The sequence below is a fragment of the Stenotrophomonas sp. YJH_SMC_122 genome, from assembly GCF_059369535.1.
In genome coordinates this window covers 1-57,671 of record NZ_JCAFST010000017.1, presented here as the reverse complement: position 1 = coordinate 57,671, position 57,671 = coordinate 1, and the positions used below count along the sequence as shown (strand labels likewise).

The 57,671-nt window shown below is 66.3% G+C and carries 46 protein-coding genes and 11 tRNA genes (1 of these 57 running past the window's edge); 18 read left to right on the top strand and 39 right to left on the bottom strand.

Annotated features, from left to right (window positions below; all coding sequences use genetic code 11):
* The 18 genes from AC5P66_RS18535 to AC5P66_RS18450 form a co-directional block, all read right to left on the bottom strand.
* Positions 1 to 547, bottom strand: the 5' portion of a protein-coding gene (locus AC5P66_RS18535; protein ID WP_099495913.1) for a peptidyl-prolyl cis-trans isomerase. It extends 1,409 nt beyond the left edge of the window; 547 of the gene's 1,956 nt are visible here — the first part of the coding sequence; its start codon is at positions 545 to 547; its stop codon lies beyond the left edge, outside the window.
* Between the two features lie 181 nt (positions 548 to 728).
* Positions 729 to 805 (bottom strand) — tRNA-Asp (locus tag AC5P66_RS18530).
* A gap of 106 nt (positions 806 to 911) precedes the next feature.
* Positions 912 to 988: transfer RNA gene (locus tag AC5P66_RS18525), tRNA-Asp, on the bottom strand.
* Between the two features lie 87 nt (positions 989 to 1,075).
* A tRNA-Asp gene (locus AC5P66_RS18520) sits at positions 1,076 to 1,152 on the bottom strand.
* A gap of 83 nt (positions 1,153 to 1,235) precedes the next feature.
* Positions 1,236 to 1,312: transfer RNA gene (locus AC5P66_RS18515), tRNA-Asp, on the bottom strand.
* A gap of 26 nt (positions 1,313 to 1,338) precedes the next feature.
* Positions 1,339 to 1,413 (bottom strand) — tRNA-Val (locus AC5P66_RS18510).
* A gap of 11 nt (positions 1,414 to 1,424) precedes the next feature.
* Positions 1,425 to 1,697, bottom strand: coding sequence for an HU family DNA-binding protein (locus tag AC5P66_RS18505; protein ID WP_005408270.1), 273 nt, complete (start codon positions 1,695 to 1,697; stop codon positions 1,425 to 1,427).
* A 219-nt stretch (positions 1,698 to 1,916) separates the two neighbouring features.
* A complete protein-coding gene (gene lon / locus AC5P66_RS18500) occupies positions 1,917 to 4,364 on the bottom strand; it encodes an endopeptidase La (protein WP_099495914.1) in 2,448 nt (815 codons plus the stop codon).
* A gap of 143 nt (positions 4,365 to 4,507) precedes the next feature.
* The gene (clpX, locus tag AC5P66_RS18495; protein ID WP_004154600.1) at positions 4,508 to 5,797 is read right to left on the bottom strand and encodes an ATP-dependent Clp protease ATP-binding subunit ClpX; all 1,290 of its coding nucleotides are present in this window, start codon (positions 5,795 to 5,797) and stop codon (positions 4,508 to 4,510) included.
* Between the two features lie 126 nt (positions 5,798 to 5,923).
* Positions 5,924 to 6,550, bottom strand: a complete 627-nt coding sequence (gene clpP, locus AC5P66_RS18490) for an ATP-dependent Clp endopeptidase proteolytic subunit ClpP (protein WP_004146318.1) — start codon at positions 6,548 to 6,550, stop codon at positions 5,924 to 5,926.
* Between the two features lie 76 nt (positions 6,551 to 6,626).
* Complete coding sequence (gene tig, locus AC5P66_RS18485) at positions 6,627 to 7,922, bottom strand: trigger factor (RefSeq protein WP_049411242.1); 1,296 nt, start codon at positions 7,920 to 7,922, stop codon at positions 6,627 to 6,629.
* Positions 7,923 to 8,111: 189 nt separating this feature from the next.
* Positions 8,112 to 8,196, bottom strand: a tRNA-Leu gene (locus AC5P66_RS18480).
* Between the two features lie 137 nt (positions 8,197 to 8,333).
* Complete coding sequence (locus AC5P66_RS18475; RefSeq protein ID WP_049441318.1) at positions 8,334 to 8,702, bottom strand: hypothetical protein; 369 nt, start codon at positions 8,700 to 8,702, stop codon at positions 8,334 to 8,336.
* Positions 8,703 to 9,123: 421 nt separating this feature from the next.
* A tRNA-Lys gene (locus tag AC5P66_RS18470) sits at positions 9,124 to 9,199 on the bottom strand.
* A gap of 198 nt (positions 9,200 to 9,397) precedes the next feature.
* Positions 9,398 to 9,473: transfer RNA gene (locus tag AC5P66_RS18465), tRNA-Lys, on the bottom strand.
* 79 nt (positions 9,474 to 9,552) lie between these two features.
* Positions 9,553 to 9,629: transfer RNA gene (locus tag AC5P66_RS18460), tRNA-His, on the bottom strand.
* Between the two features lie 172 nt (positions 9,630 to 9,801).
* A tRNA-Arg gene (locus AC5P66_RS18455) sits at positions 9,802 to 9,878 on the bottom strand.
* 39 nt (positions 9,879 to 9,917) lie between these two features.
* Positions 9,918 to 9,994: transfer RNA gene (locus tag AC5P66_RS18450), tRNA-Pro, on the bottom strand.
* 180 nt (positions 9,995 to 10,174) lie between these two features.
* On the opposite strand from AC5P66_RS18450, the gene AC5P66_RS18445 reads away from it, so the two are divergent.
* The gene (locus AC5P66_RS18445) at positions 10,175 to 10,933 is read left to right on the top strand and encodes a Bax inhibitor-1/YccA family protein (RefSeq protein WP_005415466.1); all 759 of its coding nucleotides are present in this window, start codon (positions 10,175 to 10,177) and stop codon (positions 10,931 to 10,933) included.
* 77 nt (positions 10,934 to 11,010) lie between these two features.
* Here the strand turns inward: AC5P66_RS18445 and AC5P66_RS18440 are convergent, their stop codons facing one another.
* The 5 genes from AC5P66_RS18440 to grxC form a co-directional block, all read right to left on the bottom strand.
* Positions 11,011 to 11,919 (bottom strand): LysR family transcriptional regulator, encoded by a 909-nt coding sequence (locus AC5P66_RS18440; protein WP_495216540.1) that lies wholly within the window; start codon positions 11,917 to 11,919, stop codon positions 11,011 to 11,013.
* 53 nt (positions 11,920 to 11,972) lie between these two features.
* Positions 11,973 to 12,716, bottom strand: coding sequence for a cysteine hydrolase family protein (locus AC5P66_RS18435; RefSeq protein WP_312546900.1), 744 nt, complete (start codon positions 12,714 to 12,716; stop codon positions 11,973 to 11,975).
* Positions 12,717 to 12,921: 205 nt separating this feature from the next.
* Positions 12,922 to 13,926, bottom strand: a complete 1,005-nt coding sequence (locus AC5P66_RS18430) for an isocitrate dehydrogenase (protein ID WP_012479261.1) — start codon at positions 13,924 to 13,926, stop codon at positions 12,922 to 12,924.
* Between the two features lie 323 nt (positions 13,927 to 14,249).
* Complete coding sequence (locus AC5P66_RS18425) at positions 14,250 to 14,642, bottom strand: carboxymuconolactone decarboxylase family protein (RefSeq protein ID WP_004154542.1); 393 nt, start codon at positions 14,640 to 14,642, stop codon at positions 14,250 to 14,252.
* Positions 14,639 to 14,929, bottom strand: coding sequence for a glutaredoxin 3 (gene grxC / locus AC5P66_RS18420; RefSeq protein WP_004154541.1), 291 nt, complete (start codon positions 14,927 to 14,929; stop codon positions 14,639 to 14,641). The genes AC5P66_RS18425 and grxC overlap by 4 nt, the downstream gene beginning before the upstream one ends.
* Before the next feature lie 142 nt (positions 14,930 to 15,071).
* On the opposite strand from grxC, the gene AC5P66_RS18415 reads away from it, so the two are divergent.
* The 9 genes from AC5P66_RS18415 to lpxH all read left to right on the top strand — a co-directional run bounded on the left by AC5P66_RS18415 (position 15,072) and on the right by lpxH (position 28,835).
* Positions 15,072 to 16,718 carry a M48 family metalloprotease gene (locus AC5P66_RS18415; protein WP_495216539.1) on the top strand — a complete coding sequence of 549 codons (1,647 nt, stop codon included), beginning with the start codon at positions 15,072 to 15,074 and terminating at the stop codon, positions 16,716 to 16,718.
* A 116-nt stretch (positions 16,719 to 16,834) separates the two neighbouring features.
* Positions 16,835 to 17,524, top strand: a complete 690-nt coding sequence (phoB, locus tag AC5P66_RS18410; protein WP_005408258.1) for a phosphate regulon transcriptional regulator PhoB — start codon at positions 16,835 to 16,837, stop codon at positions 17,522 to 17,524.
* Positions 17,525 to 17,630: 106 nt separating this feature from the next.
* Complete coding sequence (gene phoR, locus AC5P66_RS18405) at positions 17,631 to 18,962, top strand: phosphate regulon sensor histidine kinase PhoR (protein ID WP_049417421.1); 1,332 nt, start codon at positions 17,631 to 17,633, stop codon at positions 18,960 to 18,962.
* Positions 18,963 to 18,966: 4 nt separating this feature from the next.
* Positions 18,967 to 21,054 carry a polyphosphate kinase 1 gene (gene ppk1 / locus AC5P66_RS18400; RefSeq protein ID WP_049438745.1) on the top strand — a complete coding sequence of 696 codons (2,088 nt, stop codon included), beginning with the start codon at positions 18,967 to 18,969 and terminating at the stop codon, positions 21,052 to 21,054.
* Positions 21,055 to 21,389: 335 nt separating this feature from the next.
* Positions 21,390 to 22,916: an exopolyphosphatase gene (gene ppx, locus AC5P66_RS18395; protein WP_049417419.1), complete on the top strand. Its 1,527-nt coding sequence runs from the start codon at positions 21,390 to 21,392 to the stop codon at positions 22,914 to 22,916.
* 317 nt (positions 22,917 to 23,233) lie between these two features.
* Entirely contained in the window at positions 23,234 to 26,158 is a 2,925-nt protein-coding gene (locus tag AC5P66_RS18390; RefSeq protein WP_049417418.1) for a TonB-dependent receptor domain-containing protein, read from the top strand.
* A 172-nt stretch (positions 26,159 to 26,330) separates the two neighbouring features.
* Positions 26,331 to 27,476, top strand: a complete 1,146-nt coding sequence (locus AC5P66_RS18385) for a glycosyltransferase family 4 protein (RefSeq protein WP_495216538.1) — start codon at positions 26,331 to 26,333, stop codon at positions 27,474 to 27,476.
* Positions 27,457 to 27,996, top strand: a complete 540-nt coding sequence (locus tag AC5P66_RS18380; protein ID WP_049417416.1) for a phosphatase PAP2 family protein — start codon at positions 27,457 to 27,459, stop codon at positions 27,994 to 27,996. The genes AC5P66_RS18385 and AC5P66_RS18380 overlap by 20 nt, the downstream gene beginning before the upstream one ends.
* Positions 27,997 to 28,088: 92 nt before the next feature.
* On the top strand, positions 28,089 to 28,835 hold the full coding sequence (lpxH, locus tag AC5P66_RS18375; protein ID WP_099495919.1) for a UDP-2,3-diacylglucosamine diphosphatase: 747 nt from the start codon (positions 28,089 to 28,091) through the stop codon (positions 28,833 to 28,835).
* A gap of 54 nt (positions 28,836 to 28,889) precedes the next feature.
* Here the strand turns inward: lpxH and AC5P66_RS18370 are convergent, their stop codons facing one another.
* On the bottom strand, positions 28,890 to 30,143 hold the full coding sequence (locus AC5P66_RS18370) for a M12 family metallo-peptidase (RefSeq protein ID WP_111097343.1): 1,254 nt from the start codon (positions 30,141 to 30,143) through the stop codon (positions 28,890 to 28,892).
* Positions 30,144 to 30,368: 225 nt separating this feature from the next.
* Here AC5P66_RS18370 and AC5P66_RS18365 point away from each other — a divergent pair, with 225 nt between their 5' ends.
* Positions 30,369 to 31,826 (top strand): T6SS phospholipase effector Tle1-like catalytic domain-containing protein, encoded by a 1,458-nt coding sequence (locus AC5P66_RS18365; protein ID WP_111097344.1) that lies wholly within the window; start codon positions 30,369 to 30,371, stop codon positions 31,824 to 31,826.
* Positions 31,827 to 31,893: 67 nt separating this feature from the next.
* Here the strand turns inward: AC5P66_RS18365 and AC5P66_RS18360 are convergent, their stop codons facing one another.
* The 7 genes from AC5P66_RS18360 to AC5P66_RS18330 form a co-directional block, all read right to left on the bottom strand.
* Positions 31,894 to 32,718 (bottom strand): ferritin-like domain-containing protein, encoded by an 825-nt coding sequence (locus tag AC5P66_RS18360; RefSeq protein WP_049414282.1) that lies wholly within the window; start codon positions 32,716 to 32,718, stop codon positions 31,894 to 31,896.
* Between the two features lie 9 nt (positions 32,719 to 32,727).
* Positions 32,728 to 34,194, bottom strand: a complete 1,467-nt coding sequence (gene purF, locus AC5P66_RS18355; protein ID WP_049414284.1) for an amidophosphoribosyltransferase — start codon at positions 34,192 to 34,194, stop codon at positions 32,728 to 32,730.
* A gap of 30 nt (positions 34,195 to 34,224) precedes the next feature.
* A complete protein-coding gene (locus AC5P66_RS18350) occupies positions 34,225 to 35,004 on the bottom strand; it encodes a CvpA family protein (RefSeq protein ID WP_049440279.1) in 780 nt (259 codons plus the stop codon).
* A gap of 46 nt (positions 35,005 to 35,050) precedes the next feature.
* Entirely contained in the window at positions 35,051 to 36,094 is a 1,044-nt protein-coding gene (locus AC5P66_RS18345) for an SPOR domain-containing protein (RefSeq protein ID WP_049414288.1), read from the bottom strand.
* 80 nt (positions 36,095 to 36,174) lie between these two features.
* Positions 36,175 to 37,446, bottom strand: coding sequence for a bifunctional tetrahydrofolate synthase/dihydrofolate synthase (gene folC, locus AC5P66_RS18340; RefSeq protein WP_111097345.1), 1,272 nt, complete (start codon positions 37,444 to 37,446; stop codon positions 36,175 to 36,177).
* Positions 37,447 to 37,487: 41 nt separating this feature from the next.
* A complete protein-coding gene (locus AC5P66_RS18335) occupies positions 37,488 to 38,132 on the bottom strand; it encodes a histidine phosphatase family protein (RefSeq protein ID WP_005415444.1) in 645 nt (214 codons plus the stop codon).
* A 200-nt stretch (positions 38,133 to 38,332) separates the two neighbouring features.
* Positions 38,333 to 40,495, bottom strand: a complete 2,163-nt coding sequence (locus AC5P66_RS18330; protein WP_111097346.1) for a S46 family peptidase — start codon at positions 40,493 to 40,495, stop codon at positions 38,333 to 38,335.
* 399 nt (positions 40,496 to 40,894) lie between these two features.
* On the opposite strand from AC5P66_RS18330, the gene tdh reads away from it, so the two are divergent.
* On the top strand, positions 40,895 to 41,917 hold the full coding sequence (gene tdh, locus AC5P66_RS18325) for an L-threonine 3-dehydrogenase (protein WP_005415442.1): 1,023 nt from the start codon (positions 40,895 to 40,897) through the stop codon (positions 41,915 to 41,917).
* A 185-nt stretch (positions 41,918 to 42,102) separates the two neighbouring features.
* On the opposite strand, the gene AC5P66_RS18320 is transcribed toward tdh, so the two are convergent.
* Positions 42,103 to 42,798 (bottom strand): TorF family putative porin, encoded by a 696-nt coding sequence (locus AC5P66_RS18320; protein WP_049416821.1) that lies wholly within the window; start codon positions 42,796 to 42,798, stop codon positions 42,103 to 42,105.
* Between the two features lie 204 nt (positions 42,799 to 43,002).
* Between AC5P66_RS18320 and kbl the strand changes: the two genes are divergently transcribed.
* On the top strand, positions 43,003 to 44,211 hold the full coding sequence (kbl, locus tag AC5P66_RS18315; protein WP_099495922.1) for a glycine C-acetyltransferase: 1,209 nt from the start codon (positions 43,003 to 43,005) through the stop codon (positions 44,209 to 44,211).
* A gap of 126 nt (positions 44,212 to 44,337) precedes the next feature.
* On the opposite strand, the gene AC5P66_RS18310 is transcribed toward kbl, so the two are convergent.
* The 4 genes from AC5P66_RS18310 to AC5P66_RS18295 form a co-directional block, all read right to left on the bottom strand.
* A complete protein-coding gene (locus AC5P66_RS18310; RefSeq protein ID WP_049438378.1) occupies positions 44,338 to 44,673 on the bottom strand; it encodes a hypothetical protein in 336 nt (111 codons plus the stop codon).
* Positions 44,674 to 44,757: 84 nt separating this feature from the next.
* The gene (locus tag AC5P66_RS18305) at positions 44,758 to 45,564 is read right to left on the bottom strand and encodes a pseudouridine synthase (protein ID WP_049438379.1); all 807 of its coding nucleotides are present in this window, start codon (positions 45,562 to 45,564) and stop codon (positions 44,758 to 44,760) included.
* A gap of 20 nt (positions 45,565 to 45,584) precedes the next feature.
* Positions 45,585 to 46,091, bottom strand: a complete 507-nt coding sequence (locus tag AC5P66_RS18300) for a hypothetical protein (RefSeq protein ID WP_005408235.1) — start codon at positions 46,089 to 46,091, stop codon at positions 45,585 to 45,587.
* A 219-nt stretch (positions 46,092 to 46,310) separates the two neighbouring features.
* A complete protein-coding gene (locus AC5P66_RS18295) occupies positions 46,311 to 47,402 on the bottom strand; it encodes an OmpA family protein (RefSeq protein ID WP_049416163.1) in 1,092 nt (363 codons plus the stop codon).
* 357 nt (positions 47,403 to 47,759) lie between these two features.
* Here AC5P66_RS18295 and AC5P66_RS18290 point away from each other — a divergent pair, with 357 nt between their 5' ends.
* The 5 genes from AC5P66_RS18290 (at position 47,760) to AC5P66_RS18270 (ending at position 53,223) form a co-directional block, all read left to right on the top strand.
* Complete coding sequence (locus AC5P66_RS18290) at positions 47,760 to 48,779, top strand: zinc-binding alcohol dehydrogenase family protein (RefSeq protein ID WP_099496170.1); 1,020 nt, start codon at positions 47,760 to 47,762, stop codon at positions 48,777 to 48,779.
* 192 nt (positions 48,780 to 48,971) lie between these two features.
* Positions 48,972 to 49,601, top strand: coding sequence for a membrane protein YczE (gene yczE, locus AC5P66_RS18285; RefSeq protein WP_099496169.1), 630 nt, complete (start codon positions 48,972 to 48,974; stop codon positions 49,599 to 49,601).
* A 139-nt stretch (positions 49,602 to 49,740) separates the two neighbouring features.
* A complete protein-coding gene (locus tag AC5P66_RS18280) occupies positions 49,741 to 51,771 on the top strand; it encodes an NADPH-dependent 2,4-dienoyl-CoA reductase (RefSeq protein ID WP_099496168.1) in 2,031 nt (676 codons plus the stop codon).
* 297 nt (positions 51,772 to 52,068) lie between these two features.
* Positions 52,069 to 52,527, top strand: coding sequence for a cell wall hydrolase (locus tag AC5P66_RS18275; protein ID WP_004154513.1), 459 nt, complete (start codon positions 52,069 to 52,071; stop codon positions 52,525 to 52,527).
* A gap of 84 nt (positions 52,528 to 52,611) precedes the next feature.
* Positions 52,612 to 53,223 carry a glutathione S-transferase N-terminal domain-containing protein gene (locus AC5P66_RS18270; RefSeq protein ID WP_049416149.1) on the top strand — a complete coding sequence of 204 codons (612 nt, stop codon included), beginning with the start codon at positions 52,612 to 52,614 and terminating at the stop codon, positions 53,221 to 53,223.
* A 123-nt stretch (positions 53,224 to 53,346) separates the two neighbouring features.
* Here AC5P66_RS18270 and AC5P66_RS18265 read toward each other — a convergent pair whose 3' ends face one another.
* The 3 genes from AC5P66_RS18265 to prpE all read right to left on the bottom strand — a co-directional run bounded on the left by AC5P66_RS18265 (position 53,347) and on the right by prpE (position 57,049).
* Entirely contained in the window at positions 53,347 to 54,402 is a 1,056-nt protein-coding gene (locus AC5P66_RS18265; RefSeq protein WP_099496167.1) for a suppressor of fused domain protein, read from the bottom strand.
* 46 nt (positions 54,403 to 54,448) lie between these two features.
* On the bottom strand, positions 54,449 to 54,952 hold the full coding sequence (locus AC5P66_RS18260; protein WP_099496166.1) for a hypothetical protein: 504 nt from the start codon (positions 54,950 to 54,952) through the stop codon (positions 54,449 to 54,451).
* Positions 54,953 to 55,168: 216 nt separating this feature from the next.
* Entirely contained in the window at positions 55,169 to 57,049 is a 1,881-nt protein-coding gene (gene prpE / locus AC5P66_RS18255; protein WP_049416143.1) for a propionate--CoA ligase, read from the bottom strand.
* Between the last annotated feature and the right edge of the window lie 622 nt (positions 57,050 to 57,671).

The window sequence follows — 57,671 nt, the reverse complement described above, 5'->3', positions numbered from 1 at the left end:
ACTGCTGCAGGCTCTCACGCACCAGTTCCTGGAACTGGGTCGGGGTACGCGGCGGATTGCCACCGGCCAATGCCAGGCGGTAGTTGTTCTCGTTGAACTTGCCGTTCGAATCGAGGAACGCCGGCATGGTCGCGATGTACTCGCGCACCGCGCCGTCGCCGATCACCACGCCCGCCTGTTCACCAACCAGGCGCACGACCTGTTCGTCGATCAGCTGATCGAGCACGGCCATCTTGTTCTCGGTGCTCTCGAACGCGCGCGGGTCGAAATTGTCGCCCTGCTGCTGGCGCTCACGCATGCGCTCCTGCTCGAAACGCGTGCGGAAATCCTGCGAGCTGATCTCATGGTGCTGCCACAGCATGCGCACCGGCCACCACGACGGCGCCGAACGCCACCAGGTGGGCGGCGCGGAAACCTTGGCCACGTTCTGTGCGCCAACGCCACCGAGGTAGCTGTTGTCGATCACGAACAGGAACGGAATCATCAGCAGCCCCAGGATCACGGTGACGATCCAGCCTGAGGTCTTGTCGCGGAGTTTCTGCAGCATGGTGAGGAATCACAAGGCCTGATTGGCGAGCCCGGCAGTGTAACCCGCTTCGCCGCAGGGACCAAAAGCAGCACCGACGCGGCCTGCGCCCACTTGCGCAGGCACGCACCATCAGTGCATCGGCCAACTCCATCCTGGCGCAAAGAAAAAGCCCCCGGCTTGCGCCGAGGGCTTTTAGAGTTGGCGGAGCGGACGGGACTCGAACCCGCGACCTCCGGCGTGACAGGCCAGCATTCTAACCAGCTGAACTACCGCTCCGCGCTTGAACTTTGCAGGCGCCCAGTATATCCGAAGACTCTCTGGAAACCCAGCCCGATGAACACTTTTTTCAAAGTTTTTTCACAGGGACTTAAGAATTCTGCAATGGCGGAGCGGACGGGACTCGAACCCGCGACCTCCGGCGTGACAGGCCAGCATTCTAACCAGCTGAACTACCGCTCCGTTCTTGCAAAAACCTTCTCGCCTTCCTCCCGAACCTCTCGGTGAGAAGACAAGGCCCCCGGCCTTGAACCGGGGGCCTGGATGTAATGGCGGAGCGGACGGGACTCGAACCCGCGACCTCCGGCGTGACAGGCCAGCATTCTAACCAGCTGAACTACCGCTCCGCGTTGTTACCTTTTTTGCTTTCAGCCGGCCTGGACCAGGGAGAAAACAAAGCCTCCAGCTTTTGGCCGGAGGCCTCGTTGAATGGCGGAGCGGACGGGACTCGAACCCGCGACCTCCGGCGTGACAGGCCAGCATTCTAACCAGCTGAACTACCGCTCCACACTCAAACTTTTACCGCGGTGCTGTGGTGGGTGCTGAGGGTTTCGAACCCCCGACCCTCTCCGTGTAAAGGAGACGCTCTACCGCTGAGCTAAGCACCCCAGCGAGCCGCTTAGTTTACAGCATCCTTCAGGGCCTTGCCAGCCTTGAACGACGGATTCTTCGAAGCAGCGATCTTGATGGTGTCGCCGGTCTTCGGGTTGCGGCCGGTGCGGGCAGCACGGTCGCGGACCTGGAAGGTACCGAAGCCAACCAGGGTGACCGCATCGCCGTCCTTCAGCGCCTTGGTGATGGCAGCAACGACGGCATCGACAGCGCGGCTGGACTCTGCCTTGGTCAGGTCGGCAGCTTCAGCAACGGCATCGATCAATTCGGTCTTGTTCATTCTCTACAACTCCTTTGGCGGTGGGTTCCGCTTATTCGACAGGGAAGCAACCGCACGCCATCTGCATGCGGCCGCCATGTGGAAACGGTTCGCCGAATCCAGCGATCACCAGACTGCGATCACTCATTCGCGAGTGCTGCTTTTATACCAGTGGCCCTACCCCCACGCAAGCTGGAAAGCCAGCAACGACGCGGGTTTCGGGCCATTGGACAGCGCGCGTCAATGCTTGACGCGCGCGTTTCCACTCGGTTTGGCCTTGCTGCGCACCGTGACGCGCTGCGCACTCTTGCGCGCCTTCTTCGGTGCCAACGGACGCTCCAGCGCCAGATCCAGGACTTCTTCGATGTACTTCACCGGCACGATCTTCAGATCGCGGGTGACGTTGGCCGGGATGTCGGCCAGGTCCTTGCGGTTCTCTTCCGGGATGATGACCGTGCGGATGCCGCCACGCAGTGCGGCCAGCAGCTTCTCCTTCAGTCCACCGATGGCCGTGACGCGGCCACGCAGGGTGATCTCGCCGGTCATCGCCACGTCGGCGCGCACCGGCACCCTGGTCAGCATCGACACCAGCGAGGTGACCATCGCTGCGCCGGCACTCGGGCCATCCTTCGGCGTGGCGCCATCGGGCACGTGCAGGTGCACATCGTGCTTCTGCAGGAAGTCGCTGTCGATGCCAAAGCCCACGGCGCGCGAACGCACCACCGACAGCGCGGCCGAGGCCGATTCCTTCATCACGTTGCCGAGCTGGCCGGTCAGGATCAGCTGGCCCTTGCCCGGCACGAGCGTCGATTCGATCTGCAGCAGGTCGCCACCAACTTCGGTCCAGGCCAGGCCGGTGACCAGGCCGATTTCATTCTCTTCCTCGGCACGGCCGAAGTCGAAGCGACGCACGCCCAGGTACTTGTCCAGGTTCTTGCTGGACACGCTCACCAGCGCCTTTTTCTTCGCGCCCTTCTTTGCCTTCACCGGCTGCGGGCCGGCCAGCGCGATCTCCTTCACCACCTTGCGGCAGATCTTGGCGATCTCGCGTTCCAGGTTGCGCACGCCCGATTCGCGCGTGTAGTAGCGCACGATGTCCTGGATGGCGTCACTGCCGATTTCCAGCTCTTCCGGCTGCAGGCCGTTGGCCTTGACCTGCTTCGGCACCAGGTAGCGGGTCGCGATGTTGAGCTTCTCGTCCTCGGTGTAGCCGGGGATGCGGATCACTTCCATGCGGTCCAGCAGCGGGCCGGGAATGTTGAGCGAGTTCGAGGTGGCCACGAACATCACTTCGGACAGGTCCAGGTCCACTTCCAGATAGTGGTCGTTGAATGCGTTGTTCTGCTCCGGATCGAGCACTTCCAGCAGCGCCGAAGACGGATCGCCACGGAAGTCCATCGACATCTTGTCGATCTCGTCGAGCACGAACAGCGGGTTCTTGCTGCCGACCTTGTTGAGGTTCTGCACGATGCGGCCCGGCATCGAACCGACGTAGGTACGGCGGTGGCCACGGATCTCGGCCTCGTCGCGCACGCCGCCCAGCGACATGCGCACGAACTTGCGGTTGGTGGCCTTGGCAATCGACTGGCCCAGCGAGGTCTTGCCCACGCCCGGCGGCCCGACCAGGCACAGGATCGGGCCCTTCATCTGCTTCACGCGCGACTGCACCGCCAGGTATTCAAGGATGCGCTCCTTGACCTTCTCCAGGCCGTAGTGGTCGGCATCAAGCGTATCCTGCGCGACCTTCAGGTCCTTGCGCACCTTGCTGCGCTTCTTCCACGGCACGCCCAGCAGCCACTCCAGGTAGTTGCGCACGACGGCGGCTTCGGCCGACATCGGCGACATCTGCTTGAGCTTGTTCAGTTCGTTGCGCGCCTTGGCTTCAACCGCCTTCGGCATGCCGGCCTCGGCAATCTTGCGGGCCAGTTCTTCCAGCTCGCCCGGCGCGTCGTCCAGGTCACCCAGTTCCTTCTGGATGGCCTTCATCTGTTCGTTGAGGTAGTACTCGCGCTGGCTCTTCTCCATCTGCGACTTCACGCGGCCGCGGATGCGCTTCTCCATCTGCTGCACGTCGATCTCGCCGTCGACCAGGCCGACCAGCATCTCCAGGCGGTCACCGACGGCCAGCGTTTCCAGCAGGCGCTGCTTGTCGGCCAGGCGCACGCTGATGTGCGCAGCGATGGTGTCGGCCAGGCGCGCCGGCTCATCGATGCCCGACAGCGTCTGCAGCAGCTCCGGCGGCAGCTTGCGGTTGGTCTTCACGTACTGCTCGAACAGCGACATCAGCGAGCGGGCGATCGCCTCGACCTCGCGCGCCTCGCGCTCGTCGGTGGCCTCGATCTCCAAGGCCTGGCCATGCAGCGAGCCGTCGCGCTCGTCGACGTGGGTGACCTGCACGCGCGACAGGCCTTCAACCAGCACCTTGATGGTGCCATCGGGCAGCTTCAGCAGCTGCAGCACCTGCGCCAGCGTACCAACCTGGTAGAGGTCGGCCGCATGCGGGTCGTCGGTCTCAGCCGACTTCTGCGCCAGCAGCAGGATGCGCTTGTCCGCCTCCATTGCCTGTTCGAGCGCGTGCATGGACTTGTCACGGCCGACGAACAGCGGGATGACCATGTGCGGGAACACCACTACGTCGCGCAGCGGCAGGACCGGCAGGTCGAGGGTTTCACTTGGGGAACGGGCCATGGGGGCTCCAGGGAAGGGGGAAAACCGCCTCCGGGAGGGCATCTTCCGGAGACAAAAAAAGCCGATGGCCCCGTTATGGGGCCATCGGCTTTCAGATGCAAGGCATTCCTTTAAAATCCTTTCCAATCAACAACCTGGAAGGATCACTCGGCGCCTGCGGCCTTCTGTTCAGGGGCCGCCGGGGTCTGGTAGATCAGGTACGGCTCGGACTTGTGCTCGATCACCGACTCGTCCACGACCACCTTGCTGACGTTCTCCTGCGACGGCAGGTCATACATGGTGTCCAGCAGGACCGATTCGACGATGGTGCGCAGGCCACGGGCGCCGGTCTTGCGCTTGAGCGCCTTCCTGGCGATGGCCGACAACGCGTCCGGACGGAACTCCAGCTCGACGTTCTCCATCTCGAACAGCTTCTTGAACTGCTTGGTGATGGCGTTCTTCGGCTCGGTCAGGATCTTGATCAGGGCCGGCTCGTCCAGCTCCTCCAGGGTCGCGACCACCGGCAGGCGGCCGACGAACTCGGGAATCAGGCCGAACTTGATCAGGTCTTCCGGCTCGACTTCGGCCAGCACCTTGCCCACTTCCTGCTTGCGCTCGCTGCTCTTCACCTTGGCGCCGAAGCCAATGCTGCCGACGTCGGTGGAACGCGCCTGGATCACCTTGTCCAGCCCAGCGAACGCGCCGCCGCAGATGAACAGGATGTTCTTGGTGTCCACCTGCAGGAATTCCTGCTGCGGGTGCTTGCGGCCGCCCTGCGGCGGAACGCTCGCCACGGTACCTTCGATCAGCTTCAGCAGGGCCTGCTGCACGCCTTCGCCGGACACATCGCGGGTGATCGACGGGTTCTCGCTCTTGCGCGAGATCTTGTCGATTTCATCGATGTAGACGATGCCCTGCTGCGCCTTCTCGACGTCGTAGTCGCACTTCTGCAGCAGCTTCTGGATGATGTTCTCCACGTCCTCGCCCACGTAACCGGCTTCGGTCAGCGTGGTGGCGTCGGCCATGGTGAACGGCACGTTGAGCAGGCGGGCCAGGGTCTCGGCCAGCAGCGTCTTGCCCGAACCGGTCGGGCCGACCAGCAGGATGTTCGACTTCGCCAGTTCGACGTCGTCGTTCTTCTGCCGGCTCTCGATGCGCTTGTAGTGGTTGTACACGGCCACGGCCAGCGTGCGCTTGGCACGGTTCTGGCCGATCACGTACTGATCGAGGACCTCGAGGATCTCGCGCGGCTTGGGCAGCGAACTGCGCGCCGACTGCGCCTTTTCCTCAAGTTCCTCACGGATGATGTCGTTGCACAGCTCCACGCACTCATCGCAGATGAACACGCTCGGACCCGCAATCAGCTTGCGCACTTCATGCTGGCTCTTGCCGCAGAAAGAGCAGTAGAGGATCTTGCCGGTGTCCGTGGAACGACCTTGGCGGTCTTCGCTCATGCTTCGCTTACCCAGTTACCCCACCCGCTGAACGGGGGTTCGATTCGAGAATAGCACAGGGCCGAGGGGACACCAGTCCCACCCGACCCTGCAGGAACGAGGCCTCCCTGGCCCCGTGAAGGCCGGTCAGCCGGCCTGGATCGACTCATCCGGACGACGCTCCAGGACCTGGTCGACCAGACCGTAGGCCTGCGCCTCGAAGGCGCTCTTGAAGTTGTCGCGCTCGGTATCACGGGCGATCGTCTCCAGCGACTGGCCGGTGTGCTTGGCCAGCACCTCGTTCAGGCGCGAACGCAGGGTCAGGATCTCGCGCGCGTGGATGTCGATGTCGGTGGCCTGGCCCTGGTAGCCACCCAGCGGCTGATGGATCATCACGCGCGAGTTCGGCAGCGCATAGCGCTTGCCAGCTTCGCCCGCGGCCAGCAGCAGGGCGCCCATCGAGGCGGCCTGGCCGATGCAGGTGGTGCTCACATTCGGCTTGATGTACTGCATGGTGTCGTAGATCGCCATGCCGGCGGTGACCACGCCACCCGGCGAGTTGATGTAGATGTTGATGTCCTTTTCCGGGTTTTCCGATTCCAGGAACAGCAACTGCGCCACCACCACGTTGGCCATGTGATCGTCGATCGGGCCCACGAGGAAGATCAGGCGCTCCTTCAACAGGCGCGAATAGATGTCGTAGGCACGCTCGCCGCGGCTGGTCTGCTCGACCACCATCGGAACCAGGTTCAGGGCTTTGGTTCGGTTGTCCATTACGTGAGGTACCTATCTTGGGGGGCAACAACCCCGCGCCGGCAAAGGCGCGGGGCATCCGGTGATCCGCCCGGGCTTACTGGCGGATCGCGTCCTGGAACGACAGCTTCTCTTCGGTGTGCTGGGCACGCTCGGCGATCCAGTCGATCACCTGCTCTTCCATCACACGGTTCTGCAGGCCAGACATCAACTGGGGGTCGTTGCGGTACATCTCAATGACCTGCTCCGGCTCTTCGTAGGTCGAAGCGATCAGACGCATCGTTTCATTCAGGCGCTTGGCTTCCAGGCGCAGGTCGTTGATGCGGGCCACTTCACCGACCAGCAGGCCGACCAGCACGCGCTTGGCGGCAGCATCCTTGAAGCCTTCGTGGGCATCGGCCGGGATCTCGCCGACGTTCTGGCCGTTGCGGCGCAGCTGCTCGACCTGCTGGGCCAGCATGGCGCGGGCTTCGTTCTCGACCAGGCGCGGCGGCATTTCCACCGACGAGTAGGCCGCGATCAGCTGCTCGCCCACTTCGCGGCGCAGGCGGTTCATCAGGGCGCCCTTCAGCTCGCGCTCCAGGTTGGCGCGGATGTCGCTGCGGAACTGCTCCACGTCGCCGCCCTTCACGCCGAAGCTCTTGATGAAGGCTTCGTCGACCGCCGGCACGACCGGCTCGGAGACCTCGGTGACCTTGACGGTGACCTGCACGGTCTTGCCGGCCAGTACCGGCACGCGCCAGTCAGCCGGGAACTCGACGTCCAGGGTCTTCTCTTCGCCCTTGGCCAGGCCGACCAGGCCCTTTTCAATGGTTTCGAACATCATGCCCTGGCCGAGCACGATCGAACCCTTCTCGGTGCCCTCGGCCGGCAGGCGCTCTTCGCCGGCCTGCGACCAGGTTTCCACCGCGACCAGGTCACCGTCCTGCGCGCCACGGCTGACCGGGGCCCAGGTACGACGCTGGTTCTGCAGGTTCTCGATCATCTGGTCGATGTCGGCGTCGGTGATCTCGGCGGTATGGCGCACGACGGTCAGCTTGCTGACGTCGATGTCGCCGAAGTCCGGCACCACTTCCACGGTGGCCACGAAGGAGAACTCACCCTCGTCGCCCTTGTCGATGCGCGGGCTGCCGACGACGCGCAGGTCGTGCTCGCGCACGGCCGCGTCGAAGGTCTCGCGCAGCAGGCCGTCCAGTGCCTCGCCACGGACCTGCGCGCCGAAGCGCTGCTCGATCACCTTGGCCGGCACCTTGCCCGGGCGGAAACCCTTGATGCGGGTGGTACGGGCGATTTCGCCGAGGCGGCCGGCAATGTGGCTCTGCAGACGCTCTTCCGGCAGCGAGAAGCTCAGGCGGCGTTCCAGGTTGCCGGTGGATTCGATCGAAGCTTGCATGTTGACTCCTGCCACCGGTGGCCCAGGCCCCCGGCTCGATGATTGGGATGAAACGGTTGTAAGGACGCGACGTCTGGGACGCGCCTGCTTGCCGCAGCCCTTTAGTTTCGCCCAATTCGGCTTGCACTGCCAGCGCGTGCCGGTCAAGGGGGCGCAGATGGCCCGATCAGGGCGGGGACAGGCCGGCACTGGTGCGAAAGGGGGGACTCGAACCCCCACGCCTTGCGGCACTGGAACCTAAATCCAGGGCGTCTACCAATTCCGCCACTTTCGCGTGGCCGGCGCAGGGGTTCATTGTCGCAGGCGATGACGGGAAGCGGAAGGCCTGCACAAAACTGAACATGGCAATTGTGCGCAGCCCGCGCGTTGACCCACCCCGGCGAGCGCAAGCTCATCCGGGGTGGCGGGGGTTCACTGCTGCGGCATGGCCTTGGCCGACGCCGTACCGGCGCCCTGCCCGGCTGCAGGATCCACCTTGCGGATCTCCACGCCCCCGTCGCCGGTGCGCCGGAGGGCCGCCGGCTCCGGCGTGGCCTTGCGCACATCGACCGAACCATCCGCATTGCGCTGCACGTCCACCGCATCGGGCAGGGTCTCCCGCTCAGCCGGCTGAGCCGGCTGCATCTGCATGGCCCCACCGACCGGGCGCGCAGGAGCGCTCTCCGTGCCAGCATCGCGTTCGACGGTCTGCGCCGGATCGTCGGCGGGCGCGCAGGCCGCCAGTGCCAGCAATGCGAAGGAAACCCACAGCGTGCGGTGCAATCGATTGATATCGACCATCAACATCGTCCTTCATGCATGCGCCATCGGCGCGGAAGATCCATTGGGTGCGATGCAGGACGCGATGCGGTGAGAAGCAGTGCACAGCATTGATAACACTGATGACGCGTATGACCCTGATTTCAGCATTGCTTCAGTCGATCCACGCCATGCGTGGATGAAATGCCCCTCACCCAGCGAACAGGCAAGAAAAAAGCCACTTGGCGAACCAAGTGGGAAGCTGCCGCGCATTCGCGCCGCAGCCCCACGCTTTGCGCGGCAAAGCGCGGGCCCCACTTCATCAGCCGCCACATCCCCGCGGCTTCGCCGCGCCCCCTTGACTCAAGGGGGCTCCGCTCCAGCCAGCACCGCTGGCATCTGCAGATGCCCCTCAGCGAACAGGCAAGAAAAAAGCCACTTGGCGAACCAAGTGGCTTTCGTCTGGTGGGCTGTCAAGGATTCGAACCTTGGACCTATTGATTAAGAGTCAACTGCTCTACCAACTGAGCTAACAGCCCGAAATCGGGGCGCGAATTATGACCCGATCCGCTCGGTGGGTGCAAGCACTTTTTTCAACGTGGTTGAAACCAGCACTGCGGGGCCCGCTCCTGCTGCAGATCCACGCCGGGCGGATTCTGCAACGCGTGATCCATCGGAACGATGGCAGTCACACCTATAAGAAAAAAGCCACCTGGCGTACCAGGTGGCTTCTGTCTTGGTGGGCCGTCAAGGATTCGAACCTTGGACCTATTGATTAAGAGTCAACTGCTCTACCAACTGAGCTAACGGCCCGTGAAACTCAGACGCACATTGTAGCGTGCTTTCTGTTTATTGCAATACCGTTTCGACTGCGCCGATGCGGTTGAATCAGTGGGGTGGCTGAGGGGATTCGAACCCCCGACCACCGGAATCACAATCCGGTACTCTAACCAACTGAGCTACAGCCACCACTGAAACTTTCGCTCCATCGCCGATACCACTGACGCCGGAACCTTGAACATTGCCTGGGGACTGTCACCGAAGTTGCGGTCCGCCGAAGCGAGTCCGATATTCTGGTGGAGTCCTTGCGCTTTTGCAAGCACTTCTTCACATCCGTCGATGCGATCCCGGTGCCCGCCAATGGCGCGCCCGACAGGAATCGAACCTGTAACCGCCGGCTTAGAAGGCCGGTGCTCTATCCAGTTGAGCTACGGGCGCCCGAACCGGAACGGTGTCCAATCCGACGTGGCGTGGGATTGGTCGGGGTAGAGGGATTCGAACCCCCGACATCCTGCTCCCAAAGCAGGCGCGCTACCAGACTGCGCTATACCCCGGTCTTGCAATCCCCTCGGGTTGGGCCCGGGGAGTTGGTCATTGTCGCCAAGCGCGTTGGGAACTGTCAACGAAGGATGCACAGATCCCGGGCCTGCCGCAACGCCGAAAGCAGTCATCGGCTATGCTCACGCCCATCGGCCGGATGGCCGTCCCGACCTTCATTCGCACGGAGAACACGCATGCGCAGCGGCAACCCGGCTCTTTCCGAGTCGACCTTCCTCGACCTCGCCAGTGGCTCGGTAGTGACCAGCCCCGACCAGGCCATGACCCTCAACGGCACCGCCAACAAGACCGGCATCCTGCTGCTGCTGACCGTGCTGACCGCGGCGTTCGCCTGGAGCCAGGCGGTCGACGAGTACGGCCAGATTTCCGGCAGCGCGAGCCTGTACGCCATCGGTGGCGCGATTGGCGGCCTGGTGCTGGCATTGATCACCATCTTCAAGAAGGAATGGTCGCCGGTCACCGCGCCGATGTACGCGCTGGTCGAAGGCCTGTTCCTGGGCGCCGTGTCGGCCCTGTTCAACATGAAGTACCCGGGCATCGTGTTCCAGGCGGTGCTGCTGACCTTCGGCACCCTGGCCGCCCTGCTGTTCGCATACCGCAGCGGCCTGATCAAGGCCACCGAGAACTTCAAGATGGGCGTGGTCGCCGCCACCGGCGGCATCGCCCTGCTCTACCTCGCCTCGTTCGTGCTGGGCTTCTTCAACATCAACGTGCCGGTGATCCACGACTCCAGCTGGCTGGGCATTGCCTTCAGCCTGTTCGTGGTGGTCGTGGCCGCGCTGAACCTGGTGCTGGACTTCGATTTCATCGAGACCGGCGTGGCCCAGCGCGCGCCGAAGTACATGGAGTGGTATGGCGCATTCGGCCTGATGGTGACCCTGGTCTGGCTGTATGTGGAGTTCCTGCGCCTGCTGTCGAAGATCCAGCAGCGCTGAACCGGGCAAAGCCATAAACGACAAAGGGCGCCTTCGGGCGCCCTTTTCTCTTTGTAACGCGTGGCTGCATTTCCCGGCTAGCCAGGCACGCCGGCCTGTGCAGCGTAGTGTGCCGCAAGGTGCTCGACCAGCGCTCGCACCTTGGGCGCGAGCGCACGTGCATGCGGGTACAGCGCGAAGTAGCACCGCTGGCCGGCATGCCAGGCCGGCAGCACGCGGATCAGGCGACCGGCGCGCAGGTCCTCCTGCACGGTCAGCGCGGTGAACAGGCTGATGCCCATTCCGGCCAGCGTGGCAGCGTACAGCGCGGGCGTGGCATCCACGCGCAGGCGCTGCCCGGCTTCAACGCTCACGCTGGCGCCGCGCGGTCCCTGCAACCGCCAGGGCGGCATTGACGGCGTGGGACTGAAACCCAGCAGCGTGTGCTGCTCCAGATCCAGTGCGTGCCGTGGCAGGCCATGGCGCGCCAGGTAGGCCGGTGCGGCGACCAGGATGCGCGGGCAGCTGGCCAGCTCGCGCGCGACCAGTTGGCTGTCCGGCAATGAAGCTGCAATGCGCAGCGCCAGGTCGAAACCACCACCCACCACATCGACCTGCTGGTCATCCGCCGACAGATCCAGCGTGACCTGCGGGTAACGCTGCAGGAACGAGGGCAGCCAGTGGGGCAGCTCCTGGCTGGCCACCACCTGCGGCACACTGATCCGCACGCTGCCGCTGGGCTGCGCCTGCCCGGCGCGAGCACGATCATCCGCCTCCTGCAGGCGGTCCAGCAGCGTTGCCGCCTCGCGGTGGTAATCGCGCCCGGCCTCGGTCAATGACAGCCGACGGCTGTTGCGATCGAGCAGGCGCACCTGCAGGTGCTCTTCCAGCTGCCGAAGTTGCCGCGACATCGCCGAGTGGGTGGTCCCCAGGCGCTCGGCGGCCGCAGTGAAACTGCCCGCGTCAACGATGGCGCGCAGCGCACGCAGGGCGGCGAAGTGATCCATCGGCGGGCAGCTCCACGTGGCGGAGCCCGCGGCATGCGGGCCCCGCCAGCTTATCAAGCACCGTCGCCGGCCTTGCGTACCGGCAGCGCCAGGATCGCGTCGGTGCTCATGACATCGCCGAAAGCGTCTTCGATCTGCGCCAGCGAGGCCTCATGCAGCGCGCGATGGCCGATGCGCTGGCCACCGGCCAGGTCCAGGTCGCGGCTGGCGCTGGCATCGGACGAGACGATCACCCGGTAGCCACGTGGTGCGGCCGCTGCGTCGCGCGCGGCACCGGCCACACAGGCATGGGTCTGCAGGCCGGTGACGATAAGGGTGTCGATGCCGGCGTTCTTCAGCGTCTGGTCGAGCACGGCGGCGGACGCGCCGGCGAACACACTGACGTTGTCCTTCTGCACCACGGTCTCGCCCTGGCGCGGCTGCAGGTCGCGATGGAAGGCGGCATTGACGCTGCCCTGCGCGAACAGGGGTGCGCCGGCCGGCAGCACGTGCTGGACATGGATCACGCGGATGCCGTGGGCATCGGCGAATTCGACTACCCGCCTGGCCTGGCGTAGTGCGGCCACGCCATCGGGAATGACCATGCGGCCACCCGCAAAGCCCGGTACGGCCTTGGCATCGAAGTACTCGTTCTGGAAGTCGATCACCAGCAGGGCAGTCTTCGCCGCGTCCAGCGAGGTCGCGACCGGCGCACCCGCCATATGACGGATGGTGGGATGGGCCGGCTCGGCAGCAGCAACCGGGATGGTGGCGGTCATGCCGAACAGGCTGGCCAGGCCGAAGGCGGCGAGATTCATGGGGCGACTCCTGTGCAATGGAAAGTGGGCTCAGGATGCGGAGCGGATGGCGCACGAACCAGCCGTGCAACAGCACATGATCTGTGCGATATCAGCACAGACCGCTTCTGTGGAGTCGAGCCATGCTCGACTCCACAGAAGCGGAAAACGCAACGGGGCGCCCGAAGGCGCCCCGCTGTGGATCCAACCGAGGTCGGCCGGCCGCTTACAGGCGGCTGGCAATGGCCTTGGCAAAGCTCATGGTGGTGCCGGTGCCACCCAGGTCGCCGGTCAGCGAATCCTTGGCTTCCATGGTCGCCACGATGGCCTTGCGCAGGCGCTCGGCGTTTTCCGGCTGACCGATGTGGTCCAGCATCTGCGCGGCCGCCAGCAGCAGCGCGCACGGATTGGCCTTGCCCTGGCCGGCGATGTCCGGCGCGGTGCCGTGCACGGCTTCGAAGATCGCCGCGTCCTTGCCGATGTTGGCGCCCGGGGCCAGACCCAGGCCGCCGACCAGGCCGGCGCACAGGTCGGAGATGATGTCGCCGAACAGGTTGGTGGTGACGATCACATCGAACTGTTCCGGACGCATCACCAGCTGCATGCAGCAGTTGTCGACGATCATTTCCTGGAACTCGATGTCCGGGTACTGCGCGGCCACTTCACGGGCGACATTCAGGAACAGGCCCGAGGTCGACTTGATGATGTTGGCCTTGTGCACGGCGGTGACCTTCTTGCGGCCGGTGCTCTTGGCCAGCTCGAAGGCGTAGCGCACGATGCGCTCGGAGCCCTTGCGGGTGATGCGGGTGCCGGAGAAGGCGGTCTCGCCATCGGCCGACACTTCCTGACCTTCGGCCAGGTAGGCACCTTCGGTGTTCTCACGGACGGTGATCAGGTCGACGTTGTCGAAACGCGACTTGGTGTTCGGGAAGGTGTGGGCCGGACGCACGTTGGCGTACAGGTCGAAGTGACGGCGCAGGCTGACGTTGATCGAGGTGAAGCCACCGCCGACCGGGGTGGTCAGCGGGCTCTTCAGCGCGACCTTGTTGCGCGCGATCGATTCCAGGGTCACCGCCGGCATCAGGTCGCCGTGCTTTTCCAGGGCCACGAGGCCGGCGTCGGCGTCTTCGTACTCCAGGCCAGTCTTGAGCTGGTCGAGCACGAACAGGGTGGCGTCCATGATTTCCGGGCCAATGCCGTCGCCGCGGATGACCGTAATTTTCTGCGTCATTGATCGATGTTCCGAACAGGGGGAAAAACGCCGTCCGGACGTGCCCGGAAACGCCGGCGCAAAGGAAGTTTCACCGGCAATTATGCCTGAGCCGGGGCCGAGGTCCCAAATAGACCATGGTCCCAGTCCCCGGCTCAGGCAGAATTGCCCGCGCATCCCACCTTATCCCCCCGCCTGTCGGCGCGCCCCCTTGAACAACAAGGGGGGCTCCTGGGCTGTCGGATCGCGGGGAGGACCCTTGCGGGTGCGGTAGTGCCGGCCGCTGGCCGGCAACCCCGGCCATGCCGGGTTCAGGCGATGCCGGCCAGCGGCCGGCACTACCCTCAGTGCTCGTGCGCGGCTGGCGCGGCCGCGCCACCTTCAAGCTGGTCGAGGAAGTCGACCGCGCGGCGCAGGTGCGGGATCACGATGGAGCCGCCCACCACCAGGCCGACCGAGAAGGTCTCGAAGAACTCCTCGCGGGTCACCCCGGCGTCCTTGCACTGGGCCACGTGATAGCTGATGCAGTCGTCGCAGCGCAGCACCATCGAGGCCACCAGGCCCAGCAGCTCCTTGGTCTTCACGTCCAGCGCGCCGGCCTGGTAGGTCTGCGTATCCAGCGCGAAGAAGCGACGCACCACCTGGTTCGGTTCGCCCAGGATGCGCTCGTTCATGCGCTTGCGGAACTCGGTGAACTCGGCGATGCGGTCCTTGCTGCCGTCGTCGGCCGCGCTCATGCCTGGCCCTGCCCGGCCAGCAGCGGCTCGAGCTTGCCTTCACGGTGCAGGGCCATCATGTCGTCGTAGCCGCCGACATGGACATCGCCGACGAAGATCTGCGGTACGCTGGTGCGGCGGGTCAGCGCCATCATCTTCTCGCGCTCGGCCGGGTCCAGGTCGATGCGGACCTCGGTCCACTGCTGGCCCTTGCTCTTCAGGAAGTTCTTGGCGGCCACGCAGTACGGGCAGACGGCGGTGGAATAGATGGTGATGGCGGGGGCACCGCCGGCGGTCTGGGCTGTCACGGGAAACTCCACGATGGATCGACGGTCTACATATGGTACCGGTGCGCTGGAATTTCCACGCCACGGCCGCAACACTGTGGATTAACGAATGGTTGCCCCCCGCCCTGCCACGCTTGGTGCGCCCCGCCCGAGGACCTTCTGCTTGCGAGCCCTGCTGCTGACTACCGCCGCCACCCTGGCCCTGGCCATGCCGCCGGCCCAGGCCCAGGAGAAGCTGCCCGACATCGGCTCTTCGGCCGGCGAGCTGCTGACCCCGGCCCGCCAGGCCGAGTACGGCGCGATGATGCTGCGCGAGCTGCGCAACTACGGCTACCTGCTGGAAGATCCGCTGGTCAACGACTGGCTGCAGACCATGGGTGCCCGGCTCGGCTCCAACAGTGACCAGCCGCGGCAGCCGTACACCTTCTTCGTGATGAACGACCGCCAGATCAACGCGTTCGCCACGCTGGGCGGCTACATCGGGGTCAATGCCGGACTGGTGCTGACCGCCGAGCGCGAGGACGAAGTCGCTGCCGTGCTGTCCCACGAAATCGCCCATGTCACCCAGCAGCACGTGCTGCGCGGTGTCGAGCGCGCCCAGCGCGACCAGATCCCGATCCTGCTGGGCATGCTGGCGGCGGTAGTGGCCGCCCAGGCCAGCAACAGCACGTCGTCCGGCAACGCGACGATGGCCGCGATCAGCTCGGGCATGGGCCTGATGCAGCAGCGGCAGATCAACTACACCCGCTCCAACGAGTCCGAGGCCGACCGCCTCGGCATCCGCACCCTGTCGCGCAGCGGCTACGACGTGGATGCCATGGCCGGCTTCTTCGAGCGGATGTCGGCAGCCATGCGCGGCAACGAAGGCGGCTACAGCGTGCCCGAGTTCCTGCGCACCCACCCGGTCAACATCACCCGCATCAGTGAGGCCAAGTCCCGCGCCCAGCAGATGAAGAAGGATACGGTGCTGCTCACCACCAGCACCCCCACCGGCGAGCGCAAGGAGCGGGTGGACCCGGCCGATCCCAGCCTGGGCGAGCCGCTGCTGCGCGGCAACAACCCGCTGCTGCCCGGCAGTGTACTGCGCCTGCCGATCGGCCAGCTCAACCGTGGCGCCAGCGGTGACTTCGAGTGGGCGCGTGAGCGCCTGCGCGTGCTCAGCGCGGACTCCACCCCCGAGCTGGAGCGCGAGTACGCCGACCTGGCCAAGCGGCAGAAGGACGGCCTCAACGATGCGCAGCGTTACGGCCAGGCGCTGGCGGTGATGCGCGGCGGCCGTGCCGGTGCCGGCCAGGCCCGGCAGACACTGGCCGGCCTGCTGCAGAGCCACCCCGGCAACCTGTGGCTGGCGCTGGGCCTGGGCGAGGCGGAGTCGCGCGCAGGCCAGGCGGCCCAGGCCAACAGCCGCTTCGAGCAGCTGCTGCGCGAACACCCCAACAGCCGCCCGGTGGCACTGACCTATGCCGAGATCCTGAACGAGCAAGGCAGCCGCGAGGCCGGCCAGCGTGCGCAGGCGATGCTGCGCCCTCTGCTGTCGCAAAGTGGTAACGATCCGGTCTTCCAGCAGCGTTTCGCCCGCGCCAGCGAGTTGGCTGGCGACAGCGTGCGCGCCAGCGAGGCCTATGCCGAGGCCGCCTTCCTCAGCGGGCGGCCAGAACAGGCACTGATGCAGCTGCAGGCGCTCAAGCGCAACCCGGCGCTGGATTACATCGGCCGCGCGCGGGTTGACGCGCGCATCGAATCGATCACCCCGACGGTGCTGGAGCTGCGCCGGCAGGGCGTGCAGGACCCGGATCTGGACCGCCGCTGAGCACCGCATGACCGGCCGATGGCAATCCGGGCCGGTTCCGGCCGGGTAGTCACAAACATGTCATCAAACCGTAGTCTACTGGCACCAGTCCAGTAACCGAGCCCTACGGTGTCCTCGTGCAGAAACGCATCCTGATCGTCGATGACGAGCCCGCGATCCGTGAAATGGTCGCCTTCGCCCTTCGCAAGGGCGATTACGAACCGGTCCACGCCGGCGATGCCCGGGAGGCCCAGACCGCGATCGCCGATCGCGTTCCCGACCTGATCCTGCTGGACTGGATGCTGCCCGGCACCAGCGGCCTGGACCTGGCCCGTCGCTGGCGCAAGGAAACGCTGACCCGCGAAGTGCCGATCATCATGCTGACCGCCCGCGGCGAAGAGAACGATCGCGTCGGTGGCCTCGAGGCCGGTGTCGATGACTATGTGGTCAAGCCGTTCTCGGCGCGCGAACTGCTGGCCCGCATCCGTGCGGTCATGCGCCGCGCCCGCGAAGATGACGAGGACGGCAGCGTAGCCGTCGGCCCGATCCGTATCGACGGCGCCGCCCATCGCGTGTTCGCCAACGACCAGCCGGTGCCGATCGGTCCGACCGAATACCGCCTGCTGCATTTCTTCATGACCCACCCGGAGCGCGTCTACACCCGCGCGCAGCTGCTGGACCATGTGTGGGGCGGCAGCGTCTACGTGGAGGAGCGCACCATCGACGTGCATATCCGCCGCCTGCGCAAGACGCTGGAGCCGTTCAACGCCGAGAACATGGTGCAGACCGTGCGCGGCGCCGGCTACCGCTTCTCCACTGCCACCTGAGTCTCGTCGTGCCGGCACCGCGCACCTGCAGGTGCCGGTGCCGGCAACTCTGCTATAACCCTCGGTTCACCCCAGTGAACCGCCGCACCTCAACGACGAGATCGCAATGCCCCGCCACATCCGCTCTGCCTGGTTGAAGACCCTGGCCACCGTTGCCGCGGTGCTGCTGTTCGCCGGACTGGTGGGGTGGTTCACGGGCCATCTGTGGTTGTGCATCGCACTGGGCGCGCTGGCGGCCCTGGCCTGGCATTACTGGCGCCTGCGCAGCGTTCTGCGCCGGCTGACCGCTCGCCAGCGCTGGGACACCGCCGAAGAAGGCACCGGCGTCTGGAACGAACTGGACCGCCTGCTGTACCGCAACCAGGTGGAAATGCGCGTGCGCAAGCGCCGCCTGCTGGACATGCTGCGCAGCTACCGCGCTGCCGCCGCCGCGCTGCCTGATGCCGTCGTCGTGCTGGATCGCAACAGCCAGCGCGTGCAGTGGTTCAACGAAGCGGCTACCGCCCTGCTCGGCCTGCACCATCCCGGCGACCTTGGCGAGGCCCTGGTCGAGCGCCTGCAGCCAATGCCGCTGGCACACTGGCTGGCTGGTGGCCGCAATGCCGAGCCCATCCTGGACGTACCCTCGCCGGTCGATCCGGCGATCCGCCTGAACCTGCGCCTGATTCCCTATTCGTCGGACTATTGGCTGCTGATCGCGCGTGACGTCAGCAAGCTGCTGCGCCTGGAGCAGGTGCGGCGGGATTTCGTCGCCAACGTTTCACACGAGCTGCGCACGCCGCTCACCGTAGTCCACGGCTACCTGGACATGATGGACCCGGAGGATTTCCCGGGAACCGGACCGATGCTGGAAGAAATGCGCAAGCAGAGCCAGCGCATGGCCCAGCTGGTGGAAGACCTGCTGACCCTGTCGCGGCTGGAATCGCAGGAGCACAGCGAGGAAGAGACCGTGGCCATGCAGCCGATGCTGGCCACCCTGCGCCGCGAGGCCGAGGCGCACAGCCAGGGCCGCCACCAGATCAGCATCGACGACCTGGCCGGCGTTGACCTTCAGGGCTCGACCAAGGAACTGCACAGCGCATTCTCCAACCTGGTCACCAATGCGGTGCGCTATACGCCGGCTGGTGGCCGCATCGCGGTGGAGTTCCGCCGCGAGGGCGACGGTGCGGTGCTGGCGGTGCGCGACTCCGGCTACGGCATCCCGGCCACCCACCTGCCGCGCCTGACCGAACGCTTCTACCGTGTCTCCAGCAGCCGCTCCCGCGAAAGCGGTGGCACCGGCCTGGGCCTGTCCATCGTCAAGCACATCCTCGGCCTGCACCACGCACGGCTGGAAATTGAAAGCGAAGTCGGCAAGGGCTCGGTGTTCTCCTGCCATTTCGATGCCGACCACGTGCGCCCGCGCGAGTCCGCCCCCCTGACCTCCATCGAAGAATGACGCCATGAGCAGCCTCGGATCCCTCCCCCTCCCCGTGAGCCCAGACAACGATCCGTTGCGCGACCCGGCGCTGTACATCAATCGCGAACTGTCACAGCTGGATTTCAACTTCCGCGTGCTGGCCCAGGCGATGGACCCGCAGGTGCCGCTGCTGGAGCGCCTGCGCTTCATGTGCATCTCCTGCACCAACCTCGACGAGTTCTTCGAGATCCGCGCCGCTGCCGTGCGCCACGCGCAGGAATTCGGCCTGCCACCCGCACCGGACGGGATGAGCCCGCAGGCCATCCTCAGCGCCATCCATGACCGTGCCGCCGAACTGGTGGACCAGCAGTACCGCTGCTGGAACGAAACGCTGCGGCCGGCGCTGATGGACGCCGGCATCGGCGTGCTCGGCCGCCACTCCTGGACCGACCGCCAGAAGCGCTGGCTGCGCGCCTACTTCCGCAACGAGATCATGCCGGTGCTGTCGCCGCTGGGCCTGGATCCGGTGCACCCGTTCCCGAAGATCCTCAACAAGTCGCTGAACATCGTGGTGGTGCTGAAGGGCACCGATGCCTTCGGCCGCGCCGGCCATCTGGCCATCGTGCGTGCGCCGCGCTCGCTGCCGCGCATCATCCAGCTGCCGGAGAAGCTGGGCGGATCGCAGAACTTCGTGTTTCTGTCCTCGGTGCTGTCCACCTTCGTCGATGAGCTGTTCCCGGGCATGGAAGTCCAGGGTGCCTACCAGTTCCGCGTCACCCGCAATTCCGAGCTGGTGGTGGACGAGGAGGAAGTGGAGAACCTGGCGCTGGCGCTGCGCGACGAGCTGGTCGACCGCGGCTACCGGCCGGCGGTGCGGCTGGAGATCGCGCACGACATGCCGCGCGAGATCGTGCGCACCCTGCTGCAGAATTTCGGCCTGACCGAGAACGCGGTGTACCGCATCGATGGCCCGGTCAACCTCAACCGCATCATCCAGCTGTACGACCTGATCGCGCAGCCGGACCTGAAATACCCGCCGATGACCCCGCGCACGCTGCGCGACAGTGACGGCATCTTCGAGACGGTGGCGCGCCAGGACCTGCTGCTGCACCATCCGTTCGACGCCTTCACCGCAGTGCTGGACCTGATCCGGCAGGCGGCAATCGACCCGAACGTGCTGGCGATCAAGCAGACCCTGTACCGCACCGGCAAGGACTCACTGATCGTCGATGCGCTGATCCAGGCCGCGCGCAACGGCAAGGACGTGACCGTGGTGGTCGAACTGCGCGCCCGCTTCGACGAAGAAGCCAACCTCGGCCTGGCCGATCGCCTGCAGGAAGCCGGCGTGCAGGTGGTGTACGGCGTGGTCGGCTACAAGACCCACGCCAAGATGCTGCTGATCGTGCGTCGCGAGGGCCGCAAGCTGCGCCGCTACGTGCACCTGGGTACCGGCAACTACCACAGCGGCACCGCCCGCGCGTATACCGACATCAGCCTGATCACCGCCGATGCGGACATCGGCAATGACGTGCACCTGCTGTTCCAGCAGCTGTCCGGGCTGGCGTCGAAGATGAAGCTCAAGCGCCTGCTGCAGTCGCCCTTCACCCTGCACACCGGCATCCTCGGCCGCATCGAGCGCGAGACGCGCATCGCCGCCGCCGGCCGCCCGGCGCGGATCATCGCCAAGATGAACGCACTGAACGAACCGCAGGTGGTGCGCGCGCTGTACGCCGCGTCGCAGGCCGGCGTGCAGATCGACCTGATCATCCGCGGCGCCTGCACGCTGCGACCGGGCGTACCGGGCATCTCGGACAACATCCGCGTGCGCTCGATCGTCGGCCGCTTCCTGGAACACAGCCGCGTCTACTGGTTCGGCAACGACGGCGCGCCGGAGATGTACTGCGCCAGCGCCGACTGGCTGGAACGCAACCTGCTGCGCCGGGTCGAGACCTGTTTCCCGATCCTCGATCCGGAACTGGCCAAGCGGGTCTACCGCGAAGTCCTGCAGAACTACCTTGACGACAACCTCAACGCCTGGGAGCTGGATGCCGACGGCATCTACCACAAGCGTGCCCCGGCCCACGACGAAGCGCCGCATTCGGCACAGATGGCGTTGATGCAGGGGCTCTGACCCGGTAGGTGCCGACCTTGGTCGGCATGTTTGGATTCATCCACTGTGTCGACCAAGGTCGACACCCACCAACAGCAGCGCAGAACGCCGTCCGGCAGATCGCAGAGAACTGTCGGAGACGGGGGGCCAGATCAGTGAGCCGCATGGATGCGGCGACCAAGCCCCATGGACGGGTTCACGGCGTCCCCTGCCATCGGACCCACCCCGCCATCCCACGGATAGCCTGCTGCTGATGCTTCGGCAGGTGCAGGGCGCAGCCCTGCCGCACTCCCCTCTTCCAACATGTGAAGGCCGCGCGGTGACGAGCACACCGCCCCTTCGGCTAACATTCGTCCATGCCGCACACCACCACGACTCCGCCCGCATTGCAGGATGGCGACCTGCTGGCCGCCATCGACCTTGGCTCCAACAGTTTCCACATGGTCATCGCGCGCTATACGCTCGGCCAGCTGCGGGTGATCGACCGCCTGCGCGAGACGGTGCGCATGGCCGATGGCCTGGATGGCAAGGGGGGTCTCTCTTCCGCTGCACGCCAACGTGCACTGGAATGCCTGGCCCGCTTCGGCCAGCGCATCCGCAATGTGCCGCCGCACCGGGTGCGCGCGCTGGCCACCAACACCGTGCGCCAGCTGCGCTCGCCGCAGTCGTTCCTGGTACCGGCCGAAACCGCACTGGGGCATGCCATCGAAGTGGTCAGTGGGCGCGAAGAAGCGCGCCTGATCTACCTGGGCGTGGCCCACGCGCAACCGCCCAAGCCCGGGCAGCGCCGGCTGGTGATCGACATCGGCGGTGGCTCCACCGAGTTCATCATCGGCATGGGCATGCAGACCCTGGAGCGCGAAAGCCTGCAGGCCGGCTGCATCGCCAGCACCCGGCGCTTTTTTCCCGGCGGCAAGCTGAGCAAGAAGCGCTGGAAGGACGCGCTGGCCGAGATTGGCCGCGAGTTCCAGCCTTTCGCCAGCAAGTACCGCGCGCTGGGCTGGCAGGAAGCGCTGGGCTCTTCGGGCACGCACAAGGCGATAAGCGAGATCTGCGCGACGATGAAGCTGAGCAAGGGCGCCATCACCGCCGAGGCCCTGCCGCAGCTGCGCGATGAACTGCTGAAGGCCAAGAAGATCGACGACATCCAGCTGCCGGGCCTGTCCAGCGACCGCCGCCCGATCATCGCCGGCGGCATCCTGGTGCTGGAAGCGGCCTTCCAGGCGCTGGGCCTGCAGAAGCTGCTGGTCAGCAAGGCGGCGATGCGCGAAGGCATCCTGTATGACATCGTCGGCCGCGCCGGCGAAAACGACCTGCGTGACGAATCGGTGGCTGCACTGAGCCAGCGCTACGGTATCGATACCGTCCAGGCCGAGCGCGTGCAGGACACCGCGCTGTCCCTGCTGGAACAGGTGCAGGAGCGCTGGAGGCTCGATGCCGACGATGCGCGCATGCTCGGCTGGGCCGCGCGCCTGCACGAGCTGGGCCTGATGATCGCGCACAGCGGCTACCACGTGCATGGCAGCTATGTGCTGGAACACTCGGATATCGCCGGCTTCTCGCGCCAGGAGCAGCAGATGCTGGCGGCGCTGGTGCGCAGCCACCGCCGCAGCGTGGCCAAGACCGCCTTCGACGCCCTGCCCGAACGCCTGCTGCTGACCGCGCGCCGGCTCGCGGCGCTGCTGCGGCTGGCGGTGCTGCTCAACCGCGCCCACGAAGACGATCCGCTGCCGGCGCTGGAACTGACCGCCGACGATAACCGGCTGTCGCTGATCGTGCCGCAGGCGTTCATCGATGCCCGTCCGCTGCTGCGCGCGGACCTGATCGGCGAGACCGATGGCATCGCCGGGCTGGGCATCCAGTTCCGTCCGTTCGTGGCCTGAATACGCCGTCCGCTGTTGTCCACAGGACAACTGGGGTGACGAATCTCCCACTCCCACTTTGCGCAGTCTGGCGGTTTTTTGTGCTGCTTCGCAACACAACGGCGCGCTGTGGGCAATCGCTGCCATCACGTAAGCGTCTGCTTTTGTTCACGTTTTGTGAAGGCTGGCGCGGCCGCGTGACATAAATTGATACGAACCCTTTACAGAGTATTAACTAACGAGACTACTATCGGGTCGCCGGCTCGGTCATCAACCCAGCTGGCTCCTTCGACGCCCACTTTGGCGTCCTGTGCACGACCTGAGAGAGAGAGCTCGCCATGACTTCACGCACCACCGCACTGGGGCAGGCCATCCGCTACGCCCTGGCTACCACTGCAGCGCTGGCGGCGCTGCCCGCGTTTGCCCAGGAAGGCAGCAACGCCAACCCGACCAACCTCGACCGCATCGAGATCACCGGCTCGCGCATCCGCCAGGTGGACGTGGAAACCGCACAACCGGTGTTCGCGATCAGCCGCAACGACATCGAAAAGCAGGGTTTCAGCTCGGTTGCCGACATCCTGCAGAACGTCACCGCCATGGGCAGCCCGACCATCAGCCGCGCCAATGCGCTGACCGCAGGCGAGAACGCGGGCGGCACCTACATCGACATGCGCAACCTGGGCACCCAGCGCACCCTGGTGCTGGTCAACGGCAAGCGCCTGGGCATCAGCACGTCCGGCTACCAGGACATCTCCACCCTGCCGGTGTCCGCCGTGGAACGCATCGAGGTGCTGAAGGACGGCGCCTCTGCGATCTATGGCTCCGACGCCATGGCCGGCGTGGTGAACATCATCACCCGTTCCAACGTCACCGGTGTGACTGCCAACGTCTACCACGGCCAGTACAGCCAGGGCGACGGCGCGCGTGACCGCTTCGACGTGGTCGCCGGCTGGAGCAACGATCGCGTGTCGTTGACCCTGTCCGCCGAGCATGCCGAAGAGAAGGGCGTGTGGGCGCGCGATCGCGGCTTCAGCAAGTACGGCATGACCGATCGCCATCCGTACGACAGCAGCAACTGGACCACGATCAGCCAGTACGGCCAGTTCACCGGTCTGCGCGGCCCGGGCTGTACCGCCACTGCGGGCTGCGGCTATTCCCTCAACCGCGGCGCGGATCCCACCAACCCGGCCAATTACCACCTCACCGATAGCACGCCGTTCACCGGTGACGTGAGCAACGCCAACGACCAGATGCACGTGATGTATCCGGTCAAGCGCGACTCGGTCTATTTCGACGGCCGCTTCAAGATCACCGACAACGTCAACTTCCGTACCGAGCTGGGCTACAACCAGCGTGAGTCCACCCGCCAGATCGCGGGCTATCCGCTGCAGTCGAGCACCGCCGGTGTCGGCTCGATGTCGATCAACAGCTACTTCAATCCGTTCGGCCGCCAGCACGGGTATGCCACCCCGACCGCCGTGGCCTGGAACCGCCGCACCTGGGAGGTGCCGCGCGTGACCACCAGCGAGCTGAAGACCTACCGCGCGGTGGCGTCGTTCGACGGTTCGTTCGAGATCGGCAGCCGCTACTTCGACTGGGAAGTGGGCTACCAGTACAACCGCAATGAACTGGAATCGGTGGCGACCGGCAACCTGCACAAGGGTCGCGTCGCTGGCGGCGTCGGCCCGTCGTTCTACAACGCCGCCACCGGCAAGGTGCAGTGCGGCACCGCCGCTGCACCGATCTCCTATGACGTGTGCAAGCCGTGGAACCCGCTGGTGCCGTACGGCACGACGGCGGCCGATGGCCTGTACGGCAACGAAGAACTGCAGGCGTGGCTGTTCCCGGAAGAGATCACCAAGGGCCGCACCACCTCCAAGAACTTCTTTGCCAACATCGCCGGCAGCATCGTGACCCTGCCGGCTGGCGACCTGGGCTTCGCGTTCGGCGTGGAAAGCCGCAAGGAAGAAGGCAAGTACACCCCGGATGCCCTGGCCCAGACCGGCGCGACCACCAACCTGGCCGCAGGCCCGACCGGTGGTGACTACACCGTCAACGAGGCCTACCTGGAAGTGAACGTTCCGGTGCTGGCCGACCTGCCGGGCGCGAAGGAACTGACCTTCAATGGCGCAACCCGCTTCTCGGACTACAACACCTTCGGCAACACGCTCAACAGCAAGTTCGGCTTCAAGTGGAAGCCGATCGACTCGCTGATGGTGCGTGGCACCTGGGCCGAGGGCTTCCGTGCACCGACCATCAGCGACCTGTTCGGTGGTGGTTCGGAGACCTTCGCGCAGTTCAGCGATCCGTGCGACACCCGCTTCGGTTCCTCGGCCTCCAGCGCGGAAGTCCGTGCACGTTGCGCACGCGACATCGCCAATGCGAATACCTTCCGCCAGCTGCGCCAGGGTGGCACCCCGGTGAACACGTCGACGGACGCGACGCCGGTGCCGTTCACCTCCGGGTCCAACCCGCTGCTGACGCCGGAAACCTCGACCAGCAAGACCCTGGGCCTGGTCTGGAGCCCGAGCTTCATCCAGGGCTTCAACGCCTCGCTGGACTGGTGGAAGATCCGCATCGACAACACGATCATCGCCGACACGCCGACCCAGATCCTGCAGGACTGCTACGAGTCGGGTATCGAAGCGCGCTGCTCGCGCTTCCAGCGTGACCCGGTGACCGGCATCGTGACCAATCTGAAGTTCGGCAACCGCAATGCTGGCTTCATGGAAACCGAAGGCTACGACCTGGATGTGAGCTACCGTCTGGACACGCGGTTCGGCAAGTTCAACGTGAACTCGGCCACCACCTACGTATCCAGTGCCACCTACCGCACCTCCAACGACAACTCGATCGTCCCGATCGTCACCAACGGCATCGGCAGCGCCTTCCGCGTCCGTTCCAACCTGGTGCTGGGCTACGAGCGGGGCAACTTCGGCGCGAGCTGGACCGCGCGTTACTATTCGGGCGTGAAGGAAACCTGCTCGAACATCGCGCTGTACCCGGACGAGTGCTCGGATCCGGGTGTGTACGCACCGTGGTACAAGGGCGCACGCAACTACAACGAGCGCGGCGCGGTCACCTTCCACGACGTGCAGGTGCGTTACTCGCTGCCGTGGGATGCCACCGTGTCGGTCGGTGCCAACAACGTGTTCGAGAAGTACGGCCCGGTCATGTACAGCAAGCCGAACTCGGCCTTCTCGTACTACGGTGGCTACGACATCGGCCGCTTCGTCTACATGAAGTACCAGCAGCGCTTCTGATCCATCGCGCTGTGACATGAAGCACCAGGACCACGGCCCTTCGGGGCCGTGGTTTTTTCTGTTGGCCGCAGCGCCGATGCGGTCGCCGGTGCCACCGTCATCTGGCGGTCGCAATGCGGTCATGTCGGCTACATCGCCAGGGCCGAGCATGCCGGAAACCGGGAGGCCCGCCATGCGCTATGCCATCGTCACCGAGACCTATCCGCCGGAAGTCAACGGCGTCGCCCTCACCGTACAGGGCCTGGAGCAGGGTCTGCGTGCAGCCGGACACGAGATCGACCTCGTCCGCCCCCGCCAGTCCACCGAAGCGCTGGATTCGGCACCCGGCACCTTGCTGGTTCCCGGCGCTGCCCTGCCCCGCTACCCCGGCCTGCGCTTCGGCCTGCCAGCCCCGATCCGGCTGGGCCGCCATTGGCAGAATCAGCGCCCGGATGCGGTCTACATCGCCACAGAAGGTCCACTCGGCTGGTCGGCACTGCGTACCGCACGCCGCCTCGGTATCCCGGTCGCCAGCGGCTTCCACACCCGCTTCGACGAATACCTGCCCGACTATGGCGTGGCATGGCTGCAGGCCGCGGCCATGCGCTGGATGCGCCGCTTCCACAACCAGGCGGACGCTACCCTGGTGCCGACCCGCGAACTGCAGCAGTTCCTCGGCGAACAGGGCTTCGAACGCGTGCGTCTGCTGGCCCGTGCGGTGGACAGCCAGCAGTTCGATCCGGGCCGGCGCGATCCTGCACTGCGCGAGGAATGGGGCGTGGATGGCAACGGCCTGGTGGCGATCCATGTCGGCCGCATTGCTGCCGAAAAGAACCTCGGCCTGGCGGTGAAGGCATTCCGCCGCCTGCAGCAGATCCGGCCCAAGGCACGCTTTGTATGGGTGGGTGACGGCCCGGCCCGCGAGAAGCTGGCACATGAAAATCCCGATTTCATCTTCTGTGGCATCCAGCGCGGCGATGCGCTGGCCCGCCACTTCGCCAGCGGCGATCTGTTCCTGTTCCCCAGCCGCAGCGAGACCTTCGGCAACGTGACTCTGGAAAGCATGGCCAGCGGCGTGGCCACCGTGGCCTTCGACTACGGCGCCGCGCGTGAGTACCTGCGCAACGGCGAGAACGGCGCAGCGGTGGACAGCGACGAGCAGTTCATCGAGGCCGCCGTGCAACTGGCCGCCGATGACGCGAGACGCCACGAACTGGGCGGCAATGCCGCGCGCGCGATGAAGCGATTGCATCCACAGCAGGTGGTGGCCGAGTTCGATGCGTTGCTGGCCGAGCTTGCGCAGTCGCGGAGGAGCGGCCATGCGCACCACGCCGCTTGAACTGCTGGCAGGGCGCGAGGCGCGCTTGTGCCGGCGGGCCAACCATTACTGTCGGCGCCGCCGCGTGCGCCGCCTGTTCTCGGTCATCAGCCGTCTCGGCGATGGCGTGTTCTGGTATGTGCTGATGGCCGCGCTGGTGGTGCTGGATGGCTTCGATGGCCTGCGCGCCTCGGTGCACATGGCCGCCACCGGCCTGGCCGCATTGCTGCTGTACAAGGGCCTCAAGCGCTGGACGCGGCGCCCGCGGCCTTACGCGGCCGATCTTCGCATCCGCGCCTGGGTGGCACCGCTGGACGAATTCAGCTTCCCCTCCGGGCACACCCTGCACGCAGTGTCGTTCACCATCGTGGCACTGGCCTACTACCCGTGGCTGGCGCCGCTGCTGGTGCCGTTCACCCTCGGTGTCGGGCTGTCGCGGGTGGTGCTGGGCCTGCACTATCCTTCCGACGTGCTCGCCGCCACGGGCATCGCCGTCCTGCTGGCTTCGGCCAGCCTGACCTGGCTGCCGCTGCCGGTGTAGCCCAGGGATCAGATCGCCTTTCCGCCGGAAAGGGATCCGACCCCGCCGCTCCCGCGGCGCTACCATCATCCTTGATGGCCTAGAATGCAGGCATGACCACGTTGTTCATTTCCGACCTGCACCTGGACCCCAGCCGTCCGGAGATCACCGACCTGTTCCTGCGCTTCCTGCGCGAGCAGGCGCCCGGCGCCGATGCGCTGTACATCCTCGGCGACCTGTTCGAGGCCTGGATCGGCGATGACACGCCCTCTCCGGCCGCTGATGCGGTGGCCGATGCGTTGAAGGTGCTGTCCGACGGCGGCGTGCCCGTTTACTTCATCCGCGGCAACCGCGATTTCCTGCTTGGTGAGGATTACGCGCGCCGTGCCGGCCTGCGCATCCTGCCCGACCCGTGCGTGATCGAGCTGTACGGCCGCCCGGTGCTGCTGCAGCATGGTGACCTGCTGTGCACCGATGACATCCCCTACCAGCAGTTCCGTGCACAGACCCGCGACCCGGTGTTCCAGGCGCAGTTCCTGTCGCAGCCGCTGGCCGCACGCATCGCCTTCGCGCAGAAGGCGCGCGAGGCCAGCCAGGCCCGCCAGTCGGAAATGAAGCAGGGCGATCGTGCACAGTTCGAAACCGTCACCGACGTGGCTCCGGCCGAAGTCGATGCCACCTTCGTCCGCCACGGCGTGGACACCATGATCCATGGCCATACCCACCGCCCGGCCATCCATACGCTGCAGGCCGGCGGCCGCGACCGCACCCGCATCGTGCTCGGCGACTGGTACGAACAGGGCTCGGTGCTGCGCGTGGATGCCAATGGCTGGTCGCTGGATACCCTGCCCCGCGGGTAATTCCCGCCGGCAGGAAATCCGCGGCCGCACAAGGCGGCCGCGGACAGTACAGACTCAGCGGAAGGCCGCGATGGTGGCCTTGGTGTTGACCAGCACGCGCTGGTTGTCGGCGGTACTGGCGTTGCCCATCGGGATGCCGTTGTAGCTGATGTTCGGGTTGGACCAATAGTTCAGGCGCGGGCAGCTGCGGGTGCAGTTGTAGGCCATGATCGTGCGCCAGCCGGTGCCGCTGGACGGCTCATAGCGGTAGCCGTGGCCATAGGCGTAGGGCGATGTGCTCGGGTCGGTGGCGATGTCATGCCGCGCGCTCTGCAGGTGGCCGATCTCATGCGCGAATGAGTAGTAGCCGGTCGCGCAATCCCAGTAGACCGCCGCGAACGCTGTCGACGCGGTCGAGCCGATCCCCGAGGCCAGGCCGCAGTAGGCACTGTTGTTGATCAGCAGCACGCCGACATCGGCCGCGGTGGTGTTGCGGCTGGTGTGGATGCTGTCCATGTAGCCGTCGCTGGTGCCACGGAAACGCGACAGGTCGGTGGTGAAGTTGCCGGACTCGCTGTAGTTGGTGGTCTCGTAACCGGCCAGTTGCAGCGTCAGGCCGACATTGCTGTTGCCGTAGCCCTGGTTGGACTCGGCCACCGCCAGCTGCACCAGCGACTGCATGTTGCCACCATAGGCGGCGACGGCGGCATTGGTCGCCACCACCAGCACACGGATGGTCGCCGGCGTACCGGACGAAGCCTGCGCGATGCCGATGCGATCGTTGTTGCCCATCGGGATCTTCGGCAGCTGGTTGTAGTCGGCCGGATGGTCGGCCGGCATCCGCGATTCATCCACTTCCACCAGCACGTGGCGGTTGCCCAACGGGCGCAGGCGATACAGCTTTCCCTCCTTGCGGATCGAGCCGGTGATGGTGTCGCCCGAGCGCACCAGGATCAGCGAATTGCCGGGGTCGTCCTGGCCGTTGGAGGTGGCCGCGGTCAGCTTGTCCGAGGGCGAACGAAACTGGCCGTACCAGATGCTGCCGCCATCGGGCAGTGCTTCGACCTTGCTGCGCACCGCCTGCACCCGCTGGCCGAGCAGTTCGAATTCCAGCTGCGGTTGTGCAGTGGCGGCTGCATCGACACGCACTTCCTGTACCGTCGCCGTGGACGGGGTGGCCAGCAGCTTGCCCAGTGCGGACTCGCTGTTTGCCGATGCGCGGCTGATGACCGTCACCGGCTCGAACAACGGTGCCGCATGCGCGGCCGCTGCCACCGACAAACCCAACACCAGGCCACCTGCCGCTTTGCCAATCGATCTGGACAACATTGCGTCGCTCCTTGAATGATGTGAACAGCGTTGATGCAGCACGACCCGGTTTGCCGGGTTCGGCCATATGGCCTGCGCGGGGCGTGTGAATTCAATAGGCGAGAGAAGTGAAAATCAGGATTTGTGATCGACCGCATCTGGGTTAAGTAAGGTCAAAAGCGTCACTACACGTCGCCAATACACCGCTTTCACGCTACCGTGACGCAGCCACGACGGGGAATGCACATGGCACCATCGCTGGACACGGACGAAGATGTCGGCTTGCTGCGGATCGGGCTGTTCTTCGATGGCACCCGCAACAACGCACACAACCTGGCCCGTGGCAGGCCCCAGCCGCCGCAGCCGCGCCCGGCGCAGCTGCGTGCGGATGACGATTCGACCTACCAGAGCCGGTTGACCAGCAGCTACGACAATGGCCTGACCAACATCGCCCGCCTGCAGCAGCTGTACCCGGACAGCCGCAGCGGGACATCGGCGCGCCCCTCCCTGTCGATCTACGTGGAAGGTGTCGGTACCCGCAATGACGCCGACGACGACCTGATCGGACTGGCGTTCGGCATTGGCGCCAGCGGTGTGCGCGCCAAAGTGCAGCGGGCGCTGCAGGTGCTGCTGCCGGCGGCACTGAGTGCACTCGCTACGCGCTGGCAGCGACCACTGCGTGGCGTGCAGCTGGATCTGTTCGGCTTTTCACGGGGTGCGGCCGCCGCGCGCGATGTGGCCAACCAGTTGCAGGCCTGGGATCGCACCCGCTGGCGGCAGCTGTTGCAGGCCGCTGGCCTGTCCTGCACAACGGACTTCGCCCCGGCCGATCCGCCGCTGCGCTTCATCGGCCTGTTCGACACGGTGGTTGCGGTCAGCGGTGGCCGTGCCGACGAACAACCTCATCTCGCGCTGCATGCAGGCGTTGCCAGGCAGGTGCTGCAACTGAGCGCGCGTGACGAGCATCGCCAGCACTATCCATTGACCAGCGTGGCGCCAGCGTTCACCGAGATCGCCCTGCCCGGCGTACACGCCAACATCGGCGGCGGCTACAACCAGCTCGAAGAAGGGCCCAAGCTGCTCAGTCGCCCGCGCCGGCAGCTGCTGCGCCGCCCGAGCGTGGCCGAGTACCAGACGCCACCGCTGGCGATCCTGCAGGCGACCACGGCCTACGCCGAGTCACAGGCCGATGCCGAGCGCTGGCGGCAGCAGTTGGGCCTGGACGAAAGAGAAGTCTGGGTGGATGTCTGGCACCAGTGGCAGCAACAGCGTCGCGCCGGCAGCCGCAGCGTACTGCTGTCACCGGTGCTGTACGTGACGGCCGCCGTGGTGTTGCGCCGGCGCATCGACTGGCGCTACCAGCTGATCGCGCTTCAGGTGATGCAGCAGCATGCCATCGATGCCGGCGTGCAATGGACGGCCAATGCCAACGCAGTCCCCGGTTGGGAGCTGCCGTCCGCCCTGCAACCCATCGCACGACGACTGGTGGCCGGACAGCCACTGACGCAAACCCAGGAGGCGCTGTTGCGGCGGCGTTACCTGATGCAGTCGGCGCACTGGAACTTCGACGCGCTGGGCGACACCGCACTGACCTACGCTGCCGACGCCGGCGTCAGCGAGCTGCCGTACCGGCCCGGCCCCGGCCTGTTCTACATCAACCGGCCCACCGTGGATGGCAAGCGCGTGGTGCTGCCCAACGCATGAAAAAGGGGACGGAGGGGATTAAGTCGTTTGTGCCACAAACGACTTAATCCCCTCCGTCCCCTTTTCTTCAACCGGCCTGTTCGACCAGGTTGGCCAGCTCATCGGCGTCGAAGCCGGCCAGCAGGCGCGCTTCCATGTTGAACGGCCCATGCAGGTAGCCGCCGGCGTACTCCACCAGCAGCTCCTTGAAACGCGCGCGCGGCTCCACACCGGCGCGGTCGCAGTACCAGCGATACCAGCGCGAACCGGCGGCAACATGCGCCACTTCCTCACGCAGGATCACCTCCAGTACATCGGCGGTTTCGCCATCACCGACATTGCGCAGCTTCTCGATCATGCCCGGGGTGACGTCCAGGCCGCGCGCTTCCAGCACGCGCGGTACCAGGGCCATGCGCGCCAGGCCGTCATGCGCGGTCTTTTCGCACATTTCCCACAGACCGTTGTGCGCGGGGAAATCAGCATAGTCGTGGCCATGCACCTGCAGGCGTTCGCGCAGCAGCATGAAATGCCGCGATTCGTCATCGGCACAGCTGACCCAATCGGCGTGGAACGCCGACGGCAGGCCCCGGAACCGGTACACCGCGTCCCAGGCCAGGTCGATCGCGTTGAGCTCGATATGGGCGATGGCGTGGATGAAGGCAGCCCGCCCTTCCACGCCGCCCAGTCCACGCCGTGGCACCTCGCGCGGATGCACCAGCACCAGTCGTCCCGGACGCCCCGGCATGCAGATCGGATCCGGCGGCGGCGCATCCGCGGCCACCTTCAGGCGACCGGCACGGAACGCGGCCGCATACGCCTGGGTCAATGCGACCTTGCGCAGCGGATCGGCTTCAGCCAGGCACTGCTGCGCAGCACGCAGCAGGTCGCCACCAACGTCGGGCACATCCACCACGCCTGATCCTCAGGCGCGGCGCTTGTGCTTGGCATCGTCCGAACGCAACTGCTGGATGCGCTCGAAGTAGCCCGGCTCGATACCGGTCGGGTAGTGGCCGTTGAAGCAGGACGAATCGAAGCTGCGCAGCGCCGGGTTGCCTTCGCTCACCGCCGCTTCCATGTCTTCCAGGTCCTGGTAGATCAGCCAGTCGCAGCCCAGGTGGGCCTCGATCTCTTCCACCGTGCGGTTGTGCGCGACCAGCTCTTCGGCCGCCGGCATGTCGATGCCGTAGATGTTCGGGTAGCGCACCGGCGGCGCGGCGCTGGCCAGGTAGACCTTGCGCGCGCCGGCATCACGGGCCATCTGCACGATCTGCTGGCTGGTGGTGCCACGCACGATCGAATCGTCCACCAGCAGCACCACGCGGTTGCGGAACTCCAGGTGGATCGGGTTGAGCTTGCGGCGCACCGACTTCACGCGTTCACCCTGCCCCGGCATGATGAAGGTGCGGCCGATGTAGCGGTTCTTGATGAAGCCTTCGCGGTACTTCACCCCAAGCACATTGGAGATCTCCAGCGCGGCATCGCGCGAGGTATCCGGGATCGGGATGATGGTGTCGATGTCGTGGTCCGGGCGCAGGCGCAGGATCTTCTCGCCCAGCTTGATGCCCATGCGCATGCGCGCCTTGTGCACCGAGACGTTGTCGATCATCGAATCCGGGCGCGCGAAGTACACGTATTCGAAGATGCACGGGGTGTGCTCGGCCGGCTCGGCGCAGATTTCCGAGAACAGCTCGCCGCGCGCGGTGATCACCAGCGCTTCGCCCGGCTGCACGTCACGCACGCGCTGGAAACCCAGTACGTCCAGTGCCGCCGACTCGGACGCCACGATGTACTCGTCGCCTTCTGCATGGCTGCGCTTGCCCAGCACCAGCGGACGGATGCCATGCGGATCGCGGAAGGCCACCAGGCCCAGGCCCAGCACCACGCTGACCACTGCATAGCCGCCCTTGCAGCGGCGGTGCACGCCGGCCACCGCGCGGATCGCGGCTTCCGGGCTGAGCTGGCGCTGCTGCTCCAGTTCGTAGGCGAACACGTTCAACAGCACTTCGCTGTCCGAATCGGTGTTGACGTTGCGACGGTCCTGTTCGAACACCTGCTGGCGCAGCGCCTCGGTGTTGATCAGGTTGCCGTTGTGGGCCAGCGCGATGCCGTACGGCGAATTCACGTAGAACGGCTGTGCCTCGTCCATGCCTTCCGAACCTGCCGTCGGATAGCGCACGTGCGCGATGCCGACGCTGCCTTCCAGCGTGGACATGGTGCGGGCGTCGAACACATCGCGGACCAGGCCGGTGGCTTTCTGCACCCGCAGGCGGCTGCCATTGGCGGTGGCGATACCTGCCGCGTCCTGGCCGCGGTGCTGGAGAACGGTCAAGCCGTCATACAACTGCCCGGCGACGTTCTGGTTGCCGACGATTCCGACGATGCCACACATGGTGCGAGGTCTCCGCTGGGCTGTGCCCAGTTACAAGGAAGGTGGCCGTACCTGGCCGCGGTGGTCGCCGCGCCTGCGGTCGACATTGGCCGGATCGTCCGGCTCGATACTGTCCGGCAGTGCTGGGGCGTCCGGGCGCACTTCGGCCGGATCGTATGCATCGCCCTGTTCCGCTTTCGCGGGCCGCAGCCATCCGCCGCCCGCCACTACCTGGTTGAGGATGCCATTATCGCCTGCCGCGCCCGGCTTTCCCAACCCGGCGCCTGCGTTCTTCCCCAATTCCATCAATGCAGATGGGGACAGCATGTCGGTCGGCAAGGTCTTGGGCAGCATGTCGGCGCCGGGGACCTGCCAGCGCGGCAGCTTCCCGTTCATCCAGGCCACGGCCGGATTCAGCACCGGGCGAACCGCCGAGCGCTTCCAGGAGGGCTCGGCGGTCAACGGGGTGAAGCCGGCCAGCAGCACCAGGATCGCCGCGATCAGGCCACCACGCACGGCCCCCAGTACACCGCCCAGCAACCGGTCCAGGCTGGTCAGCATGCTGCGGTGGATCATCGCCTTGATGACCATGCCGATCACCGCGACCACGATCATCACGCCAATGCCCACGCCCAGGTAGCCGCCGACGAAATGTTCGCCGCCAGGTGCGGCGGGCGCCGCCCACCAGCGCGCGGCATCGTTGCCGAAGGCGAAGGCCGCCCACGCGGCCAACAGCCACGACAACGTGCCGATGACGATTCCCACGAAGCCACGCAGCATCCCGAGCAGCGTCGAGGCAGCGATCACGATCAGCAGCACCACGTCGATCATGGCGCCCCGCTCCTTCGGCGGCGCTGGCAACGGGCCTGCGCGTCGGTCATGGGTGCGGTCGGACCATGCCGGCGACGCCAACCTTGGCGGCGACCTGCGCCTTCAGCTGTTCGGCGTCAGCCCGGTTGGCGACCGGTCCGACACGGACGCGATGCAGGGTGCCCTTGTCCGTACGCACCTGCTCGACGAAGGCGCTGAAGCCGGCAGCACGGACCTTGTCACGCAGCGCATTGGCATCGCTGGCTTGGCCGAACGCGCCCAGCTGCACGGCGAAGCCGACGCCGCTGGCCGCCGGTGCAGCCGGCGTGGTCGGCGCCGTCGCCGGCTTGCTGGCGGTGGCCTCCGGCTTCGGCTCGGGCTTCGGGGTTTCGGGCTTCGGGGCCGGCTTCGGCGGCTCGGGCTTGGCCGCCGGAGTGGCCGTCGCAGTCGGCGTACTCGGCGGCAGGCTTTCGCTGCGCACCGGGTTGCTGCTGGCGGACGGCGAGGTGGCTGCGGACGGGGTGCTGGCACTCGGCGTAGCCGGTGCCGGGGTAGCTGCCACCGGGGCGCTGCTGCCCGTTGCGGCATCCAGGGTGATCACTTCGGCCTTCACATCGGCGCGGATCTTCACCGCCTGCAGCCGGGCCGCCTCGGCCTGTGCGCGGTCGCCATACGGCCCCACGCGCACACGCCATGCCTGACGGCCATTGATGGTAGTCGCTTCTGCGAAGCCCGGCAGCTGCGAGCGCTGCAGGTAGGCGATCACCGCATCGGCGTCGGCCTTGCTGCCGTATGCGCCGAAAGTGACGGCGTAGTTGCCGGCGGCAACCGCCGGGGACGTGTCCACGGTCGGCGGCGTGGCCGGCGTGGCGGCCTCCTGCAACGGCTTGGCCTGCCCGGTCTGCAGGCCGGTAGCCCCACCGGCCGGAGCCACCAGCGGCAGTTCACGGGTTTCGAACTGGCCATCGGCCGGTGCATCCGGCGCGGCGATCGGCACCGAGGCCACGCCGCTGTCAGGTGCAGGCCCCTTGACCAGCATCGGCAGGAAAATAACGGCCAGTGCAACCAGCACGATGGCACCAATCAGACGCTGTTTCAGAGGCGTATCCACGTGAGGCGGCAACTGTCCGGAGGTTGCGGTCGATTATACGGGTGCCGGACCGGACGGCGTCGGGATTGGCTGAACGTGGCTCAGGCGCTGCCCTGCAACCACTGCAATGCGGTGGCAGCGGTATGGAAGGAGCCAAATACCAGTACGCGGTCACCGCGCTCGGCCCGGGCCAGTACCTGCGCCAGCGCCTGTTCGACCGAAGCGGCCAGCTGCGCGCTGCCAGCAGCGGTCTCGGCCAGGCGCGCCTGCAACTGGGCGGCACTCTGGCCACGCGGGCCGTCCAGGCCGGCAAGGGTCCATTCGGCAACCACGCCCTGCAATGCCTGCACCACACCCACCGCGTCCTTGTCCTGCAATGCGGCATACACCGCCAAGGTGCGCCCGGCCGACGCCTCGGCCTTCAGCGCGCGCGCCAGCTGCCCCGCCGCCTGCGGGTTGTGCCCGACATCGACGCGGATCTGCACACCGCCACGCTCGAACGCCTGCAGGCGGCCCGGAATGCGCGCCGCCGCGATACCGGCGGCCCACGCCGCGCGCGGCACCGGCTTGTCCAGCGCGCGCAGCGCGGCGATGGCCGCACCGGCGTTGGCCAGCTGGATCGGGCCGGCCAGCGCCGGGGTCGGCAGTTCCATGCGCAGGCCGACATCGCGCCAGCGCCAGCGTTGGGCGTCGATCGGCTCGTAGAAGTAATCGCTGCCGCCGCGGATCGCGTTGGCACCGACCAGGTAGGCACGCGCGAGCACGCTCGAGGGCGGGTCGGTCTCGCCCAGGATCACCGGCTTCCAGCCGCGGATGATGCCGGCCTTCTCGGTGCCGATCGCCTCGCGGTCCTCGCCCAGCCACTCGGCGTGGTCGATGTCCACGGTGGTGATCACCGCCACGTCGGCGTCGACGATGTTGACCGCATCCAGGCGGCCGCCCAGGCCCACTTCCAGCACTGCCAGGTCCAGCCCGGCGTCGGCGAACAGCTGCAGCGCAGCCAGCGTGCCGTACTCGAAATAGGTCAGCGTGGTCTCGCCACGCGCGGCCTCGACCGCACTGAACGCAGCGACCAGCGCGGCATCGTCCACGTCCTGGCCGCCGATGCGCACGCGCTCGTTGTAGCGCAGCAGGTGCGGCGAGGTGTACGCGCCGACCTTCCAGCCGGCGGCGCGTGCAATGGCTTCGATGAAGGCCACGGTGGAGCCCTTGCCGTTGGTGCCACCGACCACGATGGTGCGCTTGGCCGGCGCCCCCAGGCCCATCGCCGTGGCCACGGCGCGCACGCGCTCCAGGCCCATGTCGATGCTCGCCGGGTGCTGGCGTTCAATGTAGTCCAGCCAGTCGGCCAGGGTGGTCGGGGTGTTCGTCACGGCAGCGGTTCCAGCAGAAGCAGTTGGTGCGAGGGGATCGATCAGAGTGCGCGGTGCTTGGCTTCGCCGAAGAACGGCGTGTGGTGGGCGCAGTCGTTCAGGCGCACCACTTCCAGGCTGTCAAGGTCGGCGCCTTCGAGCAGGTTGAGCGTGGTCGGTGCCTGGCGGAAGGTCCACAGGCGGGAGATCGGCAGGCCCAGCACCTTGCACAGGATCACGCGGTTCACCGCGTCATGGGCGACCACCAGCAGGGTGTCGTGCTCGCCGAGGCCGTCGGTGGCGCGGGCCAGGCCACGCCAGCTGCGCTCCAGCACCAGGCGCAGTGATTCGCCGCCGGGCATCAGCACGGTATCGGGCTCCTCGCGCCAGGCCTGCAGGCGCGACGGATCCTTCTCATGGATCTCGCTGGCCAGCAGTCCTTCCCATTCGCCGTGGGCGATTTCCTGCAGTTCCGGCTCGGTCAGCAGCATGTCGGCACGGGCGGCGCCAAGCGCCAGCTGCGCGGTGCGCTGCGCGCGCGACAGCGGCGAGGCGACGGCACGGGTGATGTCGACCGAGGCCAGGCGGGCACCCAGTGCCTGGGCCTGGGCTTCGCCGATCGGCGAAAGCGGGATGTCGATCTGGCCCTGATAGCGGCCTTCGGCGTTCCACGGCGTTTCACCGTGGCGGGCAAGCAGGATGCGCATGCGTGCAAGGGGTCCTGGGGGGAGGAGGTTCCCGCGTTTCGTTCACATCCTGTGAAGTGCGCGGAACACGGATGATACCTGTTCGGCGCGCCGGGTCGGTGCGGGCAGCAAAAAACCCCGCGACGTGGGTCGCGGGGTTTCGGGGTCTCCGGCTATCTGGTCGAGGTTGCCGGCCAGCGGCCGGCACTACCGCAACCGGTTTATTTCGCCAGGTTCAGTTCCTTCAGCAGCTGCGGCGCCGGCGCCACTTCCTGCATGATCCACTGCATGTAGCGGCTGTCGACGGCGATCATGCGGGTCATCACCGGGTCGAACACCCAGTTGGAGCTGACCGATTCCCAGTTGCCATCGAAGGCCAGGCCGACCAGCTTGCCGTTGGCGTCCAGCACCGGCGAACCCGAGTTGCCGCCGGTGATGTCCAGGTTGGACAGGAAGTTCACCGGCACCGAACCAATGCGCTTGTCTTCCAGGCCGCCGTAACGCTTGGCCTTGACCGCATCGAGCAGCGCCTTCGGCGAATCGAACGGATCTTCACCGGTTTCCTTCGCTGCCACGCCTTCCAGGGTGGTGAACGGGGTGTACTTCACGCCGTCCTTGCCGTAGCCCATGACGTTGCCGAAGGTGATGCGCAGCGACAGGTTGGCGTCCGGGTAGACGAACTCGCCCTGGCTCTTCTTGTAGTCGGCCACGGCCTGCAGGTACAGCGGACGCGCGGTCAGCGATTCGCCTTCGCGGATCTTCTTCTGCTCTTCCTGCTTCAGCAGTGCCGGCATCACAGCCACGGCGTACTGGATGGCCGGATCGCTGCTGGCTTCAAATGCGGCACGGTCGGCCTTGAACCATTTCAGGCGTGCGTCCAGGCTGCCGAGCTCGGTGCCCGACAGCTTGCCCACCAGCGCCTTGACTGCGTTGGCATCGCTGCCGGCCAGCCACTTGTTCAGCACTTCATTGTCGCGCTGCGCGGCCGGCAGGGCCACGTACTGCTCCAGCCAGTAGGCCTGCAGCTGCTGGTCCATCTTCGCCACATAGCGGCGGTCCATCTGCTTCAGGCCACCTTCAATGGTGGTCAGGTCGCGCTCCTGGTAACCGGCTTCGCGCTCGGCATCCGGCTTGCTGCGCTCGATCGACAGGCGGTACAGGGTGATCGCCGCGCCAACGGCCGAGGTGTTGTTGAACTGGCCGACGAACAGGTCGCGTTCGCGGGTCGACTTGCTGGTATCCAGATGCTTGAGCAGCTGTGCGTGTGCGGCCAGCGCCGGCTTGCCGGCCGCGCCCTGCTTCTTCAGCCACGCCAGCACGGCGGCCTCTTCAGCCTGTTTCTGGCCGGCGGCGTCGATGCGCTTGAAGCCTTCCAGCTGGCCCAGGTAGTTCTTGGCCACGTTGTTCATGCTGGCGGCGGTGGCGGCGTACTTCACCTTGACGTCGGCGTCGGCCTTGCCGGCGTCGGCGATCATCTTCAGCACGGCGTTGTAGTGCTTGGCGATGGTCGGGTAGGTGAAGCTGGCGGTTTCGTTGAACTCACCGGCCAGCGCGTAGCGGTTGGTGCGGCCCGGGTAGCCGGCCACCATCACGAAGTCGTCGGCGCCCAGCGGCTGGTCGGCGAACTTCAGGAAGTGCTTGGGCTGGTACGGCACGTTGTCGGCGGCGAAGGCGGCCGGCTTGCCGTCCTTGCCGACGTAGGCGCGGTAGAACGAGAAATCGCCGGTGTGGCGCGGCCACATCCAGTTGTCGACGTCGCCGCCGAACTTGCCGACGCTGCCCGGGGGCGCGTAGACCAGGCGCACGTCCTTGATTTCCATGTTGCGGAACAGGCGATAGGTGTTGCCGCCGGAGAAGCTGTACAGGCGGCAGCGGAAACCGGCATCGGCCTCACAGGCGGCAACCTGGGCCTTGTCGAAGGCGTCCAGCGCGCGGCTGCGGGCCAACGGGTCATTGCCGGCGGCGGCGATGGCGGCCTTGGCCTGGGCGGTGACGTCGGTGATCTGGTCGAGCACGAACACGCGGGCGTTCGGGCCGGCGCTCAGTTCGTCCTTCAGGGTCGGCGCGTTGAAGCCGTCCTTGATCAGGTTCTTCTGCGCGGTCGAATTCAGCTGGATGGCGCCATACGCGCAATGGTGGTTGGTGACCACCAGACCCTGCGGCGAGACGAAGCTGGCGGTGCAGCCGCCGAGGGCGACTACCGCGCCCATCGGGTCGCCGGTCAGGTTGGACAGCTGCTGCGGGGACAGCTTCAGGCCGGCCTTCTGCAGCGGGCCGGCGATTTCCGGCAGCTGCTGCGGCACCCACATGCCTTCAGCGGCATGGGCGACCTGGGCCAGCCCGAGGCTGGCGACGATGGAGAATGCAAGCAGGTTCGAGCGCATGGAGCGGCCCCTGGTAGTGGAACCCTCGATTGTAGCCCGCCGCCCTGCCCCGGCCCGAACCCCGGAAGTCATGGGCCTGCTTCTTGCTCTGCCACGCGCACGTCGGCCGCGCACATGGAATCGTCTAGAGGGGGCGTGGTCACCCTGGCCGGGACCGTTGGCGCCATGGATGGCGCCATCGAGCACCATGGATGGGCTTTTGCGTGTCCCGGCCAGGGTGACCACGCGCCCTCCCCCGGAATCAAGGAGGCGCTGCTGTTTGCGGCACGTTCGAAACGCCCGCCGGCGCACGCCTTTCGTTCCGCCAAAGCACCCGCAGCGCAACATGGGAAATCCGCGCGGCACCCTATAATCCGCGCTTTCCCCCTGATGAGTTCCACCCCGATGGCGCAGCAAACGATGAAGGCCCTGGTCAAGCGCGAAGCAGCCAAGGGCATCTGGATGGAAGAGGTTCCGGTGCCGACTCCGGGCCCCAACCAGGTGTTGATCAAGCTCGAGAAGACCGCGATCTGCGGTACCGACCTGCACATCTACCTGTGGGACGAGTGGAGCCAGCGCACGATCAAGCCGGGCCTGACCATCGGCCATGAATTCGTCGGCCGCATTGCCGAGATCGGCCCGGGCGTGACCGGCTACGAGATCGGCCAGCGCGTCTCGGCCGAAGGCCACATCGTCTGCGGCCACTGCCGCAACTGCCGTGGCGGCCGCCCGCACCTGTGCCCGAACACCGTCGGCATCGGCGTCAACGTCAATGGTGCCTTCGCCGAATACATGGTGATGCCGGCCAGCAACCTGTGGCCGATCCCGGACCAGATCCCGTCGGAGCTGGCCGCGTTCTTCGACCCGTACGGCAACGCTGCGCACTGCGCACTGGAATTCGACGTGATCGGTGAGGACGTGCTGATCACCGGCGCGGGCCCGATCGGCATCATCGCTGCCGGCATCTGCAAGCACATCGGTGCGCGCAACGTGGTGGTGACCGACGTCAACGACTTTCGCCTGAAGCTGGCCGCCGACATGGGCGCCACCCGCGTGGTCAACGTCGCCAACCAGTCGCTGAAGGACGTGATGAAGGAACTGCACATGGAGGGCTTCGATGTGGGCCTGGAAATGAGCGGCAACCCGCGTGCGTTCAACGACATGCTCGACTGCATGTACCACGGTGGCAAGATCGCCATGCTGGGCATCATGCCCAAGGGTGCAGGCTGCGACTGGGACAAGATCATCTTCAAGGGCCTGACCGTGCAGGGCATCTACGGCCGCAAGATGTACGAAACCTGGTACAAGATGACCCAGCTGGTGCTGTCCGGCTTCCCGCTCGGCAAGGTGATGACCCACCAGCTGCCGATCGACGACTTCCAGAAGGGGTTCGACCTGATGGAAGAAGGCAAGGCCGGCAAGGTCGTGCTCAGCTGGAATTGACCCGAAGGGTCAATTCCCCCGCATGTTTCCTTATCCCCGCGCCTTTGGCGCGCCCCCTTGAACAACAAGGGGGCTCTTCCCCAGATGGGATCAAGAACACCGCGGAACTGAAAAAGGCGCCCGATGGGCGCCTTTTTCGCAATGCGTGCCAGGCAGGCCTGGCACCTACCGTAACGCCTGCGGCGTTACTTGCCCACGGCCACGGTCAGCAGCACCCGGCTGTGGGCCAGCTTGCCGGAGTTGTCGCGGCCGTTGCCGTCGGTGCCGTAGTAGCCCAGGCCGACGTTGAACAGGCCGAACTGGCGTTCGACGCCGACGTTCCAGTCGGTGTAGTCCTTGGCGATGCCGTCCTCGAAGGTGCTGCGGCCGACGTTGGCATTCAGGGTGAAGTCCTTCGGCAGGCCCCAGCTGCCGCCCAGGCCGAAGTACCAGCCATCGGTGCTGCTGTTCCAGACATCGTTGGTGTAGGCCACCGTCAGCTTGTAGGTCTCATCCAGCGTAGTGGTGGTGATCAGCTCGTTGTAGTTCAGCTCGCTGGCACCGAGGTAGGTGTAGCGGTTCAGCAGCGCGTCGAAATTGACGCGGGGCGTGACGTCGACGCCGTAGCCGATCTGGTAGTCGACCTCGGTGCTCGGGTCGCCCGGACCGAAGTCGACGCCCGAACCCCAGACACCGGCATACAAGCCGACCGGCGAGGTGTAGGTGAAACCGGCCTGCAGGGTCGGCTTTTCGTCGGTCTGCGACACACCACGGAACAGGTAATCGGAAACGGCGGTGACGTTCCAGCTGTACGGCGATTCGTTTTCCTGGGCACTGGCGGCGAACGGGGCAGCCAGGGTCAAGGCAGCGACAATGGCGAGGCAGGCACGGGCGTGCTTCATGAGCGTCTCCGGTGGGGGCGGTGGCGTGGAAGGCCGAGGGCGGGCGTATCGGCCGGAACGGACAGCTCCGGTTCACGAATTCTTAACCAGTTTGCTATTGCGATGCAACATGTGCCGGCCGTGGCGATGCCCCGGCCGCGCCGGTTGGCAAGCGGCGATGCCCGGTAGAATCGGCGGTTTCCCGTTCAGAGCCGTGCCCACGCCATGACCGACGCCTCTTCCGCCCTGACCCGCCACTATGCCGAGGAACTGGACGCCATCCGCGCCCAGGGCCTGTTCAAGTCCGAGCGGATCATCATCAGCCCGCAGTCGGCCGAGATCACCCTCGACGACGGCCGCAAGGTGCTGAATTTCTGTGCCAACAACTACCTGGGACTGGCCGACCATCCGGATCTGATCCAGGCCGCCAAGGACGCACTCGATACCCACGGCTTCGGCATGGCCTCGGTGCGCTTCATCTGCGGCACGCAGGACCTGCACAAGCAGCTGGAAAAGCAGATCGCCGACTTCTTCGGCAAGCAGGACACCATCCTGTACGCGGCCTGCTTCGATGCCAACGGCGGCCTGTTCGAGCCGCTGCTTGGCGAGAACGACGCGATCATTTCCGATGCACTGAACCATGCTTCGATCATCGACGGCGTGCGTCTGTGCAAGGCCAAGCGCTTCCGCTACGCCAACTGTGACATGGCCGATCTGGAAGCCCAGCTGCAGGCCGCCGATGCCGCAGGCTGCAAGACCAAGCTGATCACCACCGACGGCGTGTTCTCGATGGACGGCTTCATCGCGCCGCTGGACAAGATCACCGCGCTGGCAAAGAAGTACAACGCCCTGGTGCACATCGATGAATGCCACGCCACCGGCTTCCTCGGTGCCACCGGCCGCGGCTCGGCCGAGGTCAAGGGCGTGCTGGAGAAGATCGACATCATCACCGGCACTCTGGGCAAGGCCATGGGTGGCGCACTGGGCGGCTTCACCTGCGCCAGCGCCGAAGTGATCGAACTGCTGCGCCAGCGCTCGCGCCCGTACCTGTTCTCCAACTCGCTGCCGCCGCACGTGGTGGCCGCCGGCATCAAGGCATTCGAAATGCTGGCTGCCGCTGACGACCTGCGCAGCACCCTGGCCGAGAACACCGCCTACTTCCGCGAGAAGATGACCGCCGCCGGTTTCGACGTGAAGCCGGGCGTGCATCCGATCAGCCCGGTGATGCTGTATGACGCACCGTTGGCGCAGAAGTTCGCCGAGCGCCTGCTCGAGGAAGGCATCTACGCGATCGGCTTCTTCTTCCCGGTGGTGCCCAAAGGCCAGGCCCGCATCCGTACCCAGATCAGCGCTGCGCACAGCCGCGAGCACCTGGACCGGGCGATCGACGCCTTCACCCGCATCGGTGTCGAACTGGGCGTGGTCAAGGGCTGATCATGGCCGGGGTCGGATCCCTTTCCGCAGGAAAGGGCTCTGCCCCACCCGGTCAGAGCGTGCCGACCAAGGTCGGCACCTACCGCAGCCTGATGGCGTGCCGACCAAGGTCGGCACCCACTGGCGTCACTTCTTTTTCTTCTTGCCCTTCGGCTCGTCCTTGCTGGCCACCACCACCGGCTTGGCGGCGGCATCCTGGCCATTGCCCTTGGCTACGCGGATACCGTTGGCCTTCATCCAGGCATCGAACTCATCGGCGGTCATCTTCTTGTCGCCGTCGCTCATCAGGAAGCGGTAACTGCCGCGACCATCCAGCTCCGGGGTCTTCACTTCCACCACCGGGGTCTCGGCAGGCGTTTCCGCCTTGGCCACCTTCTTGTGGCCGCCGCAGGCGGTCAGCAGCACCATCGGCAGCAGCAGGCCTGCGCAGCGCAGGGTTTGATTGAGGGTCGGGTGGTACATGGCAGGCTCCGTTCGGGAATGTCGACAGCCAGGCGCCCCCTACGCCTGGAACGGCGGCCGGCAACTGCCGGCCACGGGCGATGATCAGCCCGGTGCAGCGGCCCCCAGCCGCTGCTGGTCGCTGACCTGCAGAACCCGCCACTGGCCCTTGCCGAGATCGCCGAGCAGCAGCCCACCGATCGCGACCCGGACCAGGCGCAGCACCTGCAGGTCGAAGGCCGCCAACAGGCGGCGGATATGGCGGTTGCGGCCCTCGTCGAGGACCACCTCCAGCCATGCGGTCTTGTCGCCACTGCGCAGTACGCGCACGGCACGGGCGGCGAGGAAATCCCCCTCATCCTCCACCCCGGTCTGCAGTGCCGCCAGGGTGGCGTCATCGGGCAGACGATCCACCTGCACGTGATAGGTCTTCTGCGGGCCGGTCTCCGGATCGGTCAGGTGCGCCGCCCACTGCGGATCATTGCTGAACAACAGCAAGCCTTCGCTGGCCTTGTCCAGGCGCCCGACCGGCGCGATCCACGGCAGGCCGGCACCGTCGAAGCAGCGATACACGGTGTCGCGACCACGCTCGTCCTGCGCCGTGGTCACCACCCCGCGCGGCTTGTTGAGCATCAGGTACAGGCGCTGCGGCGCATCCATCGGCCGGCCATCGACTTCGATCGGTGGCACAGGCTGTCCAATCGGGAATTCGGGATCACGGACGATGCGGCCGGACACGCGCACGCGGCCCTCGGCAATCCAGCGCGCGGCCTCGCTGCGCGAGCACACACCCGCCTTGGACAGCACCCGCGCCAGGCCATGGCGCACGCCACTGGAGACATTCGGAGTCGCACGCCCACGCGATGCGCGGGAGCGGGCGGCGGGGGCGGCAGGTGGGCGGCGCGTGCGCAAGCCTCTGCTCCCCGCGGCGCTTACTTCTTGTCGACCGGCTTGGTCTCAGCCGGTGCTTCGGCCGGGGCCGGAGTGGCGGCCGGAGCCGGACGCGCCTTGACCACGCGAACGCCGCGCGCCTTCATCCAGGCGTCGAACTCTTCGGCGGTCATGCGCTTGCCGTTCTGGCTCATGTCGAAGCGCCAGGGCGTGTTGTCGAATTCGGTCTGCGGCTTGTAGGCCGCCGGATCGTTCGGCTTCACCGCCGGTGCGCTCGGAATGGCCTTGGCGATGTTCTGGCAGCCGTCGATGCGCAGGCGCTGCAGCACCTGGTCCAGCGACTGCGACGGATCGTAGTTGCTGCTCAGCACACCGGCCGGCATGCCCAGCTGGTTGCCACGGATGTACAGCTCGTCGGCCACTGGCGCGATGGTCGTGGCCGGCAACGGCAGCGGCGAGGCGCTGGTGTTGACCGAGCAATCGACCGCAGCGTGGGCGGCGGGAACCAGGGCCAGCGCCAGGACGGCGGCCGATGCAGAGCGCAGCATGAGGGGCATCCACGGAAGGAAGTGACGCGGCGAGTTTAGCAATGCCGCGCCAGCTTTCAAGCGCCACTTTCAATGAATACGACAACTTATTGGTTTTACGGATAAAAAGACCGACGAACGGTTTCCTTGCCGGGTCACAGGCGAGCTTCCTGGCCGCAGAAACAACAAGACCCGGCCGAAGCCGGGTCCTGCTGTGTCCTACGGGCAGAGCGTCAGAACTTAGTTCTGGACGTTCAGCTCGGTACGACGGTTCTTGGCGCGACCTTCCGGGTTGTCCGAACCATCCGGGTTGGTGTTCGGAGCAATCGGACGGCTCTCGCCGTAGCCGATCGGGCCGACCAGGCGACCGGCGTCAACGCCGTTCTTGGTCAGGTAGTTGTACACGGCGGTAGCACGACGCTCCGACAGCTTCTGGTTGTAAGCGTCGGTACCCTTCGAGTCGGTGTGACCGGCAACTTCAACGCGCAGATCCGGGTAACGCTTCAGGATCTCGGTGGCTTCGCTCAGGATCGCCACGGCGTCCGGACGCAGGTTCGACTTGTCGAAGTCGAAGTTGACGCCCTTCAGGTCGATGGAGACCGGAACCGGGCAACCGTCCGGACCGATGGTCTGACCCGGCTGCGAGTTCGGGCACTTGTCGTCGCAGTTGTTGACGCCGTCACCGTCGTCGTCCAGGTCGGCGCAGCTCGGGGCAACCGGAGCCGGAGCCGGAGCAGCCGCGACCGGAGCCGGGCCCAGCGGGATCACGACGCCGACCGAAGCCAGCACGTCGCCGAACCAGCTCTCGTCACGTGCGGCGATGCTCTGGTCGTCGAAGTCAGCGCGGTAGGCCACTTCGGCGCGGACAGCAACACGCTTCTCGAAGGTGGTCTGCAGGCCGACGCCCAGCTTGGCGGCAACATTGCCGTCCTTACGCTGGCGCGGGCCGTTGTTGTCGAGCGCAGCGTACTCTTCTTCCGACTTCTGGTAGCCCAGGCCACCGACGATGTACGGGTTCCAGCCGCGGCCTTCCTTGATGAAGTGGCGACGCAGGTCCAGCGAGACGCCGTACTGCGACCAGTTCAGGTCCTGGTTGCTGTCGAAGTTCGGGTTCTGGTAGTTCAGCTCACCGTCCAGCGACCAGTTCGGGCTGATGAACTTACCCAGGCCCAGGGTCACGAACGGAGCGTCATTGGTCAGACGGTCGCTGTCCTGGAAGTTGAAGCCGGCCGAACCGGTCAGGTACCAGCGGTCATCGAACTCCTGCGCCGAAGCTGCCTGGGCGAAAGCCAGGCCGCCCAGCAGCGCGGCAGTAAGGATCTTCTTGTTCATTGAGTACAGCTCCTATTTCGGGGGTATGAAACCGGTAGAGGCATGGGCCAGCACTAGTGCATCGATGTACGACAGCCGATTCAGCACGCCACCGCCGCGAACATTATGCTCAGGCGGGTGAAGGCCATGTTAACAGTCCCGTAACATGTGAAGTGTTGCGCCCGACCGGCCACCGGTCCGACGTTGAAACCCTATACAGGATGATGAAAATCCGCAAGACCCACGCACTGCAAGGGTTTGACGGGGTTTAAGTGTCGAATGCGACATATTGCGCAACGCGCCGCATCACACGGTTCAGCGCGTTTGCGGAAACGTGAGGAACCTTATGATGGGATCACGAACCCAGCCGGAGCCGTGATGAAAGCCGTCGCCCTGAGTCGTGAATACGCCCCTGCCCTGCGTGATGTCCTGCTGCCACCACCGCTGCCTCCACGCGGCCGGGACCTGCTGGTCCGGATCGAAGCGGTCTCGGTCAACCCGGTCGACGCCAAGCAGCGGGCCGCCACCGATCCGGCAGCGCTGGAGACGCCGCGGGTGCTCGGCTGGGACGCCGCCGGCGTGGTTGAAGCCATCGGCGATGAGGCCAGCCTGTTTGCCTCCGGCGACGAGGTCTACTTCGCCGGCGACGTCACCCGCCCGGGCTGCAATGCGCAGTACCAATGGGTGGACGAACGGCTGGTCGCCCGCAAGCCGACCACGCTCGATTTCGCTGAAGCGGCCGCGCTGCCGCTGACCACCCTCACAGCCTGGGAACTGCTGTTCCAGCGCATGCCGCTGCAGCTCGATGGCCGCCGCCACGTGGGCCAGCACCTGCTGGTGATCGGCGGTGCGGGCGGCGTGGGCTCGATGGCGATCCAGCTCGCCCGCCACGCCGGTTTCGAGGTGATCGCCACCGCCTCGCGCGAGGCCTCGATCGACTGGTGCCGACAGATGGGGGCCACGCATGTGATCGACCATCGGCAGCCACTGCAGCCCCAGGTGCAGGCGCTGGGCATCGATGCGGTGCAGGTCGCGCTCAATCTGGCCGACACCGACCACTACTGGGATGAACTGGGCCAGCTGCTGGCACCGCAGGGCCACGTCGGCCTGATCGTCGAGCCGCGGGGTGCGCTGCGCATCGGCGATCCCTACAAGGCCAAATGCATCGGCATCCACTGGGAATTCATGTTCGCGCGTTCGCGCTTCGCCACCGCCGACTGCATCGAACAGCACCGCATCCTCAGCCGTGCGGCCAGCATGATCGATGCCGGCCAGTTGCGTGGCACGCTCAAGGAGACGCTGGGCACGATCAATGCGGCCAACCTGGACATCGCGCATCAGCGCCTGGCCAGTGGGCGCACGGTAGGCAAGCTGGCGCTGGTCGGCTGGGACGACTGACGGGGTGTTGTAGAGCCGAGCCCACGCTCGGCTGCTATGCCTGCCGCCACCGGCAGAGCACGGGCTCGGCCCTGCACAACCGCCCGCATGCGGGATCGACGTCGCCTGTAGCGCCGGATTGGCCAGCATCTGTATCTATGGATGATGCAGAAACAGCGATACGGTGGAAACAGATCCCCCCCCCGGACCGCCATGCCCACCGCCCTGCCCTTGCGCCTGCTGCAATTGACCACCGGCCTGTTCCTGTACGGCTTCGGTGCTTCGCTGATGATCCGTGCCACGATCGGCGTGGCGCCCTGGGATGTCCTGTCGCAGGGCATCGCTGCGCAGACCCCGCTGTCGTTCGGCCTGGCGACCAACGTGATCGGCGCGCTGGTGCTGCTGCTGTGGTGGCCGCTGCGCCAGAAGCCGGGCGTCGGCACCGTGCTCAACGTGATGCTGATCGGTCCCTCTGCGCAGTTCGGGCTGTGGCTGCTGCCGCCGGCCGTCGGCCTTGGCTGGCAGCTGGCGATGTTCTGCGCGGGCATGCTGCTGGTGGCCCTGGCCACCGGCCTGTACATCGGCGCCCGCCTCGGCCCGGGTCCACGCGATGGCCTGATGACCGGCCTGCATGCCCGCACCGGCTGGCCGATCTGGAAGGTGCGCAGTTTGATCGAAGGCAGCGTCCTGCTGCTGGGCTGGTGGCTGGGCGGCAACGTCGGCCTCGGCACCCTCGCCTTCGCCCTGCTGATCGGCCCGCTGTGCGGGGTGACCCTGGGCTGGTTCGGGATCGGTCGCCCCGCGGTCGTGCCGGCCGCTGCCCGGCAACCGCAATCACCCTGAGCTGCCCCGTACCCGGCCAGCGGCCGGCACGACCGCCCCCGGAGTTCGGGGGGCGCCGCCGCCGGCGCCATCCAGCAACCCTTGCCCCGGCCGCCGTTTCGCGGCACGCTTCGCGCTTCCGTACGCAAGCGTATCGACCATGTCCCCAGCCAACGAAAGCGCCTATCCCCATCTGTTCGCCCCGCTGGACCTGGGCTTCACCCAGTTGCGCAACCGCGTATTGATGGGCTCGATGCACACCGGCCTGGAGGATCGCGCCCGCGACTTCCCGCGGCTGGCGGCCTACTTCGCCGAACGCGCCGAGGGCGGCGTCGGCCTGATCGTCACCGGCGGCTTCGCACCGAACGTGGTCGGCTGGCTGAAGCCGTTCGGCGGCAAGCTGTCCTGGCCCTGGGAAGTGCGGCCGCACCGCCAACTGACCGCCGCCGCGCACCAGCATGGCGCGAAGATCTGCCTGCAGCTGCTGCATGCCGGCCGCTATGCCTACCACCCCTTGTCGGTGGCACCGTCGAAGCTGAAGGCACCGATCAACCCGTTCACCCCGCGCGCGCTGTCGGCCAGCGGCGTCGAGCGCCACATCGCCGACTACGCGCGCAGCGCGAAGCTGGCCCGCGAGGCCGGCTACGACGGCGTGGAAGTGATGGGCTCGGAGGGCTACCTCATCAACGAGTTCATCGCACCGCGCACCAACAAGCGCACCGATGCCTGGGGCGGCGACGCGCGCCAGCGCATGCGCTTCGCGGTCGAGATCGTGCGCCGCATCCGCGAAGCCTGTGGCCCGGACTTCATCATCATCTACCGCCTGTCGCTGGTCGACCTGGTGGAAGACGGCAGCAACTGGGAAGAGATCGTGCAACAGGCGCAGGCCATCGAGGCCGCCGGCGCAACGATCATCAATTCCGGCATCGGCTGGCACGAAGCGCGCATTCCGACCATCGCCACCTCGGTGCCGCGCGCGGCCTTTGCCGGTGTCACCGCCAAGCTCAAGCCGCATGTGAAGGTTCCGCTGGTGGCGACCAACCGCATCAACATGCCCGACGTTGCCGAACGCATCCTGGCCGGTGGCGGCGCCGACATGGTGTCGCTGGCACGCCCGCTGCTGGCCGACCCGCAGTGGCCGAACAAGGCCCGTGCCGGCCGCGCGGAGGCGATCAACACCTGCATCGCCTGCAACCAGGCCTGCCTGGACCATGTGTTCGAGAACAAGCTGGCCAGCTGCCTGGTCAATCCGCGCGCCGCCCACGAGACCGAGCTGGTCTATCGTCCCACCGCTGCGCCGAAGAAGATTGCGGTGGTCGGTGCCGGCCCCGCCGGCCTGGCCTGTGCCACTGTCGCTGCCCGGCGTGGCCACCAGGTCACCCTGTTCGATGCCAATGATGAGATCGGCGGCCAGTTCAACGTGGCCAAGCGCATCCCCGGCAAGGAAGAGTTCCACGAGACCCTGCGCTACTTCCGCCACGCGCTGCAGGAGACCGGCGTACAGCTGTGCCTGGGTACCCGCGCCGACGCTTCCCAACTGGCTGGCTTCGACGAGGTGGTGCTGGCCACCGGCATCACCCCGCGCAAGGTCGATTTCCCCGGTGCCGATCACGCCAAGGTGGTGAGCTATCTGGACGTGCTGCTGGAACGGGTCGAAGTGGGCACCAATGCAGCGATCATCGGCGCCGGCGGCATCGGCTTCGATGTCGGCGAATTCCTCAGCCACGCCGGTGAATCCCCCTCGCTGGATCCGCAGCGCTGGATGGCCGAATGGGGCGTGGACGCCAGCTTCGAGGCACGCGGCTCGCTGGGCCGGCCCGAGGTCGAGCCGTCACCGCGGCGCTTGTGGCTGCTGCAGCGCAGCCCGGGCAAGCCGGGCGCGCGGCTGGGCAAGACCACTGGCTGGATCCATCGCGCCACGCTGAAGGCCAAGGGCGTGCGCATGCTCGGTGGCGTCGAGTACCTCGGGGTGGACGACGAGGGCCTGCGCATCCGCGTGGACGGCAGCGAACAGCTGCTGCCGGTCGACCATGTGGTGATCTGCGCCGGGCAGGAACCGAACCGCACGCTGCAGGCCGAACTGCAGGCGGCCGGCATCAACGCGCAGCTGATCGGTGGTGCCGACGTGGCCGCCGAACTGGATGCGAAACGCGCCATCGACCAGGGCAGCCGGGTCGCCGCCGCGCTCTGATGACCGCCTGAATGGGGGACGGAATGTGATTTCCGTCACCCCGGTCGAACCTGAATGTCAAGCCGAGCGGTTCACGATGCGTTCGGCTATGCCCCCCTACCTTGCGCCATCTTTCCGCTCACCAGCCAGTTTCCGGTGAGCCGGCGCAGTCCCCCACGATCGGTACTGATCGTTTCTTTTGGGGCTGCCCACGGGGCGGCCCCGATGGCCGCCTCCCCATGACGCCAAGTCGTACCCGCCTCCTGTCGCCCCGCGGCCGGAACCGGAGGGTGCGGCCCATACGGAGCAAGGAGTTATATGAAACTGGCCTGGATTCTCTGGTTGTCGCAGTTGTTGCCTCAGCCGGCCGCTGATTCACTGTGTCTGAGCACCACCGTGTACCTGGAAGCCCGCGACCAGACCCTGCGCGGCCAGCAGGCTGTTGCCGAGGTCGCCCTGCGCCGTCTCGACAGTGGCTTGTGGGGCGACTCGATGTGCCAGGTGGTCACCGCGCGCAAGCAGTTCGCACCGACCATCGTCTCCCCCGGCACCCAGCTGGGCAATGACGCGGCGTGGAGCGAAGCGATGAACGTGGCCTTCGACGCCGAGCGCAACTGGGCGCTGCCGGCCGGCGAACGCCGCGAGATCGTGCCCGGTGCCAGCCACTTCGCCGCGCTGTCCATCGCCAGCCCGAACTGGCGCAACGCCTACCAGGTGGCGACCATCGGCGATCACACCTTCTACAAGGTGCAGAACCTCAAGCCGCGGCAGTCGTAACGATCCGTGCTGGCGGCAGCGTTGCCGGCCGCCGCCGGGCTCTGGGATAGTGGGCGTTTCCCGCCCGCATCACCTGGAGTTCCCATGAAGCTGTACAGCAAGCCCGGTGCCTGTTCCACCGCCGACCACATCGCCCTGCAGTGGACCGGCCAGCCGTTCGAGGTTGAACTGCTGAACAAGGACACCCTGAAGGGGCCGGAATTCCTCAAGATCAATCCGGCCGGTGCCGTTCCCGCGCTGGTCGACGGCGACTTCGTGCTGCTGCAGAACGCCGCGATCATGGGCTACATCGCCGACAGCTTCCCGCAGGCCGGCCTCGGCGGTGATGGCAGCCCGCGCCAGCGCGCCGAAGCCACCCGCTGGCTGGCCTTCGTCAATTCCGACGTGCACCCGGCCTTCTCGCCGCTGTTCGCGCCGGGCAAGTTCATCGCCGACGAGAGCCAGTACGACGCGATCCGCGCCGCCGCGCACAAGCGCCTGCGTGGCCTGTTCGAGACCGCCGACAGGCAGCTGGCCGACAAGCCATGGCTGGCCGGCTTCCGCAGCTTCGCCGACCCGTACTTCTACATCACCCTGCGCTGGGCCGCCGGTGCCAAGGTTGATCTGTCCGGCCTGGACAACCTGGCCGCCTACAAGGCACGCATGGACGCCGATGCCGGCGTGCAGGCCGCGCTGAAGGCCGAAGGCCTGGCCTGAGGATGACCCCGGGGTCAGAGCCGTTCGCGTGGCGAACGGATCTGACCCCACTGCCTTCCGGACGCGGGGTCGGATCCGCCTGTACCGCAGGCGGCTCTGACCCCATCCGTTGCATCCTCACACTCAGCCGATCTGGCGGATCACTTCGCCCTTGGCATCGCGCAGACAGGTCGGCACCACGTCGATGCGCAGCGCCTCCGTCAACGGGTAGATGCCACGTTCGGCACGCACGCCGGCCAGGGCCCGCAGCCCCGCCTCGTCCAGCGCCCAGCGCGCGCTGTCCGCCGACAGTTCGCCCACGTCGCCATGCCCGGCTGGAATGAACGCCCATTGCCGCTCGCGACTGACCAGTTCCAGCGACTTTCCGTGGCACAGGCGCAGCGGCAGCAGTTCGCACACGCTGGCGACCTGGCCCGCGCCGAGCACCAACGTAGTGACGCCGGCCTCCTGCCGCCAGTCCAACGTCTCGATGAACAGCATGCCGGTGCTGGAGCCCTCGCGCTCGCTGCCGGCCCTCACCCGTGCGGCCAATACCGGATCTTCCAGCAGGTTGCGGCGATGCAGGTCGCTGATCCACAGCGGCATCGCTGGCTGCAGTGCCTGCAGCACGCCACGCGTCGACCAGCGCTTGACCGCCTCCATCTCCTCATCGGTCAGCCCGACCAGCTGCAGGAACTGCAGGTGGCCATTGGCGGTGTCGCGTGCCGGCAACTGCGGGTCGACAATGAAGGCCAAGTGGCACAACCGCGTGTCGGTCTCCAGTGCGATCGGGCCGTTGGCATTGAGGTGGTGGCCATCCTCGAATGCATTCCCACTGCCGAACACATAGCGCGCCAGGTTCTGCAACAGGTTCATCGGCCACACCGGCGGCGTGCTGTCGGCGTTCTCAGCGGCTTCGGCGGCGAGACGGAACGTCAGCTCGAAACCATAGCCGCTGGCGGCGGCATCACTGCTCTCCTTGGCATACAGCTCGGAGAAACCGTAGGTGATGTAGTGCCAATGCGGAACCGGCGCATCCGCCCAGTACACGCTGATGCCATCCAGCGGGTCCTGGCCGCCGAGCGTGTAGGGAAGCGCGGTGCCGTAGTGTCGCGGCTCCTGCCCGGCATACAGCGGCGCCAGCGCCGCATTGATCGCGTCCCAGCCGGGGGTGTCGGTGTCATCGTGGTCGTCCTGCACGCGGGACTCCTTGTGGGGAAGTGAACCGATCACTTTACGCGGTGGCTCAGGCCTGCACGACCTCTTTGCCAGCGTTCACTACGGCGGACTGGGTTTCCTGCCACCAGCGCTGCGCCAGCGCCGGGCTGCGCGCCTTGCCCACCGCCGCCAGCAGTTCCGGGCACAGGCGTTCCAGCGCCAGCGCATCGGTGCAGCGTTCGATCTTCAACTGCATGAAGTAGCCCTTCAGCCCCAGGTGGCGCCGCACCGCCTCGCTCATCGCGTCGTACAACTGCTGGTACAGCGCCGGGTCCTGTTCGCGGCCGGTGCTGATGCCACGCGCCGGAGCGGCCTCCACGCTCCCGCCAATCACCTCGATCAGTCCCTGTGCGGCCAGCTGCTCCAGTGCATCCGGAGGTGCGCGCAGGCCATCGAACAGGCCGCGCAGTTCGGTGTCATCGCGATGGCCATCGACCATCAGCAGGATTGAACGCAGTGCCGCCGACAGGCGCCGGCCACGGTCTTCGATTTCCTGACGGCCAGCAGCCGTCTTGGCGTGCAGCAATGCCATTGCCTCCCCCTCCCTTGATGCACCATGCCAGCGTGCCGTGTGCGGGCACACCCCCCTGATTGCCATCCCCGGGCGGCGCGCGCATTCCCCGGCGCGCACCGCGTGTTGCAGGTCGATGACAGGCCGAGCTTAGCGCAAGTGCCGCGGGCAGTGCCGGCCGCTGGCCGGCGATCCCGGGATTGATGGCAATGCCGGCCAGCGGCCGGCACTACCCGGTCAGCGGCCCAGCGCCCGGCGGATCTCCTCCAGCGCGCCAGGGTCGTCCAGCGTCGACAGGTCGCCCGGGTCGCGCTGCTCGGCCAACGCCTGCAACGAGCGCCGCAGCAGCTTGCCCGAACGGGTCTTGGGCAGCGCGTTGACCACGTGCACGTGCGCCGGGCGCGCCACCGCACCGAGCGAGGTGGTCACCGTCGCCATCATCTCGGCCACCACCGGCGCCGGATCCTCGCCCTCAAGCCCCTGCTTGAGGGTGACGAACACCAGCGGCACCTGCCCCTTCAGCTCGTCCTTGACCCCGATCACGGCAGCCTCGGCCACGCGCGGATGGCTGGAGATGGCCTCCTCGATCTCGCGCGTGCCCAGGCGGTGCCCGGCCACGTTGATCACATCGTCGGTACGGCCGAGGATGAAGGTATAGCCATCGTCATCGCGGATCGCCCAGTCCAGCGAGCTGTACAGCAGTTCCTTGAAGTGGCTGAAGTAGCTCTGCAGGAAACGGCTGTCGTCGTTCCACACCGTGCTCATGCAACCCGGCGGCAAGGGCGGCGACACCACCAGCACGCCCTTCTGCCCCGGTGCCACCTCCTCTCCGGTGTTCTCGTCGATCACCTTCATCCGATAGCCGAGATTGGGGAAGCCCGGTGAACCGAAGCGCACCGGCTTCATCTCCAGGCCCGGCAGCAGGGTCAGTGCCGGCCAGCCGGTTTCGGTCTGCCAGTAGTTGTCGATGATCGGCTTGCCCAGCGCTTCGCTGATCCAGTGCGCGGTGGGTTCGTCCAGCGGCTCGCCGGCCAGGAACAGGTACTTCAGGGCGCGCAGGTCGTGGCGATGGATGAAGTCCGCGTCGTGCTTCTTCAGCACGCGGATGGCGGTGGGTGAGGAGAACATGGTGCGCACGTTGTACTGCTCGCACAGCGCCCACCAGATGCCCGGGTCCGGATTCGTCGGCAACCCTTCGTACAGCAGCGACGTGCAGCCGCCGATCAAGGGCCCGTACACATTGTAGGAATGGCCTACCGCCCAGCCGACATCGGAGGTGGAGAACATCACCTGGCCCGGCTTGCAGTCGAACACGGTCTCCATCGACTGCGCCATCGCCACCGCGTAGCCACCCACGTCGCGCTGCACGCCCTTCGGCTTGCCGGTGGTGCCGGAGGTATACAGCAGATAGCTCGGCTCGCTCGCTTCCAGCCACTGCACCGGCACATCGACTTCACCAACCTGTGCGCGCAGCGCGGCGTACTCCACGTCGCGACCCGGCACGCGCGGTTCGGCGGCATCCAGCCCACGCGAGACGATCAGCACGTGTGGCGGAGGCGACGCCGCTTCGGCGCAGGCGGCGTCGACCATCGGCTTGTACGGAATCAGCTTGCCACCGCGCATGCCGGCATCGGCGGCGATCAGCAGCCTGGGTTTGGCGTCGTCGATGCGCAGTGCCAGGTTGTGCGCGGCGAAGCCACCGAACACCACCGAATGCACCGCGCCGATGCGCGCGCAGGCCAGCATCGCGAACACGGCTTCGGCCATGTTCGGCATGTAGATCACCACACGGTCACCGTGGCCGACGCCGAGGTGCTTGAGCACGGCGGCGAAGTCGTTCACTTCGCGATACAGCTGGCGATAGGTGATCTCGCGGGTGCTGTGGGTTTCGGTGGAAATCGCAACCAGCGCGAGCTGGTCGGCGCGCTCGGCCAGGTGGCGGTCGACGGCGTTGTAGCAGAGATTGGTTTCGCCGCCAACGAACCAGCGCCGGAACGGCGGGTTGCTGTAATCGAGCACCTGCTGCGGCGGTTTGTGCCAATGGATGCGCTTGGCTTCCTCGCCCCAGAAGGCCTCCGGCTCGTCGATCGAGCGACGGTAGGTTTCCTCGTAGTTCATGACGCAGCCCTCCCAGACAAAGTCATGGGTTCGAGGATAGTCCGGCGCTGGCGCGCGGGCCGCCCTACCTTGGTAGGGGGGTGGGTTTTTCATGCAGGGCTGCGCCCTGCACCTGCAGAGGCAGAGGCCGAAGCCGAAGCCGAAGCCGAAGCGACAGCAGATGCTGGCTTACCGGGGGATGGCGGGGTGGGTCCGGTGGCGGGAGACGCCGTAAACCCGTCCATGGGGGCTTGGCCGCGGCATCCATGCCGCGGACACTCCCGCCACCGGACCCACCCCGCCTTCGACAGACTTCCGCGATCTGTCGGAACCTGCTGCTGATGGTGGGTGCCGACCGTTGGTCGGCACGGGCCCGGGTCTGGTAGGTGACGACCTTGGTCGACACGGATGAATTCATTCGATATCTGACAGATGTGTCGACCAAGGTCGACACCTACCAACAGCCGCGCAGACAACCATCGCAATTACCAACAGCTGCGGGAATCTGTCAGAGGCGGGGCGGTGTCGGAGTGCGGGGTGTCAGCCGCATGGATGCGGCTGCCAAGCCTTATCTGATCGGAATCTGGCAGCGTAGGTGTCGAGAGCCGGCGTGGGCCGCCGTGTAAGCCTGGATCTCGACGAT

Bases quoted from the DNA above. Each gene is read 5' to 3' on its own strand.
- AC5P66_RS18505 (WP_005408270.1), bottom strand. From the start codon at position 1,697: ATGAACAAGACCGAATTGATCGATGCCGTTGCTGAAGCTGCCGACCTG.
- lon (WP_099495914.1), bottom strand. From the start codon at position 4,364: ATGGCCCGTTCCCCAAGTGAAACCCTCGACCTGCCGGTCCTGCCGCTG.
- clpX (WP_004154600.1), bottom strand. From the start codon at position 5,797: ATGAGCGAAGACCGCCAAGGTCGTTCCACGGACACCGGCAAGATCCTC.
- clpP (WP_004146318.1), bottom strand. From the start codon at position 6,550: ATGGACAACCGAACCAAAGCCCTGAACCTGGTTCCGATGGTGGTCGAG.
- tig (WP_049411242.1), bottom strand. From the start codon at position 7,922: ATGCAAGCTTCGATCGAATCCACCGGCAACCTGGAACGCCGCCTGAGC.
- AC5P66_RS18475 (WP_049441318.1), bottom strand. From the start codon at position 8,702: ATGGTCGATATCAATCGATTGCACCGCACGCTGTGGGTTTCCTTCGCA.
- AC5P66_RS18445 (WP_005415466.1), top strand. From the start codon at position 10,175: ATGCGCAGCGGCAACCCGGCTCTTTCCGAGTCGACCTTCCTCGACCTC.
- AC5P66_RS18440 (WP_495216540.1), bottom strand. From the start codon at position 11,919: ATGGATCACTTCGCCGCCCTGCGTGCGCTGCGCGCCATCGTTGACGCG.
- AC5P66_RS18435 (WP_312546900.1), bottom strand. From the start codon at position 12,716: ATGAATCTCGCCGCCTTCGGCCTGGCCAGCCTGTTCGGCATGACCGCC.
- AC5P66_RS18430 (WP_012479261.1), bottom strand. From the start codon at position 13,926: ATGACGCAGAAAATTACGGTCATCCGCGGCGACGGCATTGGCCCGGAA.
- AC5P66_RS18425 (WP_004154542.1), bottom strand. From the start codon at position 14,642: ATGAGCGCGGCCGACGACGGCAGCAAGGACCGCATCGCCGAGTTCACC.
- phoR (WP_049417421.1), top strand. From the start codon at position 17,631: ATGCCCCGCCACATCCGCTCTGCCTGGTTGAAGACCCTGGCCACCGTT.
- ppk1 (WP_049438745.1), top strand. From the start codon at position 18,967: ATGAGCAGCCTCGGATCCCTCCCCCTCCCCGTGAGCCCAGACAACGAT.
- ppx (WP_049417419.1), top strand. From the start codon at position 21,390: ATGCCGCACACCACCACGACTCCGCCCGCATTGCAGGATGGCGACCTG.
- AC5P66_RS18390 (WP_049417418.1), top strand. From the start codon at position 23,234: ATGACTTCACGCACCACCGCACTGGGGCAGGCCATCCGCTACGCCCTG.
- AC5P66_RS18385 (WP_495216538.1), top strand. From the start codon at position 26,331: ATGCGCTATGCCATCGTCACCGAGACCTATCCGCCGGAAGTCAACGGC.
- AC5P66_RS18380 (WP_049417416.1), top strand. From the start codon at position 27,457: ATGCGCACCACGCCGCTTGAACTGCTGGCAGGGCGCGAGGCGCGCTTG.
- lpxH (WP_099495919.1), top strand. From the start codon at position 28,089: ATGACCACGTTGTTCATTTCCGACCTGCACCTGGACCCCAGCCGTCCG.
- AC5P66_RS18370 (WP_111097343.1), bottom strand. From the start codon at position 30,143: ATGTTGTCCAGATCGATTGGCAAAGCGGCAGGTGGCCTGGTGTTGGGT.
- AC5P66_RS18365 (WP_111097344.1), top strand. From the start codon at position 30,369: ATGGCACCATCGCTGGACACGGACGAAGATGTCGGCTTGCTGCGGATC.
- purF (WP_049414284.1), bottom strand. From the start codon at position 34,194: ATGTGTGGCATCGTCGGAATCGTCGGCAACCAGAACGTCGCCGGGCAG.
- AC5P66_RS18350 (WP_049440279.1), bottom strand. From the start codon at position 35,004: ATGATCGACGTGGTGCTGCTGATCGTGATCGCTGCCTCGACGCTGCTC.
- AC5P66_RS18335 (WP_005415444.1), bottom strand. From the start codon at position 38,132: ATGCGCATCCTGCTTGCCCGCCACGGTGAAACGCCGTGGAACGCCGAA.
- AC5P66_RS18330 (WP_111097346.1), bottom strand. From the start codon at position 40,495: ATGCGCTCGAACCTGCTTGCATTCTCCATCGTCGCCAGCCTCGGGCTG.
- tdh (WP_005415442.1), top strand. From the start codon at position 40,895: ATGAAGGCCCTGGTCAAGCGCGAAGCAGCCAAGGGCATCTGGATGGAA.
- AC5P66_RS18320 (WP_049416821.1), bottom strand. From the start codon at position 42,798: ATGAAGCACGCCCGTGCCTGCCTCGCCATTGTCGCTGCCTTGACCCTG.
- kbl (WP_099495922.1), top strand. From the start codon at position 43,003: ATGACCGACGCCTCTTCCGCCCTGACCCGCCACTATGCCGAGGAACTG.
- AC5P66_RS18310 (WP_049438378.1), bottom strand. From the start codon at position 44,673: ATGTACCACCCGACCCTCAATCAAACCCTGCGCTGCGCAGGCCTGCTG.
- AC5P66_RS18300 (WP_005408235.1), bottom strand. From the start codon at position 46,091: ATGCTGCGCTCTGCATCGGCCGCCGTCCTGGCGCTGGCCCTGGTTCCC.
- AC5P66_RS18295 (WP_049416163.1), bottom strand. From the start codon at position 47,402: ATGAACAAGAAGATCCTTACTGCCGCGCTGCTGGGCGGCCTGGCTTTC.
- AC5P66_RS18290 (WP_099496170.1), top strand. From the start codon at position 47,760: ATGAAAGCCGTCGCCCTGAGTCGTGAATACGCCCCTGCCCTGCGTGAT.
- yczE (WP_099496169.1), top strand. From the start codon at position 48,972: ATGCCCACCGCCCTGCCCTTGCGCCTGCTGCAATTGACCACCGGCCTG.
- AC5P66_RS18280 (WP_099496168.1), top strand. From the start codon at position 49,741: ATGTCCCCAGCCAACGAAAGCGCCTATCCCCATCTGTTCGCCCCGCTG.
- AC5P66_RS18275 (WP_004154513.1), top strand. From the start codon at position 52,069: ATGAAACTGGCCTGGATTCTCTGGTTGTCGCAGTTGTTGCCTCAGCCG.
- AC5P66_RS18270 (WP_049416149.1), top strand. From the start codon at position 52,612: ATGAAGCTGTACAGCAAGCCCGGTGCCTGTTCCACCGCCGACCACATC.
- AC5P66_RS18260 (WP_099496166.1), bottom strand. From the start codon at position 54,952: ATGGCATTGCTGCACGCCAAGACGGCTGCTGGCCGTCAGGAAATCGAA.
- prpE (WP_049416143.1), bottom strand. From the start codon at position 57,049: ATGAACTACGAGGAAACCTACCGTCGCTCGATCGACGAGCCGGAGGCC.